The sequence below is a fragment of the Nocardioides cavernaquae genome, from assembly GCF_003600895.1.
Classification (GTDB): domain Bacteria; phylum Actinomycetota; class Actinomycetes; order Propionibacteriales; family Nocardioidaceae; genus Nocardioides; species Nocardioides cavernaquae.
The window spans coordinates 3,229,923-3,287,240 of the sequence record NZ_QYRP01000002.1; the positions used below are offsets into that span (position 1 = coordinate 3,229,923).

49 protein-coding genes (2 of these 49 running past the window's edge) are annotated in these 57,318 nt (G+C 70.6%); 26 read left to right on the top strand and 23 right to left on the bottom strand.

Annotated elements, in window-relative coordinates:
* The 12 genes from D4739_RS15580 to D4739_RS15635 form a co-directional block, all read left to right on the top strand.
* Window positions 1-506, top strand: the end of a protein-coding gene (locus D4739_RS15580; RefSeq protein WP_120061458.1) for an acetamidase/formamidase family protein. It extends 577 nt beyond the left edge of the window; 506 of the gene's 1,083 nt are visible here — the last part of the coding sequence; the start codon falls outside the window, past its left edge; the stop codon is at window positions 504-506.
* Window positions 503-2,041, top strand: coding sequence for an AtzH-like domain-containing protein (locus D4739_RS15585; protein ID WP_120061459.1), 1,539 nt, complete (start codon window positions 503-505; stop codon window positions 2,039-2,041). The genes D4739_RS15580 and D4739_RS15585 overlap by 4 nt, the downstream gene beginning before the upstream one ends.
* Entirely contained in the window at window positions 2,041-3,387 is a 1,347-nt protein-coding gene (gene allB, locus D4739_RS15590) for an allantoinase AllB (protein WP_182920445.1), read from the top strand. Before D4739_RS15585 ends, allB begins: the two co-directional genes overlap by 1 nt.
* Window positions 3,384-4,622, top strand: a complete 1,239-nt coding sequence (locus D4739_RS15595) for a pyridoxal-phosphate-dependent aminotransferase family protein (protein ID WP_238473677.1) — start codon at window positions 3,384-3,386, stop codon at window positions 4,620-4,622. Before allB ends, D4739_RS15595 begins: the two co-directional genes overlap by 4 nt.
* On the top strand, window positions 4,619-5,875 hold the full coding sequence (locus D4739_RS15600; protein WP_120061461.1) for an allantoate amidohydrolase: 1,257 nt from the start codon (window positions 4,619-4,621) through the stop codon (window positions 5,873-5,875). The genes D4739_RS15595 and D4739_RS15600 overlap by 4 nt, the downstream gene beginning before the upstream one ends.
* A 23-nt stretch (window positions 5,876-5,898) precedes the next feature.
* Window positions 5,899-6,612 carry a GntR family transcriptional regulator gene (locus tag D4739_RS15605; RefSeq protein WP_220699314.1) on the top strand — a complete coding sequence of 238 codons (714 nt, stop codon included), beginning with the start codon at window positions 5,899-5,901 and terminating at the stop codon, window positions 6,610-6,612.
* Between the two features lie 112 nt (window positions 6,613-6,724).
* Complete coding sequence (locus D4739_RS15610; protein ID WP_120061462.1) at window positions 6,725-7,720, top strand: BMP family ABC transporter substrate-binding protein; 996 nt, start codon at window positions 6,725-6,727, stop codon at window positions 7,718-7,720.
* Window positions 7,721-7,726: 6 nt separating this feature from the next.
* Window positions 7,727-9,310 carry an ABC transporter ATP-binding protein gene (locus D4739_RS15615; RefSeq protein ID WP_120061463.1) on the top strand — a complete coding sequence of 528 codons (1,584 nt, stop codon included), beginning with the start codon at window positions 7,727-7,729 and terminating at the stop codon, window positions 9,308-9,310.
* Window positions 9,307-10,437, top strand: coding sequence for an ABC transporter permease (locus D4739_RS15620; protein ID WP_120061464.1), 1,131 nt, complete (start codon window positions 9,307-9,309; stop codon window positions 10,435-10,437). The genes D4739_RS15615 and D4739_RS15620 overlap by 4 nt, the downstream gene beginning before the upstream one ends.
* Window positions 10,434-11,366 (top strand): ABC transporter permease, encoded by a 933-nt coding sequence (locus tag D4739_RS15625; protein ID WP_220699315.1) that lies wholly within the window; start codon window positions 10,434-10,436, stop codon window positions 11,364-11,366. The genes D4739_RS15620 and D4739_RS15625 overlap by 4 nt, the downstream gene beginning before the upstream one ends.
* 7 nt (window positions 11,367-11,373) lie before the next feature.
* Window positions 11,374-12,372 carry an ornithine cyclodeaminase family protein gene (locus D4739_RS15630; protein WP_120061465.1) on the top strand — a complete coding sequence of 333 codons (999 nt, stop codon included), beginning with the start codon at window positions 11,374-11,376 and terminating at the stop codon, window positions 12,370-12,372.
* 2 nt (window positions 12,373-12,374) lie between these two features.
* Entirely contained in the window at window positions 12,375-12,821 is a 447-nt protein-coding gene (locus tag D4739_RS15635; protein WP_120061466.1) for a nucleoside deaminase, read from the top strand.
* On the opposite strand, the gene D4739_RS15640 is transcribed toward D4739_RS15635, so the two are convergent.
* From D4739_RS15640 to D4739_RS15650, 3 genes are read right to left on the bottom strand one after another with little or no spacing between them, the layout of a single operon-like run.
* Window positions 12,818-14,071 carry an MFS transporter gene (locus D4739_RS15640; protein ID WP_120061467.1) on the bottom strand — a complete coding sequence of 418 codons (1,254 nt, stop codon included), beginning with the start codon at window positions 14,069-14,071 and terminating at the stop codon, window positions 12,818-12,820. The genes D4739_RS15635 and D4739_RS15640 overlap by 4 nt on opposite strands.
* Entirely contained in the window at window positions 14,068-14,265 is a 198-nt protein-coding gene (locus tag D4739_RS15645; RefSeq protein ID WP_120061468.1) for a DUF3046 domain-containing protein, read from the bottom strand. The genes D4739_RS15640 and D4739_RS15645 overlap by 4 nt, the downstream gene beginning before the upstream one ends.
* Window positions 14,262-14,789: a DinB family protein gene (locus D4739_RS15650; protein WP_120061955.1), complete on the bottom strand. Its 528-nt coding sequence runs from the start codon at window positions 14,787-14,789 to the stop codon at window positions 14,262-14,264. Before D4739_RS15650 ends, D4739_RS15645 begins: the two co-directional genes overlap by 4 nt.
* A gap of 58 nt (window positions 14,790-14,847) precedes the next feature.
* On the opposite strand from D4739_RS15650, the gene D4739_RS15655 reads away from it, so the two are divergent.
* The 3 genes from D4739_RS15655 to D4739_RS15665 are packed head-to-tail and all read left to right on the top strand — an operon-like array spanning window position 14,848 to window position 20,670.
* Window positions 14,848-15,411: a DUF305 domain-containing protein gene (locus D4739_RS15655; RefSeq protein ID WP_120061469.1), complete on the top strand. Its 564-nt coding sequence runs from the start codon at window positions 14,848-14,850 to the stop codon at window positions 15,409-15,411.
* The gene (locus D4739_RS15660; protein ID WP_120061470.1) at window positions 15,408-19,907 is read left to right on the top strand and encodes an Lhr family helicase; all 4,500 of its coding nucleotides are present in this window, start codon (window positions 15,408-15,410) and stop codon (window positions 19,905-19,907) included. The genes D4739_RS15655 and D4739_RS15660 overlap by 4 nt, the downstream gene beginning before the upstream one ends.
* Window positions 19,900-20,670 (top strand): DNA-formamidopyrimidine glycosylase family protein, encoded by a 771-nt coding sequence (locus tag D4739_RS15665; protein ID WP_120061471.1) that lies wholly within the window; start codon window positions 19,900-19,902, stop codon window positions 20,668-20,670. The genes D4739_RS15660 and D4739_RS15665 overlap by 8 nt, the downstream gene beginning before the upstream one ends.
* Before the next feature lie 35 nt (window positions 20,671-20,705).
* Here the strand turns inward: D4739_RS15665 and D4739_RS15670 are convergent, their stop codons facing one another.
* The 15 genes from D4739_RS15670 to D4739_RS15735 all read right to left on the bottom strand — a co-directional run bounded on the left by D4739_RS15670 (window position 20,706) and on the right by D4739_RS15735 (window position 40,732).
* Window positions 20,706-21,839 (bottom strand): endonuclease, encoded by a 1,134-nt coding sequence (locus tag D4739_RS15670; protein ID WP_120061956.1) that lies wholly within the window; start codon window positions 21,837-21,839, stop codon window positions 20,706-20,708.
* Window positions 21,840-21,943: 104 nt separating this feature from the next.
* The gene (locus tag D4739_RS15675) at window positions 21,944-22,240 is read right to left on the bottom strand and encodes a helix-turn-helix domain-containing protein (RefSeq protein WP_120061472.1); all 297 of its coding nucleotides are present in this window, start codon (window positions 22,238-22,240) and stop codon (window positions 21,944-21,946) included.
* 126 nt (window positions 22,241-22,366) lie between these two features.
* Window positions 22,367-22,867 carry a CinA family protein gene (locus tag D4739_RS15680; RefSeq protein WP_120061473.1) on the bottom strand — a complete coding sequence of 167 codons (501 nt, stop codon included), beginning with the start codon at window positions 22,865-22,867 and terminating at the stop codon, window positions 22,367-22,369.
* A 19-nt stretch (window positions 22,868-22,886) separates the two neighbouring features.
* Entirely contained in the window at window positions 22,887-27,884 is a 4,998-nt protein-coding gene (locus D4739_RS15685) for an ExeM/NucH family extracellular endonuclease (protein WP_182920446.1), read from the bottom strand.
* A gap of 75 nt (window positions 27,885-27,959) precedes the next feature.
* On the bottom strand, window positions 27,960-28,622 hold the full coding sequence (pgsA, locus tag D4739_RS15690) for a CDP-diacylglycerol--glycerol-3-phosphate 3-phosphatidyltransferase (RefSeq protein WP_120061475.1): 663 nt from the start codon (window positions 28,620-28,622) through the stop codon (window positions 27,960-27,962).
* A complete protein-coding gene (gene rimO / locus D4739_RS15695) occupies window positions 28,619-30,070 on the bottom strand; it encodes a 30S ribosomal protein S12 methylthiotransferase RimO (protein ID WP_120061476.1) in 1,452 nt (483 codons plus the stop codon). The genes pgsA and rimO overlap by 4 nt, the downstream gene beginning before the upstream one ends.
* Window positions 30,071-30,173: 103 nt before the next feature.
* Window positions 30,174-31,136: a sunset domain-containing protein gene (locus D4739_RS17400; protein WP_182920447.1), complete on the bottom strand. Its 963-nt coding sequence runs from the start codon at window positions 31,134-31,136 to the stop codon at window positions 30,174-30,176.
* Window positions 31,136-31,276, bottom strand: coding sequence for a hypothetical protein (locus D4739_RS16980; protein ID WP_182920448.1), 141 nt, complete (start codon window positions 31,274-31,276; stop codon window positions 31,136-31,138). The genes D4739_RS17400 and D4739_RS16980 overlap by 1 nt, the downstream gene beginning before the upstream one ends.
* A gap of 11 nt (window positions 31,277-31,287) precedes the next feature.
* Window positions 31,288-32,076 (bottom strand): OmpA family protein, encoded by a 789-nt coding sequence (locus tag D4739_RS15705; protein ID WP_120061478.1) that lies wholly within the window; start codon window positions 32,074-32,076, stop codon window positions 31,288-31,290.
* A gap of 160 nt (window positions 32,077-32,236) precedes the next feature.
* Complete coding sequence (locus D4739_RS15710; RefSeq protein ID WP_120061479.1) at window positions 32,237-34,069, bottom strand: helix-turn-helix domain-containing protein; 1,833 nt, start codon at window positions 34,067-34,069, stop codon at window positions 32,237-32,239.
* Window positions 34,066-36,708 carry a DNA translocase FtsK gene (locus D4739_RS15715; RefSeq protein ID WP_120061480.1) on the bottom strand — a complete coding sequence of 881 codons (2,643 nt, stop codon included), beginning with the start codon at window positions 36,706-36,708 and terminating at the stop codon, window positions 34,066-34,068. The genes D4739_RS15710 and D4739_RS15715 overlap by 4 nt, the downstream gene beginning before the upstream one ends.
* A gap of 72 nt (window positions 36,709-36,780) precedes the next feature.
* Window positions 36,781-38,472 (bottom strand): ribonuclease J, encoded by a 1,692-nt coding sequence (locus D4739_RS15720; protein ID WP_120061481.1) that lies wholly within the window; start codon window positions 38,470-38,472, stop codon window positions 36,781-36,783.
* A 15-nt stretch (window positions 38,473-38,487) separates the two neighbouring features.
* Window positions 38,488-39,390 (bottom strand): 4-hydroxy-tetrahydrodipicolinate synthase, encoded by a 903-nt coding sequence (gene dapA, locus D4739_RS15725; RefSeq protein ID WP_120061482.1) that lies wholly within the window; start codon window positions 39,388-39,390, stop codon window positions 38,488-38,490.
* A gap of 59 nt (window positions 39,391-39,449) precedes the next feature.
* Window positions 39,450-39,941, bottom strand: a complete 492-nt coding sequence (locus tag D4739_RS15730; RefSeq protein WP_120061483.1) for a dihydrofolate reductase — start codon at window positions 39,939-39,941, stop codon at window positions 39,450-39,452.
* Entirely contained in the window at window positions 39,938-40,732 is a 795-nt protein-coding gene (locus tag D4739_RS15735; RefSeq protein ID WP_120061484.1) for a thymidylate synthase, read from the bottom strand. The genes D4739_RS15730 and D4739_RS15735 overlap by 4 nt, the downstream gene beginning before the upstream one ends.
* A 63-nt stretch (window positions 40,733-40,795) precedes the next feature.
* Here D4739_RS15735 and D4739_RS15740 point away from each other — a divergent pair, with 63 nt between their 5' ends.
* A complete protein-coding gene (locus D4739_RS15740) occupies window positions 40,796-41,686 on the top strand; it encodes a hypothetical protein (protein ID WP_120061485.1) in 891 nt (296 codons plus the stop codon).
* Here the strand turns inward: D4739_RS15740 and D4739_RS15745 are convergent.
* Complete coding sequence (locus D4739_RS15745; RefSeq protein WP_120061486.1) at window positions 41,679-42,650, bottom strand: sulfotransferase family protein; 972 nt, start codon at window positions 42,648-42,650, stop codon at window positions 41,679-41,681. The two genes, D4739_RS15740 and D4739_RS15745, sit on opposite strands and share 8 nt — an antisense overlap.
* Window positions 42,651-42,704: 54 nt before the next feature.
* Window positions 42,705-43,490 carry an aminoglycoside adenylyltransferase domain-containing protein gene (locus D4739_RS15750; RefSeq protein ID WP_120061487.1) on the bottom strand — a complete coding sequence of 262 codons (786 nt, stop codon included), beginning with the start codon at window positions 43,488-43,490 and terminating at the stop codon, window positions 42,705-42,707.
* Window positions 43,491-43,597: 107 nt separating this feature from the next.
* Here D4739_RS15750 and D4739_RS15755 point away from each other — a divergent pair, with 107 nt between their 5' ends.
* Window positions 43,598-44,995 carry an HNH endonuclease gene (locus D4739_RS15755; protein WP_120061488.1) on the top strand — a complete coding sequence of 466 codons (1,398 nt, stop codon included), beginning with the start codon at window positions 43,598-43,600 and terminating at the stop codon, window positions 44,993-44,995.
* Between the two features lies 1 nt (window position 44,996).
* On the opposite strand, the gene D4739_RS15760 is transcribed toward D4739_RS15755, so the two are convergent.
* Window positions 44,997-45,254 carry a hypothetical protein gene (locus D4739_RS15760; protein WP_120061489.1) on the bottom strand — a complete coding sequence of 86 codons (258 nt, stop codon included), beginning with the start codon at window positions 45,252-45,254 and terminating at the stop codon, window positions 44,997-44,999.
* Between the two features lie 34 nt (window positions 45,255-45,288).
* Between D4739_RS15760 and D4739_RS15765 the strand changes: the two genes are divergently transcribed.
* Together D4739_RS15765 and D4739_RS15770 are read left to right on the top strand one after the other, a co-directional pair.
* The gene (locus D4739_RS15765; protein WP_238473678.1) at window positions 45,289-45,819 is read left to right on the top strand and encodes a bifunctional adenosylcobinamide kinase/adenosylcobinamide-phosphate guanylyltransferase; all 531 of its coding nucleotides are present in this window, start codon (window positions 45,289-45,291) and stop codon (window positions 45,817-45,819) included.
* A complete protein-coding gene (locus D4739_RS15770; protein WP_120061957.1) occupies window positions 45,816-46,637 on the top strand; it encodes an adenosylcobinamide-GDP ribazoletransferase in 822 nt (273 codons plus the stop codon). The genes D4739_RS15765 and D4739_RS15770 overlap by 4 nt, the downstream gene beginning before the upstream one ends.
* 37 nt (window positions 46,638-46,674) lie before the next feature.
* Here D4739_RS15770 and gcvT read toward each other — a convergent pair whose 3' ends face one another.
* The gene (gcvT, locus tag D4739_RS15775; protein ID WP_120061491.1) at window positions 46,675-47,796 is read right to left on the bottom strand and encodes a glycine cleavage system aminomethyltransferase GcvT; all 1,122 of its coding nucleotides are present in this window, start codon (window positions 47,794-47,796) and stop codon (window positions 46,675-46,677) included.
* 44 nt (window positions 47,797-47,840) lie between these two features.
* Here gcvT and D4739_RS15780 point away from each other — a divergent pair, with 44 nt between their 5' ends.
* Window positions 47,841-49,346, top strand: coding sequence for a leucyl aminopeptidase (locus D4739_RS15780; RefSeq protein WP_120061492.1), 1,506 nt, complete (start codon window positions 47,841-47,843; stop codon window positions 49,344-49,346).
* Window positions 49,347-49,348: 2 nt separating this feature from the next.
* Here D4739_RS15780 and D4739_RS15785 read toward each other — a convergent pair whose 3' ends face one another.
* Window positions 49,349-49,636 (bottom strand): hypothetical protein, encoded by a 288-nt coding sequence (locus tag D4739_RS15785; protein WP_120061493.1) that lies wholly within the window; start codon window positions 49,634-49,636, stop codon window positions 49,349-49,351.
* A 118-nt stretch (window positions 49,637-49,754) separates the two neighbouring features.
* Here D4739_RS15785 and sucB point away from each other — a divergent pair, with 118 nt between their 5' ends.
* The 6 genes from sucB to lipB form a co-directional block, all read left to right on the top strand.
* Window positions 49,755-51,827, top strand: a complete 2,073-nt coding sequence (sucB, locus tag D4739_RS15790) for a 2-oxoglutarate dehydrogenase, E2 component, dihydrolipoamide succinyltransferase (protein ID WP_120061494.1) — start codon at window positions 49,755-49,757, stop codon at window positions 51,825-51,827.
* Between the two features lie 266 nt (window positions 51,828-52,093).
* Entirely contained in the window at window positions 52,094-54,013 is a 1,920-nt protein-coding gene (locus D4739_RS15795; protein ID WP_120061495.1) for an ABC transporter permease, read from the top strand.
* Window positions 54,010-54,894 (top strand): SDR family oxidoreductase, encoded by an 885-nt coding sequence (locus tag D4739_RS15800; RefSeq protein WP_120061496.1) that lies wholly within the window; start codon window positions 54,010-54,012, stop codon window positions 54,892-54,894. The genes D4739_RS15795 and D4739_RS15800 overlap by 4 nt, the downstream gene beginning before the upstream one ends.
* Window positions 54,894-56,348 carry a flavin-containing monooxygenase gene (locus D4739_RS15805; RefSeq protein WP_120061497.1) on the top strand — a complete coding sequence of 485 codons (1,455 nt, stop codon included), beginning with the start codon at window positions 54,894-54,896 and terminating at the stop codon, window positions 56,346-56,348. The genes D4739_RS15800 and D4739_RS15805 overlap by 1 nt, the downstream gene beginning before the upstream one ends.
* A 63-nt stretch (window positions 56,349-56,411) precedes the next feature.
* On the top strand, window positions 56,412-57,311 hold the full coding sequence (locus D4739_RS15810) for a TIGR01777 family oxidoreductase (RefSeq protein ID WP_120061498.1): 900 nt from the start codon (window positions 56,412-56,414) through the stop codon (window positions 57,309-57,311).
* Between the two features lie 4 nt (window positions 57,312-57,315).
* On the top strand, window positions 57,316-57,318 hold the beginning of the coding sequence (gene lipB, locus D4739_RS15815) for a lipoyl(octanoyl) transferase LipB (protein WP_420799023.1). 753 nt of this gene lie beyond the right edge of the window; 3 of the gene's 756 nt are visible here — the first part of the coding sequence; the start codon lies at window positions 57,316-57,318; its stop codon lies off the right edge, out of view.

Here is a 57,318-nt window from a genome sequence, read left to right on the forward strand (position 1 = left end):
TCGCTGTCACCGGTGACCAGCGGCCGCACTCCGTGCCGCCCGGCCCGCACGGCGGCAACATCGACATCAACCGGCTGGTCGCCGGCACGACGCTCTACCTCCCCGTGCAGGTGGCGGGTGCCCTCGCCTACGTCGGCGACCCGCACTTCGCGCAGGGCGGCGGCGAGGTGTCCCTGACCGCGATGGAAGCCTCGCTGCGAGCCACGATCCAGCTCGACCTGGTGAAGCAGGACGAGGCGGTCGCGCGCTTCGGCGAGATCGCGGGCCCTCTCGCGGAGACGTCGGAGCTCCTCATCCCCACGGGGCTCGACGAGGACCTCGACGTGGCCGTCGCCAACTGCGTGCGCAACGCGATCGCGCTCCTCGGTGCCCGCTACGGCATGGCACCGCACCTGGCCTACGCCTACCTCTCGGCAGCGACCGACTTCGAGATCTCGCAGGTCGTCGACGTGGTCAAGGGTGCGCACGCGTGCATCCGCAAGTCCGACTTCGGGAGCCTGCGATGACCACGCTGCCAGGGCTGCCAGGGCTGCCAGAGCTTCCGGGGCTGCCCGATGGCCTGATGGCGGCGTTCCACGCCTACGAGTCCGCGCTGATGAGCGACGACGTGGCGGAGCTGGACCGGCTGTTCGCTCCCGGTCCGACCACCATGCGCGGGGACGCCAACGGGCTGCTGGTCGGCCACGACACGATCAGCTCCTTCCGGTCCGGTCGCGGCGGAGCGCCGCAGCGGACGCTGGTCGACGTGCACGTCCAGGTGGTCGACCCCGACCATGCCCTGATCGTCGCGATCACCGAGCTCGCCCGCGGCGGCAGAGGCCAGCAGACCCAGCTCTGGGCACGCACCGGTGACGGGTGGAAGGTGACCGCCGCCCACGTCGCGGTCCCCACACCCGCACTCGACTCCCGCATCTGGCGCGTCGTCGGCGACCCGCTGCTCCCACCGACGGGATCCGGAACCCTTGACGGCGAGTCCCTCGCCGTCAAGGACCTGTACGCCGTCTCCGGCCAGCGCCGCGGTGCAGGCAATCCCGCGTGGCTCGCTGCTGCGCCGGTCGAGACCGCGGACGCTGCAGCGGTCAGCCTGCTTCGCGCGGCGGGTGCCGCGGTCCGGGGCCTTGCCCGGACCGACGAGTTCGCCTACAGCCTGGCCGGCACCAACGCACACAGCGGCACGCCTCCGAACCCGAAGGCACCGCACCGCATCTCCGGCGGGTCCACCTCGGGCTCGGCCAGCGCTGTCTCGCTGGGTCATGCCAGCATCGGCCTCGGCACCGACACCGGCGGGTCGATCCGCATCCCCGCGGCGTACCAGGGGCTGTTCGGGATTCGCACCACCCACGGCCTGGTCAACGTGCGCGGCCTGCTGCCGCTGGCGCCGTCGTTCGACACCGTCGGCTGGCTGACGCGCACACCTGAACTGCTGGCACGGGTCGGTGACGTGCTGCTGCCGGAGTCGACCGGTGGTGACCGCACGATCGTGACCGTCCCCGCGTTGACCGCACTCGCGCAGCCCGACGTCGCTGCCGCCATCGCGGCCTGGCTGCCCGAAGGACGCAAGGTCGAGTCCTGGGACCTCGGCGACCTGGCGGCGTGGACGGAGGCGTTCCGGGTCGTGCAGGCGCACGAGGCCTGGGCCAGTCACGGCGCCTGGCTCACCGGCCAGCTCGACACGCTCGGTGCTGACGTGCGCGGCCGGTTCGAGCTCGCCGCGGCGATCACTGACGACGAGGCCGAGGCCGCCCGCGCGACCGCCGAGGTCGCGAGAGACCGGATCCGTGCGCTCGTCGGCAGCAACATCCTCGCCCTGCCCGCGGCGCCGAGCGTGGCACCGTTGCTCGGGGCTGACCTCCAGCCCGTGCGGGAGGCCACCCTCAAGCTGACCTGTCTCGCCGGTCTCGGTGGCCTGCCCGCGGTGACGATCCCGCTCACGACGGTCGACGGACTCCCGTGCGGCGTGTGCCTGGTCGGCGGTCCCGGTCGTGACAAGGACCTCCTGGTGCTGGCCGGTGCACTCTCCAAGACGAAGGCGGTGGCGTGATGCGCGTCGATGCAGTGCAGGCCCAGAGGGTCCTGGTCGGTGACGAGTTCGTGCCGGCCACGGTCACCTTCCACCACGGCCGGATCACCGGGATCGAGCCGGTCGAGCACCAGACCGAGGGGCTCGTGATCCGGGCCCCCGACTCGGCGTACGTCGTGCCGGGGATCGTCGACACGCACGTGCACGTCAACGAGCCCGGGCGCACCGAGTGGGAGGGCTTCGTCTCGGCGACCGAAGCCGCCGCACTCGGCGGTGCGACAACCCTGATCGACATGCCGCTCAACTCGATCCCGTCGACGGTCACCGTGGACGCGCTGCGGGTGAAGCAGGACGCCGCGCGCGGCGAGCTCATGGTCGACGTCGGCTTCTGGGGCGGCGCGGTGCCGGGCAACGTGGCCGCGCTGGAGCCGCTGTGGGAGGCCGGGGTCTTCGGCTTCAAGTGCTTCCTCGCGGACTCCGGGGTCGCGGAGTTCCCGCCGCTCAACCCCTCCGAGTTCCTCGCAGCCCTCACCGAGATCGCCCGCTTCGACGGGCTGATGATCGTGCACGCCGAGGACGCCGGAGTTCTCGCCGGTGCCCCGAACCGCCCGAGCCGGTCCTACACCGACTTCGTGCTGAGCCGGCCCGACGAGGCCGAGACCGCGGCCATCCAGCAGGTCATCGACGGGGCACGGGCGACCGGCGCGCGGGTGCACATCCTGCACCTGTCGAGCGCGCGGGCCCTCGACCGCATCAAGGCCGCGCGCGACGAGGGGCTGCGGATCACGGTCGAGACCTGCCCGCACTACCTCTGCTTCGCGGCGGAGACCATCCCGGACGCGGCTCCCCAGTTCAAGTGCTGTCCCCCGATCCGTGACGGCGGCAACCGCGAAGAGCTCTGGCAGGCGCTGCGCGACGGCGTCATCGACTGCATCGTGAGCGACCACTCGCCGGCCACTGCCGAGGAGAAGGAGCGCGGCGGCGGCGACCTGCAGCAGGCCTGGGGCGGTGTCTCCGGCCTGCAGGTCGGCTTCAGCGCGGTCGCCCAGGAGGCACGCCGCCGGGGCATCGCGCTCTCCCGCGTCAGCCACTGGATGTCGCGCAACACCGCCGATTTCGTCGGGCTCGGCCACAAGGGCCGGATCGAGGTCGGCGCCGACGCCGACCTGGCGATCTACGACACCAACGTCGACTTCCGCATCGAGGCCACGCGCCTCGCGCACCGCAACCCGATCTCGGCGTACGACGGGCTGCGCTACGGCGGTCGCATCACCCGGTCGATCGTGCGTGGCAACGCCATCGACGTCGAACGCCCCGACCACGACTGGGGCCGCATGCTCACGCGGCCCGCGAAGGAGCAGCAGTGACCCAGCCCCTCAACCCGCCGACCAGGTTGCTGATGGGCCCGGGCCCGATCAACGCCGACCCGCGGGTCCTGCGCGCGATGGCTGCGCCGCTGGTCGGCCAGTTCGACCCGTGGATGACCGAGGCCATGAACAGCACCATGGAGCTCTACCGCGGGGTCTTCGACACGACGAACGAGCAGACCTTCCTCATCGACGGCACGTCCCGCGCCGGCATCGAGGCCGCGCTGGTCTCGCTGCTCGAGCCCGGGGACCGCGTGCTCGTGCCGGTCTTCGGCCGCTTCGGGCACCTGCTCCAGGAGATCGCGCAGCGCTGCGGCGCCGACGTACACACCATCGAGGTCCCGTGGGGTGAGGTGTTCGAGGCCGACGCCATCGAGGCGGCCATCCGCGACGTGCGCCCCAAGGTCCTCGCAATCGTGCAGGGCGACACCGCCACCACCATGTGCCAGCCGCTCGCCGACATCGGCGAGGTCTGCCGCCGCGAAGGCGTCCTCCTGTACGTCGATGCGACGGCGTCGCTGGGTGGCAACGAGTTCCGGACCGATGCCTGGGGCATCGACATCGCGACGGCCGGCCTGCAGAAGTGCCTCGGCGGGCCGTCGGGCAGTGCCCCGATCACGATCTCCCCGAAGGCGGCCGAGGTGATCAACGGCCGCAAGCACGTCGAGGCCGGCATCCGCGACGCAGCCGACGCAGCCGTGGGCGCACGGATCGCGTCGAACTACCTCGACCTCGCGCAGGTCATGGACTACTGGGGCCCGCGGCGGCTCAACCACCACACCGAGGCCACCTCGATGCTCTACGCGGCCCGGGAGTGTGCCCGGCTGCTGGTCGACGAGGGCATGGACAACGCGGTCGTGCGCCACGAGCTGCACGGAGGCGCCATGCTCGCGGGTGTCCGCGGGCTCGGCCTGGAGGTCTTCGGCGACGTCGCCCACAAGATGACCAACGTGGTGGCAGTCCACATCCCTGCCGGCATCGATGGCGACGGTGCGCGAGCCTCGATGCTGCACGACTACGGCATCGAGATCGGCACCTCGTTCGGCCCGCTGCACGGCAAGGTCTGGCGGATCGGCACGATGGGCTACAACGCCCGGCGCGACGCTGTCCTGGTCACGCTGGCCGCACTGGAGCAGGTGCTGCGCGCAGGTGGCGCCGACATCACCGGTGGCGGCGGCACAGCCGCTGCCCTCGAGTTCTACGCAGACGAGTTCCACGAAGAGGTGACTGCATGACGCTGGAGGCAACCGTCCCAGGGACGGCGGAGGAAGTCCTGGCCCGATGTGCCGAGCTGGACCGGTTCACCTCGCTGCCCGGGCGGCTCGAGCGGGTCCACCTCTCCCCGCAGCACGCGCGCGCCAACGCCGAGACGGCGTCGTGGATGCGCCGGGCCGGGCTGCGCACGTGGCAGGACGCGGCAGGCAACCAGTGCGGGCGCCGCGAGGGACGCACGCCGGGCCTGCCCGCGCTCCTGCTCGGGTCGCACCTGGACACCGTCACCGACGCCGGCAGCTTCGACGGCATGCTCGGCGTCGTCATGGCGATCGCCGTGGTCGAGCGCCTCGGCGACCGCATCGACGACCTGCCCTTCGCACTCGAGGTCATCGGCTTCAGCGACGAGGAGGGCACCCGCTTCGGCAAGGCGCTCCTCGGCAGCCAAGCCGTCGCCGGCACCTGGGACCCCGACTGGTGGGACCTGCGCGACCGCGACGGGATCACGCTCTACCAGGCCTTCCTGGACTTCGGGCTCGACCCGCGGCGGGTGCGCGACGCCGCGCGCCAGCCCGAGCACCTGGTCGGCTACCTCGAGGCCCACATCGAGCAGGGTCCGCTGCTCGAGGCCGCCGACGCCTCCCTCGGCTACGTCACCACGATCGCCGGCGCCCGGCGCTTCCGGATCCGCCTCCTCGGCGAGGCCCGCCACGCCGGCGGCACGCCGTACGAGCGGAGGAAGGATGCCCTCGTCGGGGCCAGCGAGGCCATCACCGCGATCGAGTCGATCGGCAAGGACAGCGGCACGATCGCCACCGTCGGAAAGATCTCGGTGCACCCCGGAGGCATCAACGTGATCCCCGGGCGGGCCGATTTCAGCCTGGACCTGCGCGGCTCCACCGACGCGGCACGCGATGCCGCCTGGGACCAGATCGCGGCGATGCTCGAGGCGGTCTGCGAGAAGCGCTCACTCGTCCTCGAGGTCAGCGAGTCACACCGCGCGCCCGCCGCACCCTGCGCCCGGTGGCTGCAGGAGGCGGTCATCGCCGGCATCGAGAGCACCGGCGAGAAGGACCCGATGGGCATCTGGAGCCGGGCCGGCCACGACGCGATGGCGATCGCGGAGGTCACCGACATCGGCATGCTCTTCCTGCGCTGCTTCGACGGGATCAGCCACCACCCCGGCGAGGACGTCCGGCTGATCGACGTGGCCCTTGGGCTCGACGCCTTCGAGCAGACGATCCTCGCCGTTGCCGCGGCCTACGAGGCGCGCTGAAGAAGTTGTCTACGATCAGCGGCGTGACCGGTAGTGGAGCGGCCCCCTCGCAGCGTCATTCGCTGCGTGCTTCGGTGCACTCCGCCCTCCGGCAGCGGATCATCGGGCTCGACCTGATGCCCGGCGCCCGGCTCGTCGAGCGAGACCTCGCCGCCGAGCTCGGGGTCTCGCGCGTCCCGCTGCGCGAGGCCCTCCAGCTGCTGGAGTCCGAGGGTCTGGTGGTCCTCGTCCCGCGCCAGGGCGCCATCGTCGCGCCGTTCACAGCGGATGACGTGCGCCATCTCTTCGAGGTGCGGGAGTACGTCGAGGTTCCCGCGGCAGGCCTCGCCGCCACTCGGCGTACTCCCGACGACATTGCACAGATGCGCGCGAGCGTCGACTCCGCCCGGCACCAGGCGGCCGCCGGCGACGAGCTCGGTGCGGCTGAGGCCAACGCGGACTTCCACATGGCCCTGGTCGAGGCCACCGGAAACCCGCTGCTGATCTCGACCGCGGAGATGCTGGACGTCCGCATGAGGTGGCTCTTCCACCTGACCCGCCAGCGCAACGCACTCTCCCAGTGCCAGGAGCACGACCAGATCCTGCGCGCGATCGAGGCGGGCGACGACGAGCTCGCCGAGCAGCTTGCCCGCGCCCACGTGCTGTCGGGCAAGGGCCAGACCATCGAGATGGCGGCCGACTGGGCGCAGCCAGCCATCGATCCCGTCGAGGCAACCCGGAGTCGGCGACGGGGCTGAGCTGCCCTGAGCGGTATATCGCTCGTGTCATCGCGTGTTCACACGAGCGGTTACTGGCTGGAACACGCACGCCCCAGAGTTAATGGCATACCACTAACTCCCGGAGGAACCCATGCGTATCCCGTCCGGCCGGCTCCTCGCCGGTCTCGTGCTCACCTCACTCGCGACGTCGTCCCTCACCGCCTGCGGCGGGTCGTCCTCGGCCGGAGGGAAGGACCTGCTCAAGGTGGGCGTCTTCCTGCCCGGCTCCACCTCGGACACCGGCTTCATGCAGTCCGCGCACCTCGGCTACGAACGCGCCAAGAAGGCGCACGCGGACACCGCGAAGCTCAGCATGGCCGAGGAGGTGGACCCCGCTGACTACGAGGAGGTGCTCACCTCCTTCGCCAGCACCAACGACCTGGTGGTCTCGGTCGGCGGCCAGACCGATGCCGACCTGCGTCGGGTGGCAGCGCAGTTCCCGGACGTGACGTTCGTGGAGATCGGCGGTCCCTCCGACGCGGAGCCCCTCGCCAACCTCGCCTACTACGACCCGCAGCAGGCCGAGGCGGAGTACCTCACCGGCGCCGCCGCCGCGCTCGCGTCGACCAAGCACTCCGTCGGCTTCATCGGCGGCATGGAGCTGCCTGCGATCGTCAACGCTGCCGAGGCCTTCGGCAACGGAGCTGTTGCTGCCGTGCCCGGCACCAAGGTGCTGAAGCCGCAGTTCGTCGGCGACTTCAACGACCCGGCCAAGGCCAAGCAGGCTGCAGACGCCGACATCGCCGCCGGCGCTGACGTCCTCGGCCAGATCGTCAACCTCGGCAAGGCAGGGATCGAGCAGGCCGTGCGCTCGGCCGACGCCCGGATGATCGGGGGCCCGATCCCGGGCGAGTGCAGCGCTGACAGCCCCTACGCGGCGTACATCCGGACCGACATCGGTGCCGAGGTGGAGTACGCCATCGAGGCCGTGCTCGACGGGACCTGGAAGGCAGTCCAGGAGCCCTTCGGACTGACCTCCGACCATGACGCCACCGAGCTGACCTTCTGCGGCGACGACGCCGAGGCGAAGACCACCCTCGAGAAGCTCGCGGCGCAGCTCGCCGACGCCTCGGTCACGGCGTACTGAGTCCCGATGTCCGACCTTGCACCGGGTCACCCGCCCGCTCCGGCGCCACGGGGACCCCTGGCGCTCGAGCTGCGCGGCGTGAGCCGGGAGTTCGGAGCAGTCACCGCTCTGCGGGACGTGTCCCTCCGCGTCTCCCCGGGCACGGTCCACGCCGTGCTCGGGGAGAACGGAGCCGGCAAGTCCACCCTGTGCAACATCGTCTACGGAGCACTGCCTCCGACGCGCGGTGAGATGGTCCGCTTCGGGCAGTCCTATGCACCGGGTTCCCCCGCGCACGCCCTCGCCGGCGGGGTTGCGATGGTCCACCAGCACTTCAGCCTGCTGCCGAACCTGAGTGTTCGCGACAACCTGCTTCTCGGGGCCTGGACGCAGAGCGCACGCCGCCGCACCCTGCGGGCAGTGGACCGGGCCAGGGACTCGTTCGGCGTCGAGGTCGACCTGGATGCGCACGTCGGGGCGATGTCGCTCGGCGCCCGCCAGCAGGTCGAGATCGTCAAGGCGCTCCTGCGGGAGCCGGAGCTCGTCCTGTTCGACGAGCCGACGGCCGTGCTCTCGGCGACCGAGATCGACCGCTTCCTCGCGATCAGCACGGCACTCGCCCGGGCCGGCACCGCGGTCGTCCTCGTCACGCACAAGCTCGCCGAGGTCCGCGCCGTGAGCGATGAGTTCACGGTGCTCCGTCATGGGAGCGTGGCGGGCTCCGGCCGCGTGGCAGAAGCCTCGTCCGACGACATCATCGACATGATCATGGGACGCCAGGTCGCCGAGCTCGATGGCGTGCTGGCCGCCACCCTCGGGGTTGCCGACCCCACAGCCGCATCCACCGGCCGGACACCGGGCCCGGTCGTGCTCACCGTAGACGGACTGACCGTCCGGGATGAGGCCGGCGCAGTCCGGGTGGACGACGTCGACCTTGAGCTCCGTGCCGGCGAGATCGTCGGCGTCGCGGGCGTCGAGGGCAACGGGCAGAGCGAGCTCGTCGCCGCCATTTCCGGCTCGCTGCCGGTGACGGCCGGACGCGTCGTCCTCGGTGATCGGGAGATCACCGACCTGGAGCCGGGAGACCGCAACGCCCTGGGCCTCGCGGTGATCCCGGAGGACCGGCACCACGAGGCGATCATCGGCGACCTCGGCATCACCGAGAACCTGCTGCTCGACCGGCTCGACGAGTTCCGCAGTCCGCGCGGCCTCGACCGGAAGGCGATGGATCGCGAGGCGGCACGGCTGATGCAGGAGTACGACGTGCGGGCAGCCGGCCCGCGTGCGCGCCTGTCGACCCTGTCCGGCGGCAACCAGCAGAAGGTGGTCCTCGCGCGTGAGCTCTCCCGCGACTCCCTCCAGTGCGTCGTCGCGGCCGAACCGACCCGGGGCCTCGACCTCGGCGCGGTGGACGCGGTCGTCACCCGTCTCCGCGAGGCAGCCGACGGCGGCGCCGGGGTCCTCGTCGTCTCCAGCGAGCTGCCCGAACTCTTCGCCCTCTGCGACCGCATCCTCGTCGCGTACCGGGGATCGATCCACGGACAGGTCCATGTCGCCGACCCGGACGCGCACGACGCCGTGGCGCGCCTGATGATGGGAGAACCCGCATGACTCGCCTCCGAACGGCGGGCTTCCGCGACGCGGGGGACCTGATCCGTCACCCGTTGGCCCTCGGAGCCCTCTCCGCCCTCGCGGCCGCCGTCACCGCCCTCGCGCTCGCTGCGGCGGCGGGCTCGCCTCCCGGCACGACGCTCAACGCGTTCCTCGACGGCGTCGGCACGGCTCACTCCGTCGGCGCAGCGCTCAACGGAACGGCCGTGATCGTCCTGGTCGGCAGCGGCTTCATCATCGCCCACCGGGTCGGCCTCGTGAACGTCGGCGGCGAGGGGCAGATCTGCGCAGGAGCCGTCACAGCCACCTCCGTCGGACTGGCACTGCCCCCGGCGATCGGACCCTGGGTCGGCGTGCCCGTCCTCCTCGGCGCCGCAGCACTCGGCGGCGCAGCGTGGGCAGCAGTCGCCGCGGCGCTCGTCATCGCCCGAGGGGTGAACGAGGTGATCTGCACGCTGCTGCTGAACTTCATTGCGCTCGCTGGCGTGGTCCTGTGTGTGCACGAGGACTGGCTGCTGCGGCAGCCGCGGACGAGCGCCGAGACACTCCCCCAGTCCGCCCCGTTGCCGGCGAGCTTCCAGCTCCCGCTGCTCGGCATCGAACGGTCTCCCGCAACCCTGGGAATCATCGTTGCGCTCGTCGCCGCAGCGGGCACTGCGCTCGTCCTGCGCCGCACCGCACTCGGCGTACGCCTCGAGGCCACCGGCCTCTCCCGCCCCGCTGCGCGACGCCTGGGCATCGCGACAGACCGCCTCCGTGGCGGAGGACTCGTCGTGTCGGGTGCTCTCGCCGGCGTGGCGGGAGGCCTCCTCGTGGGGGCGGCCCCCTTCCTCCTGGTCGACGGCGTCTCGTCGGGTTACGGCTTCACCGGACTGGTCGCCGGACTCCTGGCCCGCGGATCGCTGCTGGCCATGGTGATGGTGGCGACCTCGCTCGCCTTCCTCTCCTCGGGCGGCATCGCGGTGCAACTCTTCGCAGGAGTCCCGGCCTCCCTCACCCAGATCGCCCAGGCACTCCTCGTCTTCTTCATCGCCTCGACGGCCGCCTGGACCGTCTCCCACGTTCCGCGCCGGACCACCCGGGACACCCGGGCCACCGGCGGCGAAGCCGGCGAGGTGGCACCGTGAGCGCCGAGCAGCTGATCGCTGCGATCCTCGCCTCGGGTCTCGGCTTCGCCATCCCGCTGCTCGTCGCCGCGACCGGCGAGCTGGTCAGCGAGCGCGCAGGCGTCCTCAACATGAGCCTCGAAGGCATGATGCTCACCGGCGCCTTCTCCTCGGTGATCGGTGCGGTCGAGTCCGGTTCCGCAGTCGTCGGACTCTTCTGGGGCATTGCCGCCGGGCTCGCCCTGGGAATGGTCCAGGCACTGGCCAGCGTGGTCCTGCGTGCCGACCAGATCGTCACCGGTCTCGCGCTCAATGCCCTCGCACTGGCTGGCACGACCTTCGGTGCCCGCCTGCTGTTCACCGACCGAGGTGCGGAGGTTCCCGGGTTCGACGGACTTGATCTCGGCGCAGTCGGCGACCTTCCGGTCATCGGGCCGGCCCTCGGGCAGTCCGTCCTGGCCTACGTCCTCGTGCTCAGCGTCGCCGTCGTCGCGGTGATCACCTCGCGGCGTACGTCGTGGGGCATTGCGATCGACGCGGCCGGCGAGGATGCCGTCCGGGCGGACTGGGCCGGCGTCCCGGTCAACCGGGTGCGCTTCGCCTCAGTCCTGCTGGCCGGTGCCCTCGCCGGCGCTGCGGGAGCCCAACTGGCCCTCTCCGAGGTCCACACCTTCACCGACAACATGACGGCCGGCGCCGGCTACCTCGCTGTCGTGGCCGTGATCGCGGGACGCTGGCGGGCGCTGCCCACCGTGGTGGCCACGCTGGCCTTCGGAGTGGCCCAGGCACTGCAGTACAGCCTGCCCGCAGTCGGCGTCGACGTGCCCACGGGCCTCCTGCTGATGCTTCCGTACGCGATCGCGCTGCTCGCGACCGCCGGTCTGGTCGCATCCAGCCGAGCCCCCTCCGCTCTCACCCGTCCCTTCGCCCGATCCGCCACCGGAAGGTGACACCCGCATGACCCTGATCCTCACCCGTTCCCAGATCGCAGCGCTGCTCCGGACTCCGGACCTCACCGGGACCGTCGTCACCGATGCCGTCGAGGAGGCGTTTGCCGCACTCGCGGACGGCACGGACCGGCTCTCGCCCGCCCACGGCATCCGTGAAGGTGACGACCTGTTCCTGCCGATGCTGGCCGCCAGCACGCGCCTTGGCCTCGCCGGCGGCAAGGTGCTGGCCGACCTTCCCGGCAATGCACTGACGGGGTTGCCGCGCCAGCGCTCGGCGATCACCCTGATCTCGACCGAGACCGGCGCGTGTGCGGCCCTTCTGGACGGCGCCCTTCCCACGCGGGTGCGCACTGCAGCAGCGTCGGCGGTCGCGACCCGGCACCTCGCCCGTCCGGATACCCGGGTCCTCGGTCTCGTCGGAGCCGGGGCCCTGGCCGTGGAGCACACGGTCCTGATCGCTGCCGAGCGCCCGATCGAGGAGGTCGTCGTCTGGTCGCGCTCGTTCGACCGGGTCGCGTCGTTCCGGGCCGAGCTGAGCACCCGGGCACCCGATCTCAAGGTGACGCACGCAGACGGCCCGCGGTCTGTCATCGACGCCGCCGACGTGGTCTGCACCCTGACGCCGTCACGCGAGCCCATCGTCCGCGGCTCCTGGCTGCGCCCGGGCCAGCACCTCAACGTGGTCGGCGCGCCACCGAGGCCGGACTGCCGCGAGGTGGACGGCGTCGCGATGTCCCGGTCGCGCATCGTGGTCGATGCGATGAGCACGGCCACGGCCGACTCCGGCGACCTGGTGCTGGCCCTGGCCGAGGGGGCAGTGACGACCGGTGACTGTGCCGATCTCGGGTCAGTGATCTGCGGTCTGGCAGAGGGCCGCACCTCACCCGACGAGATCACCCTCTTCGACTCGACGGGGCTGGGTCTCCTTGATCTGGCGATCGGCCGCGTCCTCGTCGATGCCGCCCGGCGACACGGCATCGGGCATGCGATGGAATTGGGTGCGTGACCATGGATGAGGAGCGACACCTGACCCGTGCGGTCGAGCTGGCGGGGTTGGCGCGCACACGGGGCAACGCCCCGTTCGGTGCCGTCATCGCGGTCGGCGACGAAGTGCTGGTCGAGGGCATGAACCGCGCAGGCGAGCTGGCCGACCCGACCGCCCATGCCGAGACCGAAGCCCTGCGGTCCCTCGATCCCGGGCAACGCGCGCGCCTGGCGGAGGCGACGGTCTACGCGAGTGGCGAGCCCTGCCCCATGTGCACCGGTGCCCTCGTGTGGGCCCGGGTACGCCGCGTGGTCTACGCGGCCGCCACCGCTGACTTCGCGCCGCTGCTCCCGCCGGGTCCTGGCTTCGCCATCGGGTGCGCGGAGCTGGTCGCTCTCTCCAGCGAGGGGCCCGAGGTGCTCGGCCCGGTCCCGGTCGCCGGCGCGCTCGAGGTGTTCGGCGAGCGCTAGACGGATGCCCGCCCGCCCCGGTGGGCAGCGAGGCCCGCCGCCATGACGACGATCGCGAGGACTCCGGCGAGGACGTTGAGCCAGGCGAAGCTGCCCACGCCGACGACGAGTCCGGACAACCCGCCGGCGGCGGCCGCGGTCAGTCCCATCACGAGGTCCGAGGCCCCCTGTACGTCGGTGCGCGCGGCCAGCGGGGTGCGCTCGGTGAGCAGCGTCGACCCGGCCACCATCGCGAACGACCAGCCCATGCCGAGCAGGTAGAGCCCCGCGAAGATCTGCCACGAGCTCCCCTGCGGCGAGAGCCCGCTCAGCACGAGGGCCACCAGCAGGATGACTCCACCGATGCCGAGGACCACGGCCCGGCCGATCGTGTCCGCGAGCCAGCCGACGACCGGGGAGAAGGCGAACATGCCGAGCACGTGCACGCTGATCACGAACCCGATCACGTGCAGGTGCGCGCCGCCGTGGTCCATGTGCAGCGGTGTCATCACCATGACGCCGATCATGACCGCGTGGGCACCCGCGACCCCGGCGACCGCCAGCCCGACGACCGGGTCCTCACGGACCACGGCGACGGCCCGGCCCCACGCCGTACCTCGACGGGGCGCGCCGGCCGAGCCGTCCAGCTCACGGGCCAGGAGCAGCGGGTCGGGACGCAGCAGGACTGTGGCGATCACCGCCGCCACCGCCATCCCGAGTGCTCCGACGAGGAACGGGCCGGTCAGCGCGGGCAGGCCGAGAGCAAGCGCGAACGCTCCGGACGGACCAGCGAGGTTGGGGCCGAGGACGGCACCGATCGTGCCGGCCCACACCACGACCGAGAGGTCGCGGGCGCGGTGCTCGGGAGCAGAGAGGTCCGTCGCCGCATAGCGCGCAGCAGCGTTGGCCGCGCTCATTGCGCCGAGCAGCGTGGTGCCGACCAGCAGGACGACCATCGATCCGATCGCCCCGGCAAGCACGCAGAGCAGCGCGCCGAGCGTCGCCACCACCATCCCGGTGACCAGCCCGACGCGGCGACCTCGCGCGGACATGAGCTGGGCGAGCACATAGCCGCCGACAGCCGTGCCGAGCACCTGCGTGGTCTGCGCGAGCCCCGCCATGCTGTCGGAGCCCGACAACGCCCGGGCCAGCAGGGAGGCCGTCGCCAGGCCGATCGTGATGCCCAGCGCGCCGACCGCCTGGACCAGCACCAGTGACCGGACCGTACGCCGCTGCACGGCCGCCGCGTCCTGCGCCCCGAGGAGCGTCATCGGTCAGCAGCGGGCAGACCGAGCGCGTCGTGCACCGCCCACCAGACCCGCTTCGGGGGCTCCCCCTCCCCCAGCGCCTCGCCGGCGGTCCGTCCACCGAGCGAACCCAGGACATGGTGCGACGCCCAGTGCTCGGCGTACGCGTCGCTGCCGAGTGCATGAGACATCCGGGTCCAGAACTCGGTGTGCCTCATCCGTTGACGTCCCACAGGTGGTGCACGTCATCGTGCAGGTGATAGCGACCCAGCGTCTCGACGGTGAACACCGATCCGTTGCTGCGGCGACCGGGCCGCTGCCACTGCTCGCCCTGCACCGCGGCGTACGTCGCGGCGACGGCACGTGCCGCCTCCAGCAGCTCGGCCGCAACCGTCGCCGGATCCTGCGAGGCGTAGTCGTCCTCCTCGGCGGCCGCGTTCTGGTCCCAGTTGGCGAACTGCGGGTCGTGGTCGGCCAGCATCGCCTCGAGGCGCTCGGCGAAGACCCGGTGGACGTCACGGACGTGGCAGGCGTACTCCAGCGGCGACCAGGCATCCCGGTGGGGACGCGCTGCGGCGGTGGGCCTGGCCAGGACGGTGGCCCAGCGCTCGGCATCGATGCGGACCATGTCGGCGATCTCCTCGTGCTCCACCGAGCCCGCGTCGAAGCCGCACTCGGGGCAGGGCCGGTCGAGGACCCAGGTCCAGTCCTTGGTGTCGGGTGCGATCGGAGGGTGCGCCATGGCGGCCATTGAACCAGCCCCGGCCCGAGATGTCGGCGGAGTTCTCTAGGCTCAGGCCATGCGCACCGTTCTCGTTGCTCCAGTCGTCCTCCTGCTGGCATCGGCGGCCGCATGCGGTGGCAGCGACGCGAAGCCTTCCCCGGTGCACACCGCGGCCAACGGCACGGTCTTCAACAACGCCGACGCGGCCTTCGCGACCGACCTGCTCAAGCAGCGGGCGGAGGAGCTCTCGCTGGTCGACCTGACGGTCGGGCGGGAGGTCTCCCCCGGCTTCAGCGCCTTCGCCGACCAGGCCCGCGAGGTGCGCAGCACCGACGTGCAGACGGTCACGCTGTGGCTGACCGACTGGGACCGCACCGTCCCCGAGACCGTGCGCGACCACGCCAACGCGCACGAGGGCACCGGCGGCCACCACGACCTCGAGAAGCTCACCGGATCCGCCTTCGAGGAGGCCTGGGTGAAGGCGTTCCTCGAGGAGTTGGAGGACACCGACGCGATCGCCGAGCGCGAGCAGACGGCGGGGAAGTTCTCCGAGGCCATCGACCTCGCCGAGTCCACCGAGGCGAGCGTGGATGACGAGTCCGACCAGCTCGAGGACGGGTTCGGGAGCGCCACTCCGTGACAGAAGCCCTCGACCGCTTCGCTGAGCCGACCCGGACCTGGTTCCGGGCCGCCTTCGCCGCGCCCACGCCCGCCCAGGAGGGCGCGTGGGACGCGATCGCAGCAGGTCGACATGCGCTCGTCGTGGCGCCGACGGGCTCGGGCAAGACCCTCAGTGCGTTCCTCGCCGCACTTGACCGGCTGCTGACCTCCCCTCCGCCGGAGGATCCGAAGCACCGCTGCCGGGTCCTCTACATCTCGCCGCTGAAGGCACTCGCGGTCGACGTCGAGCGCAACCTGCGCGCGCCCCTGACCGGCATCCGCAACACCGCCGAGCGCCTGGAGACCGCGGTCAACGACGTGCGGGTCGGCGTCCGCTCCGGCGACACCTCGCCGGCCGATCGCCGCAAGCTCTCCACCGCTCCGCCCGACATCATGATCACGACGCCCGAGTCGCTCTTCCTGATGCTGACCTCCGCCGCCCGGGAGTCCTTGCGCGGTGTCGAGACCGTGATCATCGACGAGGTCCACGCGGTGGCCGGCACCAAGCGCGGTGCGCACTTGGCCCTGTCGCTCGAGCGGCTCGACGCCCTGTTGCCTGCGCCTGCTCAGCGCATCGGCCTGTCAGCCACCGTCCGTCCCCTCGACGAGGTCGCGCGCTTCCTCGGCGGCTCGGCGCCGGTCGACATCGTCGCCCCGCCGTCGGCCAAGGAGTGGGACCTCCGGGTCGTCGTGCCCGTCGCGGACATGACCGCCCCCGGGGAGTACGACGAAGACGCCGGTGATCCCGCGCGCAGTGGATCCCTGTGGCCCCACGTCGAGGAGAGCGTCGTCGACCTGCTCGAGGAGCACCGGGCCACCATCGTCTTCGCCAACTCACGCCGGCTGGCCGAGCGGCTGACTGCGCGCTTCAACGAGATCGCCTCCGAGCGCGAGGGCATGGAGACCGTGATCGCCAAGGCGCACCACGGCTCGGTCTCCAAGGAGCAGCGCGCCCTGATCGAGGACGACCTCAAGCGCGGTCGGCTCCCCTGCGTCGTGGCCACGTCCAGCCTCGAGCTCGGCATCGACATGGGCGCGGTCGACCTCGTCGTACAGATCGAGTCGCCGCCGTCCGTCGCCTCCGCGCTGCAGCGGGTCGGACGTGCCGGCCACCAGGTCGGCGAGGTCTCGCGCGGCGTGCTCTACCCCAAGCACCGCGGCGACCTCGCGCAGACTGCGGTCGCCGTCGAGCGCATGCGCACCGGCGCGATCGAGTCGATGCGCGTGCCCGCCAACCCCCTCGACGTGCTCGCCCAGCAGGTCGTCGCCGCCACCGCCCTCGAGGCCTGGCACGTCGACGAGCTCTACGACGTCGTACGCCGCTCCGCGCCGTTCGCGCAGCTCCCACGGGCCGCCTACGAGGCGACGCTCGACCTGCTTGCGGGGCGCTATCCGAGCGATGAGTTCGCCGAGCTGCGCCCCCGCATCGTGTGGGACCGCGTGACCGGGCAGCTCACGGGGCGACCGGGCGCCCAGCGGCTCGCGGTGACCAGCGGCGGGACCATCCCGGACCGCGGTCTGTTTGCGGTCTATCTCGTCGGCGCTGACAGTCAGCCAGGACCCGGTCGGCGGGTCGGCGAGCTCGACGAGGAGATGGTCTACGAGTCGCGGGTGGGCGACGTGTTCGCCCTCGGCGCGACCAGCTGGCGCATCGAGGACATCACCCACGACCGGGTCCTGGTCTCGCCCGCCCCCGGGGTCCCGGGTCGGCTGCCGTTCTGGAAGGGCGACACCCTGGGCCGGCCCGCCGAGCTCGGCGAGGCAGTGGGCGGGCTGATCCGCGAGCTCGCCACCCTCTCCCCCGACAAGGCCATCGCGCGGGCCCAGGCGGCCGGCCTCGACGCGTGGGCAGCCGACAACCTGACCGCCTACGTCGCCGACCAGGCCGCGGCCACCAACGTCGTGCCGTCCGACCGCACGCTGCTGGTCGAGCGCTGCCGCGACGAGCTCGGCGACTGGCGCCTGATCGTCCACTCGCCCTACGGCACCCCCGTCCACGCCCCCTGGGCACTCGCGATCAACGCACGGTTGCGCGAGCGCTACGGGGTCGAGGCGGCCGCGCTCGCCTCCGACGACGGCATCGTGCTGCGCATCCCCGACACCGATGCCGAGCCGCCCGGTGCCGACCTGATCGTCTTCGAGCCCGACGAGATCAGCGATCTCGTCACCGCCGAGGTCGGCGGCTCCGCCCTCTTCGCCTCCAGGTTCCGCGAGTGCGCGGCGCGCGCGTTGCTGCTGCCGCGCCGTGATCCCGGCAAGCGGTCCCCGCTCTGGCAGCAGCGGCAGCGCTCGGCCCAGCTGCTCGAGGTCGCCGCGAAGTACCCCTCCTTCCCGATCGTCCTCGAGGCCGTCCGCGAGGTCCTCCAGGACGTCTACGACCTGCCCTCGCTCGTGAGCCTCCTGCGGCGCATCGAGCAGCGCGAGGTGCGGGTCGTCGACGTCGACACGTCCCTTCCCTCACCGTTCGCCCGGTCGCTGCTCTTCGGCTACGTCGCCCAGTTCGTCTACGAGGGCGACTCCCCCATCGCCGAGCGTCGCGCCGCCGCGTTGCAGCTCGACCAGGGCCTGCTCGCCGAGCTGCTCGGGCGCGCCGAGCTTCGCGAGCTGCTCGATCCCCTGGTGCTCGCCGAGACGGAGGCCGAGCTGCAGCGACTCACACCCGAGCGCCTCGCGAGGGATGCTGAAGGGGTGGCTGATCTGCTGCGGTTGCTGGGGCCGCTCTCCACCGAGGAGGTGGCGCTGCGGTTCGCAGTCGCGGGCGATCCGGCCAGCGCGCTCGCCGCGCTCGCCGCTTCTCGCCGCATCGTCGAAGTGCGGGTTGCCGGCGTCGAACGCTGGGCGACCGTCGAGGACGTCGGCCGGCTCCGCGACGGCCTGGGGGTGCCGGTGCCTCCCGGCACGCCGGATGCCTTCACCGACCCGGTCGATGACCCGCTCGCCGACCTGATCTCCCGTCACGCCCGCACCCACGGACCGTTCACGGTCGCGGAGGTCGCGGAGCGGTTCGCCCTCGGCGTCTCGGTGGTCCGCCACACCCTCGCGCGGCTCGCAGGCGAGGGCCGCGTGCTCGAGGGCGAGTTCCGACCGGCCGGCTCTGCTGAGTTCCTGGGAGGCTCGGAGTGGTGCGACGCCGAGGTGCTCCGCAAGCTGCGCCGCCGCTCGCTCGCCCGGTTGCGGGCCGAGGTGGAGCCGGTCGAGCCGGAGGTGCTCGGACGCTTCCTGCCGCACTGGCAGGGCATCACCCGCACCCGCGGAGCCCTTCGCGGCGTCGATGGCGTGCTGGCCGCGGTGGAGCAGCTGGCCGGCTGCCCGGTGCCCGCGAGTGCACTCGAGTCGCTGGTCCTGCCTGCTCGGGTCCGCGACTACGAACCCGCGCTTCTCGACGAGCTCACCGCCGCCGGCGAGGTGCTCTGGGCCGGTCATGGCGCCCTGCCCGGCAGTGACGGCTGGATCTCGCTGCACCTGGCAGACCAGTCCGCCCTCACCCTTCCCGCACCGACTCCCTTCGAGCACTCCGAGCTCCACCAGTCGGTGCTCGACGCCCTCGCGCCCGGTGGCGCCTGGTTCTTCCGGCCACTCTCCGACGCGATCGGAGCCACCGACGACCCGGCGCTCACCGGAGTCCTCTGGGACCTCGCCTGGGCCGGCCGGATCGGCAACGACACACTCGCTCCGCTGCGCTCGCTGACCGGATCCGGCACCAGTGCACACCGATCCCGCAACGCCCCGCCGCGCACGCGATCCTCCACCCGGTCAACCAGTCGGCGCCCCGCGATGCCGAGCCGCACGGGCCCCCCGTCAACCGCCGGCCGTTGGGCACTGCTGCCCGCGGTCGACCTCGACCCCACCCGCCGTGCGCATGCACTGGTCGAGGGACTCCTCGACCGGCACGGAGTCGTCACGCGAGGTGCGGTGCAGGCCGAGCGGACGCCGGGCGGCTTCGCCGCGGCGTACAAGGTGCTGAGTGCGTTCGAGGAGTCCGGACGGTGCCGGCGCGGCTACTTCGTCGACGGGCTGGGCGCCGCGCAGTTCGGCAGTCCCGGCGCGGTCGACCGGCTGCGGACCTTCATCGAGCCGCCATCCGAGACCGAGGCGGTGACGCTGGCGGCGACCGATCCGGCCAACCCCTTCGGTGCCGCACTCGCCTGGCCCGAGCGGGCGACACTTGAGGAGGGCGGCTCCGGGCATCGTCCAGGACGCAAGGCCGGCGCCCTCGTCGTGCTCGTGGACGGAGCGCTCGCGCTCTACGTCGAGCGAGGAGGTCGCACGCTCCTGACCTTCAGCGAGGACCACCGTCGGCTGCAACCGGCGTGCCGTGCACTCGCCGACGCGGTGCGTCGTGGTCAACTCGGAAAACTCACAGTTGAACGTGCTGACGGCGAACAACTGCTTGGATCAGGGTCTACACCCTTGCGCGAAGCGCTCCAGGCGGCGGGATTCGTCGCGACACCGAAGGGGTTGCGGATCCGTGCCTGAAGGCGATGCTGTCTGGCGCACTGCGCGCACACTGGACAAGGCCCTGTCCGGCCTCGAGCTCACGACCACCGACTTCCGGGTGCCCGCGCACGCGACGGCCGACCTCGTGGGCCACACCGTCGACGAAACCGTCTCGCGGGGCAAGCACCTGCTGACCCGCATCGGGGACGTCACGCTGCACACGCACCTGATGATGGACGGGGCCTGGATCGTCGGCCGCCCTGGAGAGCGCTGGCGGCGACCCGCCCACCTGGCCCGCATCGTGCTCCGTGCCGAGGGCGTGGAGGCCGTCGGCTTCTCGCTCGGGGTCGTCGACCTGGTGCCCCGATCGCGGGAGCACGAGATCGTCGGGCACCTCGGTCCCGATCTTCTCGGCCCCGATTGGGACCCCGCCGAGGCGGTCCGACGGCTGGCCGGCCAGCCCGACCGGCCGCTCGGCGACGCCCTGCTCGACCAGCGCAACCTGGCGGGCATCGGCAACGTCTACGCCGCCGAGCTGTGCTTCCTGATCGGCCGGCTGCCTTCGACACCGGTCAGCAAGGTCGACCGACTGGAGCGCCTCGTCACGCGGGCACAGCAGCTCCTCACGGAGAACCGTGAGCACCCCGGCATGGTCACCACCGGCGACCTGCGCCGCGGGCGCTCCCACTACGTCTACGGGCAGCGCGAGTGCGGCCGCTGTGGCGGACGCGTGCAGCACGAGCAGGCCGGTGAGCCCGGCCGCGAGCGCGTGCGGTTCTGGTGCCCGTCCTGCCAGCACTGACGTAGCCGCTGGGCCGGCAGGACGGGCTCCTGGGGTCACGGCCAGATCGAGGCGGCCCACTCCGGGTGGTCGATGAACGGGTTGCGGTTGCCCTGCCAGGTCGAGTGGATCCGGTCGTTGCGCCGCATCTCGAACGTGCTGACCGGGTCCTCGGCGTTCCAGGCGAGGAGCGTCTCCAGGTCGCCGATCAGGGTCGACGAAGTGCCGACCGTCGAGCTCATCTCCAGGTTGTTCCAGCCGTCGCCGCCCTCGTAGCGCACTGCCATGTAGAGGAGCATGCGTGCGACATCGCCCTTGACGGAGTCGCGCGGCTCGAAGGAGTCACTGTCCGTCCAGCAGTCGGTGCAGCCGGACACAGCGGAGCCGCCGTTGTCGAAGTCCTTGTTGCCGCGGATCGAGTTGACCGTGACGTCCTCGGGTCGGAGGTGGTGCAGGTCCGTGCCGGGACCGGCGCTGGTGTCGAAGCCGCCGCGCGACTGGGCCCACACGTGCTCACGGTTCCACTGGCCCGTGCCGCCGCCGTTGTTGGACTTGGAGATCGATCGGCCGGTGTAGAGCTCGATGACGTTGGCGGTGTTGCCGGGATCCTGATCGGTGTCCTGCAGAGCCGTCCAGACCTGGCTGTACGACAGGGTCGTGTTGCCGTCGATGATGCCGTGAAGCGTCGACTTCAGCTGGGCGCCGGACTGGCCGATGGCCGGCGCGTAGTACGTCGAGTCCCACGGCGAGGAACCACCCGGCGGCGGCTCGCCACCCCCGCTCGACAACGCGAAGGCACTCGTCCCGGTCATGCCCGGGTGCGAGAAGTACGCCGCGAGCGCACCGGTCACATCGATCTGCTTGCCCTTGAGCGAGGGGTTGGTCTTCAGGCCCCACTGCGCACGGAACGCGCTCGGGATCTGCACGTAGAGCATCTGACTGGTGTTCGTCTGCGTCGCAGAGTCGGCGATCGCCAGCGCGTAGTCGTTCGGGTAGTTCGACGTGACGACGGTGTTGGTCGCCGTGGGCTGCCCGACGACGTAGCCACGCACGATCTGCGAGGTGCCGTTCTGGGTGGAGATCGCCTGGGCGACCGTGAGTGGGGTGGCGGCGTGAGCCGGCACCTGCGCGAGGGACAACACAAAGGCGAGTACGACGAGGATCGCCGCCCGCTCGAAGCGAAGGGTCATGACCGCCACCCTCACCGGGTCAGCGGAACGATGGGTGAACGGCCGCCGACCGATGCTTCATCGTGACCCGATCGTGACGCCGACCGGGCGAAATGTCCGGAACGTCAGGCCGCGGAAGCGACGGTCGCGGGCCGGGCGACCGGAAGCGCAACGGGAGCCAGCGCGGCTTCCTCGAGCACGATCAGGTCACTGACCTCACGGATCACGTCGGAGAGCGCGACATCCATCGCGCCGCAGAGCGAGGCAAGGAGCTCGGAGGAGGCTTCCTTGTGTCCGCGCTCGATCTCGGAGATGTAGCCCAGGCTCACGCGAGCCTCGGCGGAGACCTCGCGCAGGGTCATGCCACGCTGCATCCGCTGACTGCGGAGCACGTCGCCGAGCACCCGTCGGAAAAGCACCATTGCGAGCCTCCTTCTTCTCCGGTGTGGGCAACGCTACCTGAGTGGTCCATCTTCCCGGACCCGAAGTGGTTTCGCTCTCAGCGATCGGTCACGGCGCGTCGCGGATTCGCGGGCGCCGCAGGTCCGTCAGCCCAGTGCGCGCAGGAGCTCGGCCAGCGCGGCTTCGACCGTCGCCTCGCGGATCCTGGAGCGGTCGCCGTCGAGATGGAGCTCCACTGACCAGGAGCCGGCGGCGGTGGCAAGCCCGATGTAGACGGTGCCGACGGCCTTGCCGTCCTGCGTGTCCGGGCCCGCCACTCCGGTCGTGCTCACGCCGTAGACGGTGCCGAGGAGCCGACGTACGCCGCGGGCCATCGACTCCGCGCAGGCCGCCGAGACGACGCCCTCCTCGACCACGAGCTCGGCCGGGACAGCGAGCAGCTCCTCCTTGGCGCGGGTGGCATAGGTGACCACCCCACCCACGTAGACCGACGACGCACCCGCGGCGGCGGTGATCGCGCCCGAGAGCAGGCCACCGGTCAACGACTCGGCGGTCGCCACCGTCTCGCCGCGCCCGAGGAGGCCCGCCACGAGCTGGGCTGCGACGGTCGGCGACTCGACGATCTCGGTCTCCTCTGCCTCAGCCATGGAGCCGACTGTAGCGAGTTCAGCGGCCGCTCTTCGTCACCTCGACCGTCGTCGTGGTCGAGCTCGGCGCCACACGGTCGTCGCCGAGGTAGCGCACCTCGAGCGTCACGGTGCCCGGCCGGGCGAAGGGCCCGACCGTGAGCGTGGCGACACCGTCGACCAGCGAGGCAGCGTCGAGCAGCCGGCCGTCGGCGTGGATCTCGACGCGACCGGTCGGTGCACCGATCGACGAGACGTCGACCGTCACCTGGGCGCGGTCCTTCCGGACCTTGAGGATGCCGGGGTCGACGGTCGCGGTGACCGTCGAGGGCGCCTTCTCCACGACGACCGGGACGGTCGCGACCGTGCCGGTGGTGAGGCCCGTGACCGTCAGCGCTGCCGCACCGGGCGCCAGGTCGGACGGGAGCGTCACCCGCACAGCTGCGGTGCCGTACTCGTCGCGCGGGTCGGTGCCGACGGTGTTGTCGACCGGGAACGTGCCCAGCTCGGTGTCGCCCAGAGCGACCCTCACGGCCGCGTCCTTCGCATCTGGCGGGGTGCTCATGGCCAGCGAGGACAGGCCGAACGCGACCTCGCTCCCGGGGACGTACGCCGCCGGGGCACCCGCAGGGAACGTGACCCCCACCGAGCGCTGGGTGGCATCGACAGGAAGCGGGGCGTCACCGGCGAATGCTGCGAGGTAGTCGACCATCGCGGTGAGGTCGATCTTGCCCGTGTCGGCCCGGCCGGCGCCGCCCGCGAAGGCACCGAAGTTGTCGCCACCGGACGCGAGGAACGAGTTCACCGTCACGGAGTACGACGCAGCCGGGTCCAGCTTGTCCTCGCCCAGCCAGATCCCGGTGACCCGGTCACCGGCGGGCCGCGCCGCGTCGTACGTGTAGCGGAAGCCGGCCGAGGTGCCCAGGCGCAGGAACGGACGCGAGGAACCGGCGGGCTGCCACTGCTGCTCGAGCGCAGCCTTCACCTGGGCACCGGTCAGGTCCATGTTGACCAGCGTGTTGGCGAACGGCTGCACGGTCGCGGCCTGCTTGTAGGTCAGGACCGCCGGGTAGCCCGATGCGCCGCCCGTGGTGTCGGGAGTGCCGACCATGTCAGCGCGGAGGCCACCCGGGTTCATGAACGCGATCTGCGCCTCGCCGGACTCGGCGCCGGAGGTCGCCCAGCGCTGGGCCTCGGCGACCAGGTTGCCCAGAGTGGACTCACCACCGCGGTTCTCCACGCCGGTCGAGAGCTTGGCGCGGTTGAACGGGCCGGCGATCTCGCCCAGCTCCGCGGCACCCAGCACGTCGGCCTCGGCCACCGCCTGGTCGACGATTGCCTGCGTGGCCGCGTCGGCGGCGTACTTGCCGGAGAGCGCGAGGACGCCCTGCGTCTTGGCGACCACATCACCGGTGGCCGTGTCGACGGTGAAGGTGAGCTGGTTGAGGTTGGTGCCGTACTGGCCGGCGGAGACGACCGGGCGATCGGTGACGGTGCGGCCCGCCCAGCCGGCGACCGGGAACGAGCAGTCGTAGGCGAGGTGGGTGTGGCCCGACACGATCGCGTCGACGTTGTCGTTGACGCCGGTGATGATCGACCCGAAGTCGGAGGCCGGGTCGTCGTCCATCGTGGCGCAGTTGGTCGTAGGCGCGCCCTCGTGCACCAGCAGGACGATCACGTCGATGCCGGCGGCCTCGAGCAGGTCGGCCTCGCGGTTGGTCGCGGTGACGACATCCTCGACCTCGACGCCCTCGATGCCGCCCGGAGAGACCAGCTCGTCGAGGTGCTCGGTCACAGCGCCGATGAAGCCGACCTGGACGCCGTCGAACTCGCGGACGTAGGTCGGGTCGAGCACGTCGTCAGGCGCCGCGTCGTGCTTGTGGACGTTGGCCCCGATGTACTCCCACTCGGCACCGCCGTAGGGGTTGGTCTCCGCGTCGTACGGAGCCATGACCCGGTTGAGCAGGTCGTCGTAGCCGGCGTCGAACTCGTGGTTGCCGACGGCCGAGACATCGAGACCGGCGGAGTTGAGGGCATCGATCGTCGGCTTGTCATGTGCGATGAACGACTCGAACGTCGAGGCGCCGATCAGGTCACCCGCGGCCGCGAAGACCGTGTTGGGGTTGGCCGCTCGGAGCTGCTTGACCGCACCTGCGAGGACCGCGGCGCCAGCCTCGGCACCGTTGGCCTTGATCCTGCCGTGGAAGTCGTTGGTGGCCAGGACCTGGATGTCGGCCTGCGCCGGGAGAGTCGGCGGCGTGATGCCGATGACCTCGGGGTTGTGGTCCGAGGCGCTGAACGGTGCGGAGTTGTAGAGGTCCGTCCCGACGTAGTTGTAGCGGGAGTACTGGTTGAAGACCGTCTCGTTGCCGTTGATCTCCCAGATGTCGCTGCCGGTGACCAGCTCCTGCGCAGCCGCGTTGACGAGCACGTGGTCGAGGGAGCCGGACATGCCGTCGAAGCTGTAGGAGAACTTGCCCGGCGTCTCGAGGCCGGTGTACCCGGCGGCATCGAGCGCCTGGATCGGGTCCTCCTCGCTGTAGGCGTTGAAGTCACCGGTCAGGAAGACGGCAGAGGTGTCGTGGGCGGAGGCGAACTCGTCCGCGAACGTCGCGAGCGCGTTGGCCTGGGCGATGCGGTCCGGGTTTGCGTTGCCCTGGCCGGTGCCGTCGTTGGTGCCGGAGCCCTTGGACTTGAAGTGGTTGACGATGACCGCGAAGGTGCTAGCCGCACCACCGCCGACCGGCTTGAACGTCTGCGCGAACGGCTCACGTGCATTCGCGAACGCCGTCGAGCCGAAGAGCATGTCGGCCGCGCCGACCGTCTCCACGGCGGCAGGCTTGAAGATGAAGCCCGTGCGGATGACGTCCTGCTCGAGGACGTTGGCGCTCTCCGATGCCTCTGCGGGCGATCGCACGTAGTCCCAGGTGCCGGCACCGGTGGCGGCGTTCAGGGCGTCCACCAGGGCGGCGAGCGCCTCGTCACGGTCGTGACCGTCGACGACGAGGCTGTTCTCGACCTCCTCGATGGACACGATGTCGGCGCCGAGGGCGTTGATCGCGTTCACGATCTTGGACTTCTGGCGCTCGAAGTTCGCCGCGTCCCAGGCGCCGCGCGGGCCCGCGCCGGGACAGGTGTTGACCGCGATCGGGTTGCCGGCGCGGTCCACGAAGGACGTGCAGCCGCCGAAGTCGACGCCGAGGGTGGTGAAGAAGTTGAGCACGTTGAACGTCGCCAGCTTGAGGTCCCCGCCGACCTCCGCCGGAGCAGTCGGCCGGTTCTGCTCGAAGGTCACCTTGCCGGTGGGTGCACCGACGACCTGCGACGTCGGCTGCACCTTCCAGCCGAATCGGTAGTCGAGCACGACGGGCTGGTCGAAGCTGACACCGGCGCCGACGCGGACCTGGTGGTCCTGGGTGTACCAGGGCAGCGGCGAGTCCTTGCCGGCAGCGGTGTTCGTCGTGTTCCAGTACGCCGTGCTGGAGCCGTCGTCGAGCACGACCCGGTGGGCGTTGTTCCACGCGACCCGCGCCGCGATCGCAGCGGTGTCCTGGGCGTCGATCACCTCGGTCGGCGTGACCAGCGGCAGGTCGGAGTTTGCCGCGAGGCCGATCTCTCCGAAGAAGTTGCTGGAGCCGGAGTTCGGCGGGTTGCTCGCGGAGCCGTCGTACACGTCGGTGACGGTGTAGTCGGAGGTCGGCTGGAAGATCTCGCCCTCGAACTCCTCCTTGGCGGCGTCGAGCGCGGCGCCGGCGAGGCAGTCGGTGCCGGGCAGCGCGCAGTCAGTGCCGGGGATGGCGGTGTTGGCGACGGCCGCGCCCAGGGAGTCGATCTCGGTGACGGTGCCCGCGACCGCGTCGAGCTCGGTCAGGCCATTGAACTCCTTCGCGGTGCCGCGGACCTGGACCGAGTCGCCGATGGCGAGGCCGGCGGTGAGGGTGCCGGTGTTGGCGCCGGTGAAGACGAAGAGGCCGTCCGACTTGCCCGGCGTCGTGTCATCGCCCGGGGTCTGGACGTGGAAGCCGTTGAAGCCGCCGCTCGCGTAGAGCGAGGTCACGACACCCTGCGTGGTGACGACGGTGTTGGCCACCGGCGAGGTGTTCGTCGAGCCCTGGATGTCGGCGATCGTGATCGCCGCGCTCGGAGCCATGACGGTGATCTGGAACTCGGCGGTCGCACTGGCCGGCGTCACAGCCGAGTCGGTCGCGGTGAGGGTCACCGTCGTGGCGCCCGCAGCGGTCGGCGTACCCGTGATCTGGTCGCCGCTCAGCGTCAGACCGGCCGGCAGCTCCGTCGACGTGAATGAGTACGGCGCGGTGCCGCCGGTCGCCTGGAGGGTGATCGGCGCGATCGCCTCGCCCTCGGTGAAGGACTTGTCGCCCGGGTCGGTGGCGGCCAGCTCGACCGGGGTCGGCTCGCCCGCGTCAGCGCTCTCCGGGGTCGGGGCCGCCGTCGTGAAGTCGGCATTGTTGGCGTCGGTGTCCACGCCGTTCGTGCGGTTGATCGACAGCGCAGCCGTGGCGGCTGGAGCCGTGGCGCCCTCGAAGCTCGCCGCGCCGGTGACCCCGACGAAGTCGACGAGACCGGCCACGCCTGCCGTGTTGCCGGAGGTCGCGATGATCGTCGTGCCCTGCTGGAGAGCGACCTGACCGCCGGCCGCGGCCATCGAGAAAGCGGGTGAAGCCGCGGCATCGGGCGCCGGCAGCGCGGCGCCGTTGGCGCCGGCGTTGCTCATCTGGACCAGCCAGGTCGAACCCGCGGGAACGGTGCCGCTCAGGGCATACGGCGTGCCGCCGGAGCCACCGGACGCCGACCGGTAGTGGACCGCCAGGCCGGCGAGGTCGATCGGCGCAGCGGTCGGGTTCAGCAGCTCGACGAAGTCGGCGTTGAACGCCGCTCCGGAGTTGCCGCCCGCACCGTAGACCTCGTTGATCACGAGGCCGCTGCTGGCGGCGTGCCCCGGGGCGTTGAAGCCGAGGGCAAGAGGGCTGGAGACAAGGGCGAGCGCGGTCGCGATGACCGCCCGAGACGAGATCACCCGCCGAGACTCGCGGCACAAGGTGACCTGCGGGTGTCGCTCAGGTCACGATCCGGACTCGCCGGGACGAACCCGTCAGGCGCGCGCGGCGCGCTTCTGCCGCCAGGCGTCGCGGAAGAACTCGTAGCCCGACCACAGGGTCAGCGCGACCGCGATCGCCAGGACGACCTGGGCGGCGTAGAAGGCGATCTCGCCCGCGGTGCCCCACGCGTGGTCGTCGGCGACCAGGGGAAGCGTCAGGAAGCCGAGACCCACACCCTGGGCGGTGGTCTTGATCTTCCCGAGCTGGGCGGCCGGGATGACGATGTCCTTCATGATCGAGAGACGGAGCAGCGTGACGCTCCACTCGCGGACCAGCACCAGGATGGTGACCCACCACCAGACCTCGCCGCCGGCGACGTACCACGCCTCGCCGGACTGGCTGCCGACGACGGAGAGGGCGATGAACGCCATGCCGGTGATCGCCTTGTCGGCGATCGGGTCGGCGATCTTGCCGAAGTCGGTGATCAGGTTGTGCTTGCGCGCGAGATCACCGTCGACCTTGTCGGTGATCATGCCGACCGTGAAGATCACGAAAGCAGTGATGCGCCAGCCGATCGAGTCGCCGCCGTCCTGCAGCATCGCGTAGCCGAAGAACGGCACCAGGATGATCCGCAGCGTGGTGAGCGCGTTGGGAACGTTCCAGTTGCTCGGCTTGGTGACCGGCGCCGGGTCGCTCGAGATGTGGTCGCTGCTCATCGGCCTGCTCCTGCCACGGTGGCGACGAGGTCAACGCCCTCGGTGCCGGTCACTTCTGCGGTCAGCAGGTCGCCGACCCTGGTGTCGCTGGGTGCGCCCACGAGCGTGGTGGTGCCGTCGACCTCGGGACCCTGGAACGCCGCGCGGCCCTCGATGCCGTCGGGGCCGTCCTCGAGGCGCTCCACGAGGACCTGGATCGTCTCACCGATGCGCTCCTCGGCCCGCTGGGCGGTGAGCTCCTCGACGAGGGCGGTCAGGTGCGAGGTGCGCTCGTCGATCTCGTCCTGGTCCAGCTTGTCCGAGAAGGACTCGGCCTCCGTGCCGTCCTCGTCGGAGTAACCGAAGACACCGGTCACGTCGAGGCGTGCGGCCTCGAGGAAGTCGCACAGCGTCTGGAACTCCTCCTCCGTCTCACCGGGGAAGCCGACGATCACGTTGGAGCGGATGCCGGCCTCGGGTGCGAAGTCGCGCACCTGCTCGAGCAGCGCGAGGAAGGAGTCCGGGTCGCCGAAGCGGCGCATCCGTCGCAGGACCGAGGCGGAGGCGTGCTGGAAGCTGAGGTCGAAGTAGGGGACGACGCCGGGCGTCGTGGCGATGGCCTCGATCAGGCCGGGCCGGGTCTCCGCGGGCTGCAGGTAGGAGACGCGGACCCAGTCGATGCCGTCGATGGCGGCGAGCTCGGGGAGCATCGTCTCGAGCAGCTTGAGGTCTCCGAGGTCCTTGCCGTAGGACGTGGAGTTCTCGCTGACCAGGAAGAGCTCCTTGACGCCCTGCTCGGCCAGCCAGTGCGCCTCCTTGATCACGTCGGAGGGACGACGGCTGACGAACGAGCCGCGGAACGCCGGGATCGCGCAGAACGTGCAGCGGCGGTCGCAACCGCTGGCCAGCTTGAGCGGCGCCATCGGGCCACTGTCGAGCCGGGCCCTGAAGGGCAGGCCGAGGTCGGCCGCGCCACCGGAGACACCCGGCACGCTGATCGTGCTGGCGTCACGCTCGGTCGGGGAGATGGGGAGCAGCTTGCGCCGGTCCTGCGGCGTGTGGGACTGGTGCTTCTCCCCCGCCACGATGGAGCGGAGCCGCGCGGCGATGTCCGGGTAGTCGTCGAAGCCCAGGATCGCGTCAGCCTCGGGGAGGCTCTCGGCGAGGTCCTTGCCGTAGCGCTCGGCCAGGCAGCCCACGGCCACGACGGCCTGGGTCTTGCCGCCGTTGCTGGTCTTCAGATCGGCGGCCTGGAGCAGCGTGTCGACGGAGTCCTTCTTCGCGGACTCGACGAAGCCACAGGTGTTGACGACGACGGTGTCGGCGCCTTCGGGGTCGTCGACGAGGCGGAAACCGCCCGCCTGGAGCCGGCCGGCCAGCTCCTCGGAGTCGACCTCGTTGCGGGCACACCCGAGGGTGACCATGGCGACGGAGAGGAGGCCGTCGGGGGCAGTGGTGGAAGCAGTCATGTCCCGAGAAGGATAGTCGCACCAACGGCTGACGCCCGATTCCGCGCGATCGGCTCACCTCACCACGCGAACGTGTGGGTTTGCTCTGCGTCGTACGACTCGACTACTTGTCGTTCCAGGCCGCGAAGCCCGCCTTGCGCGCGGTCTCCACCGAGTCGAACCAGACCTCCGCCTTCGTCCGCGAGTAGTACGGCGAGTCCGTGTCGTGGAAGAGCATCGAGTCCGCGTTTCCCTTCACGGAGTACGCCGCGCTCGGCGCATCGCCGTTCTCCCCCGGGTCGGCGGACCCCGGACCGTACGCGCCGTCCGGGATGGCGGCCAACGCAACCGGTTCCTCTGCGACCTTCTCGTTCCACCGGTGGAACCCGGCTCCACGCGCCGACTCCTCCGAGTCGAACCACACCTCCGCCCTCGTCCGCCCGAAGTACGGCGACTCCGAGGTGTGGTACTTCATCGAGTCGGCATTTCCCTTGACCGTGAAGCCCTCACCCGGAGCGCCACCATCAGCCAGTGGCTCGGCCGATCCCGCGCCGTACGCGCCAGCGGCGACAGCACCACCCGCAGCAGCGGCACCACCGGCGGCAAAGAGCGCAGGCTCGTCGTCGACCTCGGGCGCAGCGGACTGCTCGATCGGCGCGGTCAGCGGGTCGCTGAGCGGGTCACCGGCAGGCGCTGCGTGGCTCCCGTGGTAGCTGGGGCCAGCTGCCTCGGGGACCTCGACGGCCGGCGCCACCTCGGCCTCAGGCTCGACAAGTGCAGGCTCCTCGATGACTGCAGGCTCCTCGGCGGCAACCGGCTCGTCCTCGGCCGGTGCCCAGCCAGCGGCTTCGGGCTCGGAGACGGGCGCCCAGCCCGCCTCTTCGGGGGTGAGGGTCGCGGCGGCGTCCGGGGTGTCCGCGGCCAACGCACCGCTGCCGACATCCGCAGAGCGGTCCGGCCTGCTGACGGTCTCGACCGTCTCACTGACCTGGGTCGCCTTGCGCAGCGTCAGGAACGCCGTCACCAGACCACCGAGGACCGCGGCCAGGAGCAGCCAGAGCCAGTTGTTGCCTGCCAGCCAGCCCATCAGAGAACCGCCTTCTCGATCGTGCCGCCGACCTCGTCCACGTGGGGCAGGAGCGCCTTCTCCACGACGTACGTCACGAGCGCGCCGACCAGGAACGCGATCAGCAGAAGAATCCAGAATTGCCCGAACAACCACGTCATCTCTCCACTCCTCACTCGACCACGATGGCGGCGAACCGGTTCAGGTCACGCCCCGTCGCTGTGTTGTTGTCGCCGATAGGGTCGGCCTCGCCGACGCCTTCAGCCTTGGTGACCGTGACGCCCGCCTTCTCGAGCACAGCGGCAACGGCGTCAGCGCGTCGCTGCGAGAGCGGGCTGGTCGCCGGTGCGCGGTTGTCGGTGTGACCGGTCACGGAGACCGAGCTGTCACACGCGGCGAGCGTGGCGCCCACCTGGGTGACCTGCTTGAGCTCCTCGCCCTCGAGCGTTGCGGACTTCTCACCGAACGCCGCAAGGTTGCGGCCCAGGATGTGGTCGACCTTCTTCTGGAGGTCGAGGCACGATCCGGGTGCGCCGGTGCCGTCGCCAGCGCCCGTGCCGTCGCTGTCGCCGTCGCCGTCGCCGTCACCGTCACTCTCAGCCCCGGCCGAGTCGTCAGCGAGCCTGGCCACCCGTACGCCCTCGACATCGGCGACCGCTGCCTCGGCAGTGCTCACGTCGACACCTGCCGGCAGCGGGTCCGGGAGGGTCAGTGTCAGGTCTCGTCCATCGGCCTCGACCGTGGCACCGGTGATCCCCTTGGCGGCCAGCGCGGCATCCGCCCTGGCCTTGAGGTCACCCTCGATGTCATCGCCCTTGGCCCACGCGAGGAGCGCGGCCAGGAGCAGGGGAATGAGGAGGAGCGCGAGCCACCACGGGCCGGCGAGGCCCTGGTGGGCCCACCTCGTCGAGGTCTCGCGACGCACCGTCGTCTCGGCGGATGCGGGCTCGTCTGCTGCCATGGTCGGTCTCCCGTGATCGGATCGGATCATCCAGACTTGTTCGACCTCGAACCTAGACAGTTCGACTACCCGTTGACCAGACCCTCCGAAATGTCCGAAGGCGGCGGAACCGGTCAGGTCCCGCCGCCTTCGCAACGTTCAGGTCGTGCTCATCAGGCCCCTACGGCTTGGGCGTGAAGGTCCTCGTGGCCTGTCCGCCGGCACCGCCGACGAAGCCCTTGCCGCGTCCGTCGATGGCGACTGCCACGGCTCCGTTGTCCTTGACCTCGACGGTCACCGGAGGCACCACCGAGATCTCCTGCTTCTCCTCCGCGGCGATCGAGCCGCGGAAGGCGATGTCGCCCTGGTCGTCGCTGACGACGACACGCGCGCCACCGTCGGAGGCGGTCAGCCGGAGCGTGACCGGCTGGGTGCCGATGTAGTTCGGGACGCCCGAGCCGTCAGGGCCCTGCTGCAGCGTCGGAGCCTGCTCGCGAACCTCGACGGGAGAGTCCGTGACGAGCCGCGCGACGGACCACGCGAGCACGACGGTCATGACCGCAGCGACGAGGATCGACCAGTTCGGGCCACCCTTCATCGAGCGGATCCCGCCGTGCGCACCGGAGGCCAGCTCGGCCTCGAACACGCGGCGGGGGTTGATCGGGGCGTCGGCGTAGCGCTCGTCGTACGACGCCATGAGCGGCGCGATCTCGACTCCGAGGACCCGGGCCAGCGTGCGCAGGTGTCCGCGGGCGTAGAAGTCTCCGCCGCACGGCACGAAGTCGTCGACCTCGATCGCCTCGATGACGTGCGGACGGATCCGGGTGCGCTCGGCGAGCTGGTCGACCGAGAGGCCGATGCGGCGACGCGCGGCCGCGAGGTTGGGGCCGATGATCGGGTCGGCGGCCGGCTGGGCCGCAAAGTCGTCGATGACGAGCGGCTCGACCGACTCACGAATGCGCGCGATCGGACGGACCCGGTCACCCCAGGTGACCTTCTCCTCGACCAGGTCCACGCTGCCGGGACGGCGCAGCTGGCGTCCCGCGACGGGCTCGCTGACCTCGGCGGCGTCCACCGCCGAGACGATGCTGGCGCGGAGCTCAGCCCGCTTGCCGGCACGGGCTTCGCGCAGCGGCGCCGGGGTCGGCGACGCCGCAACGATGCGCGCTGCGTCGGCGGCAGCTGCCTCCTCGGCGAGACGTGCCTCCTCGCGCTCGGCGGCGCGGGCGGCCCGATTGTCAGCCCGTCGCTCGGCGCGGGCCTCGGAGCCGGCGCGAATGCCGCCCGAGACCGTGGAGATGGCGTGGGCGAGGAAGCGACGCGGGTCCGGGACGCGCAGCGAGCGACGCGGCTTGTCCTCGGTCTCGACGACCTCGACCGGCTCGGCCGCAGACTGCGAGCCGGGCAGCAGCTCGACGACGCGGGCACCTCCACCAGCGAGCTGGCGCAGCGCGGTCGTGAGGTCTTCGGACGAGTCACCCGTGACGCGGGTCGAGAGTCCGAGCGGCAGCGCGAACGGCGAGCCGTAGAGCAGGTTGCTGATCTTGCCCTGACGACGGCCTGAGGCGTCCAGGTCTGCGAGGACCTTCTCCGCGTTGCGCGGCACCAGCACGAGCCGGCCGTCGCGGACCAGGCCCTGACGCGGGGTGACCTCGACGGAGGCGAGACCGCCCCACGGCACGCCACGCCAGGCGCGACCGAGCCGGATGCGGACACCCTGGCTGTCGGCGACGAGCAGCGGCGTACGTGCGTCGACGAAGGAGTGCAGGTGGAACGCCGCGAGCAGGCCGAGGCCGACGGCCAGCACCCAGTCGAGTGGCGAGCTGGTCGAGGCGGCGCGGGCGAGGTAGCCGATCGCGACCGCCGACGCGGCAGCGCCGAGCAGCGCGCCGAGGCCACCGTTGCGGCGTACCTCGACGAGGTCGGGGGCAGCGCTGAGGATGCTCCCGGTGGTCTCGTACCCGCGGTTGTCGTCCTCGTAGCCCTGGTGGTCAGCGGCTTCCTGGGTGTTCACATCTCCCCCTGCAGGGTCGCGATGACTTCGTCGATTTCGTCGGGCTTCACGAGCACGTCACGGGCCTTCGAACCCTCGCTGGGTCCGACCACGCCACGGCTCTCCATGATGTCCATCAGTCGGCCTGCCTTGGCGAAGCCGACGCGGAGCTTGCGCTGCAGCATCGAGGTCGAGCCGAACTGGGTCGACACGACCAGCTCGACCGCCTGGATGACCAGGTCGAGGTCGTCACCGATGTCGTCGTCGATCTCGCGCTTGGAGGCAGCGGGCGCGGTGACCTCGGGGATGTACGTCGGCTCGAGCTGTCCCTTGACGTGCTGGACGACCTGCTCGATCTCCTTGTCGCCTACCCACGCGCCCTGCACGCGGATCGGCTTGGAGGCACCCATCGGGAGGAAGAGGCCGTCACCCTGGCCGACCAGCTTCTCCGCACCCGGCTGGTCGAGGACGACCCGGGAGTCGGCCAGCGACGAGGTGGCGAAGGCGAGTCGCGACGGCACGTTGGCCTTGATCAGACCCGTGACCACGTCGACCGACGGGCGCTGGGTGGCGAGGATCAGGTGGATGCCCGCCGCACGGGCGAGCTGGGTGATCCGGACAACCGACGACTCGACGTCGCGCGGAGCGACCATCATCAGGTCGGCGAGCTCGTCGATGATGACGACGAGGTACGGGTACGGCGCGAGGACGCGCTCGCTGCCCGGCGGCACCTCGACCGACTTCGCGCGGACGGCCTTGTTGAAGTCGTCGATGTGACGGAAGCCGAAGTTGGCCAGGTCGTCGTAGCGCATGTCCATCTCGCGACAGACCCACTCGAGCGCCTCGGCGGCCTTCTTGGGGTTGGTGATGATCGGCGTGATCAGGTGCGGGACACCCTCGTAGGCGGTCAGCTCGACCCGCTTCGGGTCGACCATGATCATCCGGACCTCGTCAGGCGTCGACCGCATCAGGATCGAGGTGATCATCGAGTTGATGAACGACGACTTTCCGGAGCCGGTGGCACCCGCGACGAGCAGGTGGGGCATCTTCGCCAGGTTGGCGACGACGAAGCCGCCCTCGACGTCCTTGCCGAGTCCGACCACCATCGGGTGCGGGCTGTTGCGCGCCGTGTTGGAGCGGAGCACGTCACCGAGGGTGACGATCTCCTTGTCCGGGTTGGGGATCTCGACGCCGACCGCGGACTTGCCGGGGATCGGACTGAGGATGCGGACGTCGGCACTCGCCACTGCATAGGCGATGTTCTTCTGGATGCCGAGGATCTTCTCGACCTTGACTCCGGTGCCGACCTCGACCACGTAGCGCGTGACCGTCGGGCCGCGGGTGTAGTCGGTGACCTGGGCATCGATGCCGAACTCGTCGAGCACTCCCTGCAGGCGCCCGACGATCATGTCGCTGGCCTTGGTGCGCGCCTGGTGGGCGTCACCGACCTTCAGCACCTCGCTGTCGGGAAGCGTGTAGGTGATGTCGCCCGAGAGCGAGAGCTGCTCCACGCGCTGCGGGAGCGGCGTGTGCGGCGGGGGCTCCAGATCGCCCTTCTCCTCCTTGGCGGGCTTGTTCCGCCCCTTGCCGAAGCCGACGACACCGGCAACTCCGCCGAGGCCGGCGATCGGGCCGGTCGGCTCGGTGTCGGGGTCCGCAAAGCCGGCAGCGATGTCGATCGCGTCTGCCGCGCCGTCGGAGCTGTCGGTCGAATCGGTGAGCGACTTGCGCTGGCGCTTCTTGATCTCCCGGTCGGAGAGACCCCTCTCGCCGACAAGGGGCGTGTCGTACGCCGGGTCCCCCTCGCCGAACTTGATGCCCTTGCCGGCGCGCTCGAGAGCGAGCGGCGAAGCAGGCTCGTGCTTCTGGCGGCCGAGGAGCTTGTCGCGGGTCTCCGCGAGGCGGGTCGGGACCTGGTAGAGCGGCGTCGCGGTGATCACGAGGACACCGAACGACGCGACGAGGACCAGCAGCGGCACGACGACGTACGGCGTCTGGAGCAGGTCCATGAGCAGTGAGGAGACGACGAAGCCGATCGCGCCGCCCGCCTCCTGGAGCTTGTCGGTGTCACCGGAGGCCGGGCTGCCGTTGGCGATGGCGATGATGCCGAGCAGGCCACCGCCCAGCGCTCCCCAGCCGATGAGCTGGCGACCGACCGGACCGTTGCGCTCCGGGTCGCGCAGCGTGCGCCAGCCGAGCCAGACCAGGGCGAGCGGGACGAACCAGGCGAGCTTGCCAACGGAGCCGGCGACCATGAGTCGCACGGCTTCCATGACGTCGCCGGGCAGGCGCCACCACACTGCGGCCGCCACGATCAGCGCGAGGCCGATCATGGTCAGGCCGACCCCGTCACGACGGTGCTCGGGCTCGAGGTCGCGAGCGGTCTTGCCGATCGAGCGCGCGGTGGCACCGACGGCGGCCGCGAGGCCGAGCCAGAACGCCACCACGGCGCGCCACAGCGCCAAGAAGACACGGAAAACGGGGCCAGGTCCACTGCGGACTGCTCGTGGTGCGGGCCTGCGAGCCGAGGAAGGCTTGCGGGTCGACGACGAGGGTCGCTTGGCCTGGCCACCAGTACTACGGGTCCGGGAGGCTGCGGCACCCTTGTTGCTGGTGCTGCCGCCTCGAGAACCCGCCGGGGAAGACGTACGGGTCGCCATGTTCTGAACAGTAAGCGATCGTCACACCAGTCACAGGGACCACAGAAGCGTGTCGCGGTAACAGCAGGTGGGTCAGGCTTCCACTACGACCGGGATGATCATCGGGCGACGACGGTGCTTGTTGCCGACCCAGCGGCCGACCACGCGGCGTACGGCCTGCTGCAGCTGGTGCTGGTCGTCGGTGCCGTCGGCCAGCAGCTTGTTGAGGGCGTCGATGATGGCCGGCTTGATCTCGTCGAAGACCTTGTCGTCCTCGCCGAAGCCGCGTGCGTGGATCTCCGGACCGCTGAGCACCTTGCCGCCTGACAGGTCGACGACCGTGATGACCGAGATGAAGCCCTCCTCGCCGAGGATGCGGCGGTCCTTGAGCTGGGCCTCGGTGATGCCACCGACGTTGGAGCCGTCGACGAACACGTAGCCGCAGTCCACCTTGCCCGCGATCTGGGCCTTGCCGTCGACCAGGTCGACGACGACGCCGTCCTCGGCGATCACGACGTGCTCGGCAGGTACGCCGGTGGCCTTGGCCAGCGCCGCGTTGGCCTGCATGTGCCGGATCTCGCCGTGCACGGGCAGCACGTTCCTGGGCTTGACGATGTTGTAGCAGTAGAGGAGCTCACCCGCGCTGGCGTGGCCCGAGACGTGCACGTTGGCGTTGCCCTTGTGCACGACGTTGGCGCCCCAGCGGGACAGGCCGTTGATCACGCGGTAGATGGCGTTCTCGTTGCCCGGGATCATCGAGCTGGCCAGGACGACGGTGTCGCCCTCCTCCAGGTGCACGAAGTTGTGGGTGCGCTGCGCGATGCGGCTGAGCGCGGAGAGCGGCTCACCCTGGGAGCCGGTGCAGATCAGCACGGTCTTCTCCGCGGGCAGGTCGGCGAGCTCCTTGGCGTCGACGACGACGCCCGGCGGCACGGTCAGGTAGCCGAGCTCCTGCGCGATGGCCATGTTGCGGACCATGGACCGACCGACGTACCCGACCTTGCGGCCGTGCGAGACCGCGGCGTCGAGCACCTGCTGCACGCGGTGCACGTGGGAGGCGAAGCAGGCCACGATGATGCGCTGGCTGCTCTGGTGGAAGACGCGGTCGAGGACCGGGCCGATGCTCTTCTCGGCCGTGGTGAAGCCGGGGACCTCGGCATTGGTCGAGTCGGTCATGAAGAGGTCGACGCCCTCGTCACCGAGCCGCGCGAACGCGTTGAGGTCGGTGATGCGGCCGTCGAGCGGCAGCTGGTCCATCTTGAAGTCACCGGTGTGCAGGACCAGGCCGGCGCCCGTGCGGATGGCTACGGCGAGCGCGTCCGGGATGGAGTGGTTGACCGCGACGAACTCGAGGTCGAACGGGCCGAACGCGATCTTGTCCCCCTCGCTCACGACGTGGTGGACCGTCTCGCGGAGCCGGTGCTCGCGCAGCTTGTTGCCGAGCAGCGCCAGCGTCAGCTTGGACCCGACGAGCGGGATGTCGCCACGCTCACGCAGGAGGTACGGCGTCGCGCCGATGTGGTCCTCGTGGCCGTGCGTCAGGACCAGCGCCTCGATGTCGTCGAGCCGGTCCCGGAAGGAGGACCAGTCCGGGAGGATCAGGTCGACGCCGGGGTGGTTCTCCTCGGGGAAGAGGACACCGCAGTCGACGATCAGCAGCCGTCCGTCGTACTCGAAGACGGTCATGTTGCGACCGATCTCCCCCAGACCGCCCAACGGGGTGACGCGGAGCGCCCCCGCGGGAAGCTCGGCCGGAGCGGACAGTTCGGGGTGCGCGTGGGTCATGTGGTCCTTTGCAGGTCAGAGCAGGCCCGACGCGGTGAGGCCGGCACGCAGTGCGGCCAGCTCCTCGTCGTCGAGGGCCAGAAGGGGCGACCGCACGGTGCGGTTGTCGAGGACGCCGAGCAACTGGAGGGTCGCCTTGGCGGTGGTGGCGCCGTAGTTCGGCACCCCCATGACGGCCTGCAGCGCGGGCTGGAGGCGCGCGTTGATGGCCTGGGCGCCGGCGAGGTCGCCGGCGAGGAAGCTGTCGATCATGGCCTTGAGCTCCTTGCCGGCGGCGTGGCCGAGCACGGAGACGACGCCGCAGGCGCCATAGGCGAGGAAGCCGAGGGTGAGGGCGTCGTCACCGGAGTAGACGTCGAACCCGAGCTCGCGAAGCAGGACCGTCTGGGTGCAGTCGCCGGAGGCGTCCTTCACCGCGATGACGGAGTCGAGCCCGGCCATCGCCTCGTACGTCGAGGGGGCCAGCTTGGTGCCCGTCCGGCCCGGCACGTCGTAGAGCATCACCGGGACGTCGGTGGCGCCGACGACCTGCGTGAAGTGGTGCACGATGCCGGCCTGCGCGGGCTTGTTGTAGTAGGGCGTGACGAGGAGCAGGCCGTCGGCACCCAGCTTCGCGGCCTGCTCGGCAAGCTCGACCGAGTGGCGGGTGTCGTTGGTGCCGACGCCGGCGACGATCTTGACCCGGTCGCCGACAGCGTCCTTGACGGTCGCGAGCACGCGGCCGTCCTCGTCGATCGTCGTCGTCGCGGACTCGCCCGTGGTGCCGGAGACGACGATGCCGTCGTGACCGTTGTCGGCGAGGTAGGTCGCGGTGCGGCCGATCGCCTCGAGGTCGAGCTCACCGTCGGGCGTGAACGCCGTCGCCATCGCGGTCAGCACGCGGCCGAAGGGGGCGGCGGGACCCTCAACGTCAGTCATGGGATCAGGCTATCGCCCGATGCACGTGGATATGCGCCGTGCCCACCTCGAGCCCGGAATCAGGCGGTCCGGCGCTCCCACCAGACGATCTCGAAACCGTCCCTCGGCTCGCGGCGCACCTCGAGCCACTCGTCCCGGTCGAACTCCGGGTAGAAGGCGTCACCCTCGGGGCTCAGGGGCACCTCGCTCAGGATCTGCACGTCGACGTAGGGCATCGCGGCTTCGTAGACCGCTGCGCCGCCGCCGATCATCACCTCGCCGGTCAGGGTGTCGGCGAGCCCGAGCGCTTCCTCGATCGAGTGCGCCACGAGCACGCCCTCGTCGCTCCACTCCGTGTCCCGGGTGAGCACGATCGTCGTCCGGCCCGGGAGCGGGCGGCCGATGCCCTCGTGGGTGGTGCGACCCATGATCAGCGTGTGGCCGATGGTGGTCGCCTTGAAGTGGGCGAAATCCTCGGGGATGTGCCACAGCATGTCGGCGTCGCCACCGATCACGCCGTTCTCGGCAACGGCGGCGACCGAGGTCACGGTGCGCCCGGCAGGCGTGCTCATACGGCGATCGGGGCCTTGATCGCGGGAGCCGGATCGTAGCCGTCGACCGCGATGTCCTCGAGCTCGAACGCGTCGATCTCGGTGATGTCGGGGTTGAGCACGAGCTTCGGCAATGCGCGCGGCTCGCGGGTCAGCTGCAGCCGGGCCTGCTCGAGGTGGTTCACGTAGAGGTGCGCATCGCCCAGCGTGTGCACGAAGTCGCCGACCTCGAGGCCACACACCTGGGCCACCATGTGCGTCAGCAGTGCGTAGGACGCGATGTTGAACGGCACTCCCAGGAACACGTCGGCCGAGCGCTGGTAGAGCTGGCACGACAGCTTGCCGTCAGCGACGTAGAACTGGAACAGCGAGTGGCACGGCGGCAGCGCCATGTCGTCCACCTGCGCCGGGTTCCACGCGGAGACGATGTGGCGACGCGAGTCGGGCGTCGTGCGGAGCTGCTCGATCACCTTCGCGAGCTGGTCGATGTGCTGACCGTCGGGGGCGGGCCACGAGCGCCACTGCGCGCCGTAGACGGGACCGAGGTCGCCGTGCTCGTCGGCCCACTCGTCCCAGATCGTGATGCCGCGCTCCTGCAGCCAGCGCACGTTGGTGTCGCCGCGGAGGAACCACAGCAGCTCACCGAAGACGCTGCGCGTGTGGACCTTCTTGGTGGTCAGCAGCGGGAAGCCCTCGGACAGGTCGAAGCGCATCTGGTGACCGAACACACTGAGCGTGCCGGTGCCGGTGCGATCGCCCTTCTCGGTGCCCTCGTCGAGGATGCGCTGGAGGAGATCGAGATAGGTCTGCACGGCGCCGAATCTACCTGCAAGCCCTTCCGGCCCTAAACTGCACTTCTTCGGTAGACTTCGGCCATGACTGTCGACGCTGCCGTCCTGTTCGAGCTCGGAGAACCCGAGGTCGTCGTGCCCGCACCGGCCGCCGGTCCCGGCAACTGGTCGGGTGCAGCGACCGCCGTCCTCCACGACGGCGTCGTCTACCTGACCTACCGCGTACGCCGCCCGCTCGCCGAGGGCCGTGGCGTGACGACCGTCGTCGCCCGCTCGACCGAAGGGGTGAGCTTCGAGCAGGTCTGCGTGGTGCACCGGGACACGTTCGGCGCCGAGTCGTTCGAACGGCCCGCGCTGCTGCCCCGCCCGGAGGGCGGCTGGCGGCTCTTCCTCTCCTGCGCCACCCCCGACAGCAAGCACTGGTGGATCGAGGCCCTCGACGCAGACACGATCGAGGACCTCCCCCGGGGCAGCCGCACGGTCGTCTTCCCCGGCGACGACAACGTGGCAGTCAAGGACCCGGTCTTCCTCATCGATGACGCCGGCACCTGGCATGCCTGGCTCTGCGAGCACCCGCTGACCGAGGCCGGCCACGAGGACCGCATGACCACGGCGTACGCGACGAGCCGGGACGGGCTCACCTGGACCCGTGTGGGCACCGTCCTCTCCCCCACCCCCGGATCCTGGGACGCACGCGGCGCACGCGTCACCGCCGTCCTGTCGCTCGACCCCGTCGTCGCGCTCTACGACGGTCGCGCGACCGCCGAGGACAACTGGTTCGAGGTCACCGGCATCGCGCGTGAAGGAGCCGACGGCCTGCTCCACCCCGAGGGTTCCCGCCCGGTCGCGCGCTCGCCGTACTCAGATGGCGCGCTGCGCTACGTCACGGCGGTGCCGTGGGGCGAGCAGACCCGCTACTACGCCGAGGCCGCGCGGCCTGACGGCGCGCACGACCTGGTCAGCTGGGTCAGCTGACGACGCTGAGCCGGGCCCGACGGCTCTCGAACGTGCCGCCGTCGCGGTAGACCTTCCAGTCGGCGTACGACTCTCCGGTCACCTGCTCGAGCAGCTCGATGTCGGGCAGGTGCGGCTCGAGGAGCGCGTTGCGCTGCTCGGGCGTCAGGCGTGGCCGGGACGGGTCGCCGCCACGGTGCAGCTGGGCGATGATCGGCGCGCTGACCCGGCGCCAGACATGCGGCGGCGCGAACTGGCCGGCCAGCGCGCCGCCACGGATGACCGTGCCGAGTGCGCGGGTGCGCAGGCCGTCGCGGACGAACGGCCGGGAGTTGTCGCGCGGAATCTCCGCGATCTGCCGGTCCGGCACCCCGAGGAAGCCGAACACCTTGGTCAGCGTCTCCGCTGGCGCATCGACGAGCTCGCGGTAACGGAGCAGCAGCACCTGCTCCCGAGGGAAGTGGTCGAAGAGATCCTTCACCTGGCGGCCGTACATGCCGAGCCCCTGGTAGTGCCAGAACGGCGCCCACCCGTTGTCGATGCGCTGCTGCTCGCGGCGCACGGCTTCGACGATGTCGGCGCGCGGCTCGAGCCCGTCCATCCACAGGTGCATCCAGTTGGAGTACGCCCGGTCGACGGGGTCACGCAGGACCGCGATCAGCTTCGCGTGCGGGACGTCGGCGTGCAGTCGACGTCGCGCGTCGCGGTTGTAGAGGTAGAACGGCGTGCTCTCACCGGCGAGCTGGTCGGGGCGGGCCCCGTCGAAGAGCGCCCGGTAGCGGGCGCGCTGCCAGATCCACTCCTGGTTGCTGTGGGCGTCACCCGGCCCCTTGTACGCCGGCGGCGGGGAGTCGCCGCACATGTAGTACTTCGGCTCCTTCACGGGACTCAGGTAGAGGTCGGGGTGCTGCGTCAGCGCGACGTGCAGAGCACTGGTGCCCGCCTTGGGAGCACCGATCAGGAAGAAGTCCGGGAGCCGACTCATGGCCAAACTATAGCGTCTCGCGCGACTTTGACGTGATTGTCTTCCGTGGCCGTCTCAGGATGTCGCATCATCGACGACGTACGCCGTGAAGGCAGCGACGTCCGCCCCGCGCGCAGCCGGGTCGGCGTACTCGCTCGTCTGCGAGGTTGCGTCACGGAGGCGCAGTGCCTCGCGGATCACGGGATGCCAGCGGGCGTTGTAGTGGACGAGTCCCCAGCGCCCCGCGGCGGACTTGCTGGTCATCTCCCCGGTCACCAGCAGGTGGTGCATGCGTGCGGCCGCGAGGACGTGCCACGTGGCCTCGTCGGCGGCCGACTCCTGCGGGAACTTCGTCAGCGATGCGGCGATCTCAGCCCACTCGGTCGTCAGCGTCTGGCGGGTGAAGTCCTCCAGCCGCTGCTGGTCGGTCCAGACCTCGGGGAGGTCACCACGCACGGCGATCGAGTGGCGGGCCAGCTCATGCCAGCCGACCGGCGTCACGTCGTAGCGGTCCGCCGGCTCGAACCAGCCGTGCAGCGCGCACGGGAGATCCGGGCAGTCGTCGGGGTCCTTGGCCAGGTCGGCAGCAGTCAGGTGGAACCCGTCGAGCGGGGGCTGCGGATGCGTGGCGGCGAGCTCGGCGTGCGCGGCCTCGAGCGCGGCCACCTCGTCGTCCGAAGGCGAGTGGTCCAGCACGGCAACCATGTCGATGTCACTCACGCCGGGGATGTATTCGCCGAAGCCGATGCCGCCGCGAACGTGGAGTCCGGTCACGAGTCCAGGGGCGGCAACGTCGATCAGCTCCAGCCAGGCGGCACAGACCGCGCGGACGTCCTCGGGGACCGGGTGCGGGCTGGTCATGGCAACGACCCTAGTCGGGGCAGGAACCCGGAACGAGCAGCCCCACGGGCTGTCCACAGACACCCGAAAGCCTTGACTTCGAACATGTGTTCGATCGATAATGGGTCATGGCCCTCGCTCGGGAAGCCTCCCGCACCTCGTCATCGACCGACGCCCCGTCGCCGGTCGATCTGTCGCCGGTCGATCTGTCGCCGGTCGATCTGTCGTCGCGCGATCTGTCATCCGTCGAGGATCTGCGCGCACTGGTCGAGCAGCTCGCCGGCGTGGCCATCGCCCCGACCGACACCGAGGTGATCGCGCAGATCGAGGCGCTGGAGCGAGTGAAGGCCGCGTCTGCCGCAGCACAGGCTGTGCTCACCGTCGCGTTGGCCCAGTCGCGCGGCATGGTCCGCAGCGAGTCCGGGCGCCGGGCCGCGAGCCTCGGTTCGGAGATCGGACTCGCGCGCCGGTCGGGCCCCCACGCCGGGAGGCGGCAGCTCGAGCTGGCCGACGCCCTGCTCCACGACCTGCCCCACACTCTCGACGCCCTCGCCCGCGGAGACATCTCCGAGGAGCGCGCGGCGGTCATCGCAACCGAGACCCGCGACCTGGCACCTGAGCTGCGGCGCGAGGTCGACCGCACGCTCGACTCCTCCTTCGTCGCCCTCGGCGACACCCAGCTGCGCGATCTGGTGCGGCGGGTCGTCTACCGGCTCGACGCCGAGGGTGCCGACGAGCGGTGGAGTCGCGCTCGCGAGCGTCGTCGGGTCACCGTGCGCAGTCTGGGTGACGGCACCTCGCGCGTTTCAGCGATCGTGGCCGAGGAGCACGCCGCAGCGATCGCTCGCGCGCTCGACAGGGCGGGCGACGAGGCGCGCAACGCCGGAGACGAGCGCAGTCGTGATCAGGTCAAGGCCGACACTGTGGTCAGGCGGATCACCGGGCTCGACACTGCTTCGCCAGTCCCGGTCGTGGTCGATCTGGTCGTGAGCGCAGAGACGCTCCTCGGCGACAGCGACGAGCCGGGCAGCATCCCGGGCCTCGGCGTGGTGCCTGCATCGATCTGCCGTTCCCTGACTGCACAGGCATCGGCTGCGGCGCGCGCGGAGCTGCGTCGCCTCTTCGCCGTCCCGGGCGACGGCGACCTGGTCGCGATGGACTCGCAGAGCAGACTCTTTCCACCTGCCCTGGCCGAGCTGATCCGTCTTCGTGACGGCAGCACCTGTCGAAGTCCGTGGTGCAGTGCACCGATCCGGCAGATCGACCACGTCACCCCCGCGCGTTCCGGCGGGCCGACCAGCGCCGACAACGGGCAGGGACTCTGCGTGACCTGCAATCTCGTCAAGGAAGAGCCCGGCTGGCTGAGCTGGCCATCGACTTCTGACGGACCACACCAGGTCACGACGCTGACCCCTGCCCACCACGTGCACGGCTCGACGTCGCCGCCGATGCCGGTTGCCACTGCTGCGCTGGCTGACGGCAGCCGCGCAGAGCTCTACCTGGCGCAGCTGATCCTCGCTGCCTGACTCAGGCGTGCAGCGACATCGGGCCGTAGACCTCGCGGTCGTCCTCGAAGAGGGTCACGGCGTCGACGCCGGCCTCGGCGAGCTCGGGCCAGAACTCCCCCACCCACGACTCGGCATCAGCCTGGCTCGGGAACGTCTGCCCGGCGAGGTCGTCGGGCACGCTCACCTCGGCACCAGTCGAGTCCTCGAGGCGCCAGCGCCACGGCTGCGGCTCGGGAGTAGCGGGGCGGAACGTCGGCGGCTGGTCGGGCAACGTCATGGCACCCAGCGTAGGGCGCGGTAGGTTCTGCGGCGTGCTGACCCTCGTCATCGGCGGAGCCCGATCCGGCAAGTCGCGGTACGCCGAAGGGCTGCTGCGCGATCGGACCGACGTCACCTACGTGGCAACCGGGTATCCGGGCGATGCCGACGACGCTGCCTGGGCCGAGCGCGTGCGGGTCCACCAGGAGCGCCGGCCGGTTTCGTGGGGCTCGATCGAGACTCTCGACGTGGCACGGATGGCATCCGAGCCCGGTGGGCCGTTGCTCGTCGACTGCCTGACCCTCTGGCTCACCAGGATCATGGACGGCCACGACTGCTGGAGCGACGAGGGCTGGGCCCGCAACCAGGCCGGGTTCCGTCTCGAGGTCGCTGACTTCGTCGACACGCTCGCGCACGCCGGTCGCGATGTCGTCCTCGTGACGAACGAGGTCGGCCAGGGCGTGATCCCGGCCGACCCCGGCACCCGGCGTTTCGTCGACGAGATGGGCGCCCTCAACGCCGCCGTCGCGGCCGTCGCCAACGACGTGGTCTGGTGCGTGGCTGGACGGACGGTCCGCCTGTGAGGCTCCTGCCCGACTCGCTGCGGCTGGCCTTCGGCACGTTGACGATCCTCCCCGTGAAGCCCCCGACCCGCGTCGACCGCGACACCGCGGGCTGGGCGATGACCTTCGCGCCCCTCGTCGGCCTGGTCCTCGCGACCCTGCTCGGAGTGCCACTGTGGCTGCTCTCCCACGCTGGCGCGGGGTCGCCGTTTCTCCTTGCTGCGTTGACGATCGGCGCCCTTGCCTGGCTGACCCGTGCCATGCATCTCGATGGCCTCGCCGATGTTGCGGACGGACTGGGCTCCGGTCGCCGCGGCGAGGACGCCCTCGCGATCATGAAGAAGTCCGACATCGGACCGTTCGGTGTCGCCACGCTGCTGCTGGTCCTGCTGATCCAGGTCACCGCCCTCGCCACCTGCATCGGCGCCGGCTACGGGGTGCTCGCACTCGTGGGTGCGCTGGTCGTCAGCCGGCTGGCGCTGGTGGAGCTCTGCCGCCCCTCCTATCCAGCCGCACGTGCCGATGGCCTCGGCTCGGTTGTCGCTGGCAGCGTGCCGCACCCCCGCGCCGCTTCGGTCTACTTCGTAACCCTGTCCTGGCTGCCCCTCATGGCCCTCGGACTCGTGCGTCTCGGATGGGCCAACCTGCCGGCGGGCTGGACGACATCGGGCACGTCGTACCTGACGTGGCTCGCCGTCGTGCTCCCTGCGCTGGCGACCGGCCCACTCTTCGCCCGCCACGCCATGCGCCGCTTCGGCGGGGTCACCGGGGATGTCTACGGAGCAACCATCGAGGTCGCGTTCACCAGCGTGCTCGTCACGCTCGCCTTCGTCGCCTGACCCCGGCAGCGCGAAGCAGCCTCTGTTCGGGGCGAGATCAGCTCTCGCGCACGCTCGTGTCGACGAACGGGGGCTTCACGACGGTGAAGATCTCCTGGCGGCCGCGGATGTCGACGCGGACCTCCTGCCCCTCCTCGATCGTCGAAGCCAGCAGGGCCAGGCCGATGCCCTTCTTCAGCGTCGGCGAGAAGGTGCCGGAAGTGATCTCGCCGAGCGGCACGTCAGCAGCCAGGTGGACGCTCATGTGCGAACGCGGGATGCCCCGACCGACGGCGACGAGGCCGCGCAGGGTGCGCTTGGGGCCGGCCTCCTTCTCGGCAACGAGCACGTCGCGGCCCCAGAACGCAGGCTTCTTCCAGCCGACAGCCCAGCCGACACGACCCTCGTTGGGAGTGACGGTCGGCGAGATGTCCTGGCCGTGCAGCGGGTAGCCCATCTCGGTGCGCAGGGTGTCGCGGGCACCGAGGCCACACGCCACGATCCCGAACTCCTCGCCGGCAGCCATCAGCGCGTCCCACACTGCCGGAGCAGCAGCGTTCGCGACGATCAGCTCATAGCCGCGCTCGCCGGTGTAGCCGGTGCGGCACACGACAACACCCGTCCCGGAGTCCAGCAGATCGGGAAGGGCGGCCTCGACGAAGGACATGTAGTCGTGCCCCGTCGGCAGTCCGGCCTTCTCGAGCGTCTCGTCCGCCTTCGGACCCTGCACGGCCAGGACCGCGTAGTCGCGGTGGTGGTTGACCACCTTCACGCCCTCGGGCGCCGACGCCTGGAGGCGGCGTACGACCTCGGTGGTGTTGGCGGCGTTCGGCACCAGGAGGACGTGCTCGTCGTCCTGGTAGTACGCGATGAGGTCGTCGACGATGCCGCCGGTCTCCTCGTCGCAGCACAGCGTGTACTGCGCCTGGCCCGGTCCGATGCGGCCCAGGTCGTTGGTCAGCGTCGCATTGACGTACGCCGCGGCACCAGGGCCGCTGACCATCGCCTTGCCGAGGTGGCTGACGTCGAAGATGCCGACGCGCTCGCGCACGGACGTGTGCTCCTCGACCACACCGCCGGGGTACTGCAACGGCATGGACCAGCCGCCGAACTCCGAGAACTTGGCCCCGAGAGCAACGTGACGGTCATGAAGCGGCGAAGTGAGCAGGTCGTCGGTCATGGCACCAGAACCTACAACCAGATCCGCCAACTACAGTTCGACGGGTGACGACGTACATCCTCCGCAATGCCAGCCCCGCGAAGACCCGAGTGGACGCGGTGGTGGTCGGCGTCGTCAGCACGGACAAGGGCCCCGAGCTCGCACCCGGTGGCGGAGACGTCGCGGAAGCCTGGGGCCGCAAGCTCCGCCCCCTCCTCAGCACTCTCGGGGTCACCGGCAAGGCCGGCGAGACCGCCAAGATCCCGACAGGTGGCGTGATCGGCTCGCCGCTGCTCGTGCTGGTCGGCCTCGGCCCGACGAGCAAGCTCTCCCCCTCCGTCGTACGCCGCGCGGCCGGCGCCGCCGCCCGCGCCGTGTCGAACGCCGCGTCCGTCGGGCTGGCACTGCCCGCCGACTCCCCCGAGCTGGTCCGCGCGGTCACCGAGGGGCACATGCTCGGCAGCTACACGTTCGGTCGCTACAAGAAGGAGACCGCCGCGAAGCCCGACGAGGCTCCCGAGGTCGTCATCCTGAGTGCCGTCGCTCGCCAGAAGGACGCGGTCGCCGCCTTCGAGCGGGCCAAGGTCCTGGCTGCGGCGACGATCCGCGTGCGCGACTGGGTGAACACCCCCGCCAACGACCTGAACCCCGGCACGTTCGCCGCCGAGATCGTCGCCATGCACCACGCCGCGACATCAGCCAAGGGTGCACCCGCGATCGGCATCGAGGTCTGGGACGAGCAGCGCCTTGCCACCGAGCGGTGCGGAGGCATCCTCGCGGTCGGCAGCGGCTCCGCGACTCCTCCGCGGCTGGTCAAGCTGACCTGGGAGCCCGAAGGTGCCACGAAGCACATCGCCCTGGTGGGCAAGGGCATCACCTATGACACCGGCGGCTACTGGATCAAGCCGTCCAGCTCCATGGCCACGATGAAGGAGGACATGGCCGGCGCGGCCACGGTCATCTCCGCCCTCGTCGCGATCGCAGAGCTGGGCCTGCCGGTCCGCGTGACCGCGTGGGCGCCCCTGGCCGAGAACATGATCAGCGGTTCCGCCATGCGCCCCGGCGACGTCATGACTGCCCGCAACGGCACGACTGTCGAGATCGTCAACACAGATGCCGAGGGCCGCCTGGTGCTCTGTGACGCGCTCGCCCTCGCTGCCGAGGAGGAGCCGGACGCGATCGTCGACATCGCCACGCTGACCGGAGCGATGGTGGTCGCGCTCGGCGACAAGATGGCAGGGGTCATCGGAGACGACAGCGTGGTCGCCGACCTGGTCGCCGCCTCCGAGGTCGCCGGCGAGGCGCTGTGGCGCATGCCGATCCCCGACGAGATGTCCGAGCGGGTCCGCTCGAGCAAGGTCGCAGACATCACCCACTACGACGGCGTCCGGTGGGGCGGCGCGCTCTTCGCCGCGGCGTACCTGCGCGAGTTCACCGGCGGCCTCCCGTGGGGCCACCTCGACATCGCGGGTCCGGCCTTCAGCACCGGCGGACCGCAGGGGCACCTCACGTCTGGCGGGTCCGGGTTCGGTCTGGCGACGCTCGTGGACTACGTCGACTCACTCGCCTGAGCTCACTCGCCGGAAAGCTGGCGCCTGTTCCACTCGCGCATGCGCTTCGGGATGCCGACGACGGCAGCGTCGTACGACGGAACGCGGTGCTTGTTGGCGAACTTGTGCGCCCATTCGACGGACGGCACACGGCGCCGCGTCCACTCGCCGTCGTGGGCGACGAGGAGCAGCGTGACATCGGCAACCGCAGTGCGGGGCTCGACGAATCCCTCGACTCCGCGGCGGGTGCGGATGAACTCGAGGAGGTGCTCCTCCCCTTCGGAGCCCCTACTTGCGCGTAACCATCCCATGCCATGAGTGTGTCTCAGGGCTGGTGACAGCCATGAGGCTCTTAGTGCAAAGATGGTCCCCGCACTGGGGTACCCCACGCGCGCGCAGGCCTGAAGACCGAAATCGCAAAGGACGCACATGGCCACCGAAGTCACCCTGCCGGCCCTCGGAGAGTCTGTCACCGAGGGCACCATCACCCGCTGGCTCAAGCAGGTCGGTGACACCGTGGCGGTCGATGAGCCGTTGCTCGAGGTGTCCACGGACAAGGTCGACACCGAGATCCCCTCTCCCGTCGCCGGCGTGCTGCTCGAGGTGAAGGCCACCGAGGACGAGACCGTCGAGATCGGCGCAGTGCTCGCCGTGATCGGCGCTGCTGACGAGGCCGGTTCGGCTCCGGCGGCCGCTGCCCCCGCAGCCCCGGTCGAGGAGGCGCCCGCCGCCCCCGCACCCGCTCCTGTCGCCGAGGCGCCCGCCGCCCCGGCCGCCCCCGCCGCTCCGGCTTCCGGCACCCCGGTCCTCCTGCCCGCCCTGGGCGAGTCCGTCACCGAAGGCACCGTCACCCGCTGGCTCAAGAACGTCGGCGACACCGTTGCAGTCGACGAGCCCCTCCTCGAGGTCTCCACCGACAAGGTCGACACCGAGATCCCCTCACCCGTCGCCGGCACCCTCCTCGAGATCAACGTCGCCACCGACGAAACCGTCGAGATCGGCGCCCAGCTCGCCATCGTCGGCTCCGGCACCCCCGCCGCCGCACCGGCAGCCCCGGCAGCCCCGGCAGCCCCGGAGGCTCCCGCAGCTCCGGCAGCTCCTGCGGCCGAGGCACCCGCCGCACCCGCCGCGCCTCCTGCTCCGGCCGCGCCTGCTGCGCCCGCTTCCGGCACCCCGGTCCTCCTGCCCGCCCTGGGCGAGTCCGTCACCGAAGGCACCGTCACCCGCTGGCTCAAGAACGTCGGCGACACCGTTGCAGTCGACGAGCCCCTCCTCGAGGTCTCCACCGACAAGGTCGACACCGAGATCCCCTCACCCGTCGCCGGCACCCTCCTCGAGATCAACGTCGCCACCGACGAAACCGTCGAGATCGGCGCCCAGCTCGCCATCGTCGGCTCCGGCACCCCCGCCGCCGCCGCGCCTGCCGCTGAAGCCCCCGCCGCTCCGCCTGCACCGGCCCCCGCTGCACCGGCCCCGGCTCCCGCTGCTCCGGCTCCCGCTGCTCCGGCTCCCGCTGCTCCGGCTCCCGCTGCTCCGGCTCCCGCTGCTCCGGCTCCCGCTGCTCCGGCTCCGGCTGCACCGAGCGCCCCCGGTGGAGACACCGGCTACGTCACGCCCCTCGTCCGCAAGCTCGCCGTCCAGCACGGCGTCGACCTGACCTCCATCAAGGGCAGCGGCGTCGGCGGCCGCATCCGCAAGCAGGACGTCATCGACGCCTCGAAGGCCAAGGAGGCTCCGGCCGCCGCAGCTCCGGCAGCTGCAGCCGCGCCCGCAGCTGCCACCCCGTCCCCGCTGCGCGGCACGACCGAGAAGGTCAGCCGCCTGCGCAAGGTCATCGCGGAGCGCATGGTCGAGTCGCTGCAGACCTCTGCACAGCTGACCCAGGTCATGGAGGTCGACGTCACCGCGATCGCCCGGATGCGCGAGGACAAGAAGGCCGACTTCCTGGCCCGCGAGGGCGTCAAGCTGACGTACCTGCCGTTCTTCGCCAAGGCAGCGGTCGACGCGCTCAAGCACCACCCCAAGCTGAACGCCAACTTCAACGCCGAGGCCGGCGAGGTCACCTACTTCGACACCGAGAACGTCGCGTTCGCGGTGGACACCCCGAAGGGCCTTCTGACCCCGGTCGTCAAGCAGGCCGGCGACCTCTCGATCGCGGGCCTCGCGAAGAAGATCGCGGATGTCGCCGAGCGCACCCGCACCAACAAGATCACTCCTGACGACCTGTCGGGTGGCACCTTCACGATCACCAACCTCGGCAGCTTCGGAGCGCTCTTCGACACGCCGATCATCAACCAGCCGCAGGTCGCGATCCTCGGCCCCGGTGCCGTGGTGAAGCGTGCGGTCGTGATCGACGACCCCGAGACCGGCGAGTCGCTGGCGGTTCGCAGCATGGTCTACCTGGCCCTGACCTACGACCACCGCCTGGTCGACGGCGCCGACGCCGGCCGGTTCCTCAAGGACGTCAAGGAGCGCCTCGAGGCGGCCCAGTTCGAGGTCTGATCTCGAGCGCTGACAGCGTTGAAACGGCGCCTGCATCCTCTGGATGTGGGCGCCGTTTCGCATTTCTGAGCGGGGGATTTCGCGGGCCCGAAAAAAAGCGCTGGGAAATCTCCCCACGGGCAGGTGATCAACGCCACAGTAGGCGTCAAGCGTCACATTGCGGTTGCTTGACCGGCCTCGCGCCGAACCATAGTTTCACTGCGACGTCGTGTCGCACATGATCTGCGGGACTATCCCTGAAGTTGGCAAGAGAAGGAGGGCTGCACATGCAGCTCCGCATGGCTGAAGCAGCACCGCCCGCTGGAGGCGCCGCATTCGGCGAGATCCTGATCGCAGCCGGCATGGCCGGGGCGGTGATCCTGTTCTTCGCCTGGGTCACCTTGATGGAACGGACCGACCGCCCCAACTTCGTCGGCAAGCTGGCCGACTGGGCTGCGCGCATCTCCGGTGTCCCGCGTTGGGTCGCCCTCCCGGTCGCGCTTGGCCTCGTCGCGATCGTCTCCGCCGGTTTCGGCGTGTGGTGGGACGTCCCGATCCACATGCAGAACGGCCGTGACGAGGGCCCGCTGGCCAACCCCAGCCACTACTTCATCTTCGCGGGCATCCTCGGCTTCTGCCACGCCGGCATCCTGAGCATGGCGCTGGCCAAGGACCCGCTCCCCCGCTACGCGCTCAAGCTCGCGCCCACCTGGCGGGTCCCGCTGGGCGCCGTGATCATCACCGGCGCCGGCGTCATCGCACTGATCGGCTTCCCCGCCGACGACCTGTGGCACCGCCTCTTCGGTCAGGACGTCACCGAGTGGGGACCGACCCACGTCATGATGATCGGCGGCGCAGTCACCTTCGTGCTCGGCGTGCCCGTGCTGCTCGCCGAGGCCGCGCAGGTCGGCTCCCGCCTCACCAAGGGCTACATCGGTCGTGTCCTTGCCGTGGGCGCGATGGCGCTCTGCGGCATCCCGTTCGCATTCCTCATGGAGTTCGACCTCGGCGTTCCCCAGTTCCCGGCTGCGACCCAGTTCCTCATCTTCGGCTTCCTCGCGGCATGGATCCTGATCGCGGCGCGTCTGTGGATGGGTCCGGGTGGCGCGGCCCTCGTGTCCGTTCTCTACCTCGCCATCCACGGCTTCCTCTGGCTCAGCGTCGACCTGCTGCCCGACGTGCTCACCGCACGGTTCCTCCTGCTGGTCCCGTCAGCGGTGATCATCGAGGTCGTCGCCGCGGTGATGCAGCCCAAGCGCCGTGACCACCCGGAGCTCTTCGCCGTCATCGGCAGCCTCCTGGTCGGCTCCCTCGGCATGTACGCCGAGTGGCTGTGGTCGAAGGAGTTCATGCCGCTGCCCCAGCCCTTCAACTCGGAGCAGCTGCCGTTCCTGCTGAGCGTGAGCACCATCGCCGCACTCGGTGGCGGCCTCCTCGCCCTGTGGCTGGTGGCGCGGATCAAGCTGATCGGCACCAAGACGCCGCCTGTCGGCCGCCTTCCCTTCCGCGGGTTCGGCCTTGCGGGCATGGTCATCTTCGTGGTGCTGATGGGCATCTTCGGGGTTCCGAAGACGGGCGACACCTACCACGCCACGCTGGACTTCGAGGGCGTCGAGACGGGCGAGTACCCGTGCGAGTACCCCTCCGCCATCGAGGACGAGCCGTGCCTCAGGACCGTCACCGTGAAGTTCGACGGAAAGGACGCCGCTGACGGCGCGGTCTGGTTCTACGCCCTGTCGTGGCAGGGTCGCCCCAAGGGCTTCGAGGGCGAAGTCCCGCGCGACCCCGAGGCCGATGTCCCGGGCATCGTCCGAAGCGCACTGGTGCCCACCGGCACGCCGGGCGAGTACCGCAGCGAGTACCCGGTGCCGCTCTACGGCAACTGGAAGACGCTGCTGCGCCTGCACCGCGCGCCCAACCAGATGGTCTCGTTCCCGCTCTACGCTCCCCACGACGAGGCGATCACGTCCCAGGCCGGCCAGGCCGTCCACATCCACGACGGCGACCGCGTCAGCACGATCCTGGAGAAGAAGTTCCTCCAGCGCGAGACCCGTGACGACGTGCCGAAGTGGTGGTTCGACGTCGGCTACGGCGTCGTGATCGTCGCCTGGCTGGCCCTGCTCCTCTTCTACGGCTGGTGCTACAACCGCGCCGCCGGGGGCAGCGGCAGCGACAAGCAGAAGCGCAAGGAGACCGGGGCTCCATGAGCGACCTCGACCAGGTCATCCTGATCACGGGCGGCGCGCGCGGCATCGGAGCGGAGACCGCCAAGGCGCTCGCCGCACGGGGCGCGAAGCTGATCCTCACCGACCTCGACCGGGCGGCTCTCGACGAGACGGCGGCGGAGATCGGCCAGGACAACTGCCTGGCTGTCGTGGCTGACGTCTGCGACCTCGCCTCGATGGAGGCAGCGGTGAAGGCCGGCGTCGAGAAGTTCGGACGCCTCGACGCCGCCATCGCCAACGCCGGCATCGCCAGCTACGGCTCGGTCCTGCACACCGACCCGGCAGCCTTCAAGCGGGTCATGGACATCAACGTCCTCGGCGTCTTCCACACCGCCCGGGCGACCCTGCCCGCACTGATCGAGAGCAAGGGCTACTTCCTCGTGGTCAGCTCGCTGGCGGCGTTCGCGGCGGCCCCCGGCCTGGCGGCGTACAACGCGAGCAAGGCGGGTGCCGAGCACTTCGCCAACGCGCTGCGGCTCGAGGTGCACCATCTCGGCGTCGACGTGGGCTGCGCGCACATGTCGTGGATCGACACCCCGTTGGTCCGCGACGCGAAGAAGGACCTGACCGCCTTCTCCGACCTGCTCAAGAAACTGCCCTACCCCCTCGGCAAGACGACCAACGTCGAGGCCTGCGTGAAGGCCTTCGTCAAGGGTGTCGAGAAACGGCAGCGGCACGTCTACTGTCCCGGCTGGGTCCGCGGCATCGGGCTGAACCGCAACGTGGTGAACTCTGCTGCGGGCTCCCTCGCCGTGCTCCGCCACGTTCCCGACCTCCTGCCCCGCATGGACGCAGAGGTGGCCGCGCTGGGTCGTTCCACCAGCGCCCGCAACATCGACAATGAAGCCAACAAGGAGTCCTGATGACCGACGCCACCCACCTCGACGTCCTCATCGTCGGTGCCGGCCTGTCCGGCATCGACGCCGCCGTCCACATCAGCCAGGCGTTCCCCTCGAAGAACTACGCGCTCCTCGAGCAGCGCAGCGAGCTCGGCGGCACCTGGAGCCTGTTCAAGTACCCCGGCATCCGCTCGGACTCCGACATGTACACACTCGGCTTCGGGTTCCGGCCGTGGACCGGCAAGGACGCCATCGGCGACGGCGCCGACATCCTGCAGTACCTCAAGGAGACCGCCACCGAGTACGGCGTCGACCAGAAGATCCGCTACAACCGCAAGGCGACGAAGTACTCCTGGTCGACCGAGGACAAGCGCTGGACCGTCACGGTCGAGAACACCGAGACCGGCGCGACCGAGACGCTGACGGCCAGCTTCCTGTTCAGCACCAGCGGCTACTACAACTACGACGCCGGCTACACGCCTGACTGGCCGGGCTTCCAGGACTTCAAGGGCCAGGTCATCCACCCGCAGGCCTGGCCGGAGGACCTCGACTACACCGGCAAGCGCGTCGTGGTGATCGGCTCCGGCGCCACCGCCGTGACTCTGATCCCGTCGATGGCCCGCGAGGCCGGCCACGTCACGATGCTCCAGCGCACCCCGACCTGGATCGTCAGCCAGCCGAAGATCGACCCGGTCGCGCAGACCCTGAAGAAGACGCTGCCGGCCGCGGTCGCCGCGAAGGCGATCCACGCCCGCTACGCCGCGATCACGATCGGCTTCTACGAGTTCTGTATCCGCAACCCGCGGGCTGCACGCGCGATCCTGAAGCGGTGGGCGAAGATCCACCTGCCCAAGGACTTCGACTACGACACCCACCTCACCGCGCCGTACGACCCGTGGCAGCAGCGCCTGTGCGTCGTGCCGGGTGCCGACCTCTTCAAGGCCATCCACAGCCACAAGGTCGACATCGTCACCGACCACATCGAGCAGTTCACCGAGACCGGCATCCTGCTGAAGTCGGGCAAGGTGCTCGAGGCGGACATCGTCGTGACCGCGACCGGCCTGGACGTCGTCGCGATGGGCAAGGCCGAGATCGAGGTCGACGGCGAGAAGGTCGACCTCGGCAAGTCCTTCACCTACAAGGCGCTGATGCTCTCGGACATCCCGAACTTCGCGTTCGTGATCGGCTACTCCAACGCCTCATGGACGCTGAAGGCCGACCTGGTCTGCCAGTACGTCGTCCGGCTCCTCGAGCACATGGACGAGACCAACACGGCCGTCGTCACTCCCCGGATCAACGGCGAGCTCGAGCCGCAGCAGCTCTTCGGCGGCCTGCAGTCGGGGTATCTGGCGCGTGCCGAGGGCAAGCTCCCGGTGGCCGGCGACCGTGACCCGTGGCGCCTGAAGCACAACTGGTACTTCGACAAGAAGTTCCTCCGCAAGAGCAAGGTGGACGACGGAGTCCTCGAGTTCCACTGAGCAAGCCAGGACGAACCGCGCGCCGTCTGGTGCGCACACCGGGGAACCGGCAAGGTAGGACCCGTGCAGGTCCTCCTTGCCGGTTCTTCCGGTTTCCTGGGCAGTCATCTCGCGGACGCGCTCCGTGCCGACGGCCACGACATCACCCAGCTGGTGCGCCGCGCGCCCACCTCCGGCGACGAGGTCCGGTGGGACCCCTACAACGGCCGGCTGCCGCAGGCGGTGGTCGACCAGGCCGACGTGGTGGTCAACCTCGCCGGCTCCCCCACCGCGGGCAACCCGCACTCCTCGACCTGGGCCCACGACCTGCGCGAGAGCCGCGTGACCACCACGCTCGTGCTGGCCGAAGCCGTTGCACGCAGCCACCGGTTCGGCACGGGCCACGCGGCGTACGTCGCCGGGAGCGCCATGGCCTACTACGGCGACCACGGCAACGAGCTGGTCGACGAGACCGGCTCGTCCAACGGGGGCAGCTTCATGACGTCGGTGGTGCGCGAGTGGGAGGCGGCGACCATGCCCGCACGGCGCGCCGGTGCCCGGGTCGCCCTCGTGCGCACCGCTCCGGTGATGGACCGCACGAGCGCTCCGCTGCGCCAGATGCTGCCGGTCTTCAAGCTCGGGCTCGGGGCCAGGCTCGGCGACGGCCGGCAGTACTTCCCGATGATCTCGCTGCGGGACTGGGTCGGGGGCGTCCGGCACCTGGTCCACAACGACATCTCCGGGCCCGCCAACCTGTGCTGCCCGATCACCCCGACCAACGCGGAGTTCACCGACGCCCTGGCCCAGGCCGTCGGCCGGCGGGCACGGCTGGGGGTCCCGGCGAAGCTGCTCGAGCTCGGCGCCGGACGGGTCTCCCCCGAGCTGCTCGGCTCGACCCGGCTGCGGCCCGAGGTGCTCCCGGACGCGGGCTACATCTTCCGTGACCACGACGTCCGGGATGTGCTGGCCGCGGCGCTAGGCTGAGTCCGTG

Bases quoted from the DNA above. Each gene is read 5' to 3' on its own strand.
- D4739_RS15585 (WP_120061459.1), top strand. From the start codon at position 503: ATGACCACGCTGCCAGGGCTGCCAGGGCTGCCAGAGCTTCCGGGGCTG.
- allB (WP_182920445.1), top strand. From the start codon at position 2,041: ATGCGCGTCGATGCAGTGCAGGCCCAGAGGGTCCTGGTCGGTGACGAG.
- D4739_RS15600 (WP_120061461.1), top strand. From the start codon at position 4,619: ATGACGCTGGAGGCAACCGTCCCAGGGACGGCGGAGGAAGTCCTGGCC.
- D4739_RS15610 (WP_120061462.1), top strand. From the start codon at position 6,725: ATGCGTATCCCGTCCGGCCGGCTCCTCGCCGGTCTCGTGCTCACCTCA.
- D4739_RS15615 (WP_120061463.1), top strand. From the start codon at position 7,727: ATGTCCGACCTTGCACCGGGTCACCCGCCCGCTCCGGCGCCACGGGGA.
- D4739_RS15620 (WP_120061464.1), top strand. From the start codon at position 9,307: ATGACTCGCCTCCGAACGGCGGGCTTCCGCGACGCGGGGGACCTGATC.
- D4739_RS15630 (WP_120061465.1), top strand. From the start codon at position 11,374: ATGACCCTGATCCTCACCCGTTCCCAGATCGCAGCGCTGCTCCGGACT.
- D4739_RS15635 (WP_120061466.1), top strand. From the start codon at position 12,375: ATGGATGAGGAGCGACACCTGACCCGTGCGGTCGAGCTGGCGGGGTTG.
- D4739_RS15640 (WP_120061467.1), bottom strand. From the start codon at position 14,071: ATGACGCTCCTCGGGGCGCAGGACGCGGCGGCCGTGCAGCGGCGTACG.
- D4739_RS15645 (WP_120061468.1), bottom strand. From the start codon at position 14,265: ATGAGGCACACCGAGTTCTGGACCCGGATGTCTCATGCACTCGGCAGC.
- D4739_RS15650 (WP_120061955.1), bottom strand. From the start codon at position 14,789: ATGGCGCACCCTCCGATCGCACCCGACACCAAGGACTGGACCTGGGTC.
- D4739_RS15655 (WP_120061469.1), top strand. From the start codon at position 14,848: ATGCGCACCGTTCTCGTTGCTCCAGTCGTCCTCCTGCTGGCATCGGCG.
- D4739_RS15670 (WP_120061956.1), bottom strand. From the start codon at position 21,839: ATGACCCTTCGCTTCGAGCGGGCGGCGATCCTCGTCGTACTCGCCTTT.
- D4739_RS15675 (WP_120061472.1), bottom strand. From the start codon at position 22,240: ATGGTGCTTTTCCGACGGGTGCTCGGCGACGTGCTCCGCAGTCAGCGG.
- D4739_RS15680 (WP_120061473.1), bottom strand. From the start codon at position 22,867: ATGGCTGAGGCAGAGGAGACCGAGATCGTCGAGTCGCCGACCGTCGCA.
- pgsA (WP_120061475.1), bottom strand. From the start codon at position 28,622: ATGAGCAGCGACCACATCTCGAGCGACCCGGCGCCGGTCACCAAGCCG.
- rimO (WP_120061476.1), bottom strand. From the start codon at position 30,070: ATGACTGCTTCCACCACTGCCCCCGACGGCCTCCTCTCCGTCGCCATG.
- D4739_RS17400 (WP_182920447.1), bottom strand. From the start codon at position 31,136: ATGGGCTGGCTGGCAGGCAACAACTGGCTCTGGCTGCTCCTGGCCGCG.
- D4739_RS16980 (WP_182920448.1), bottom strand. From the start codon at position 31,276: ATGACGTGGTTGTTCGGGCAATTCTGGATTCTTCTGCTGATCGCGTTC.
- D4739_RS15705 (WP_120061478.1), bottom strand. From the start codon at position 32,076: ATGGCAGCAGACGAGCCCGCATCCGCCGAGACGACGGTGCGTCGCGAG.
- D4739_RS15715 (WP_120061480.1), bottom strand. From the start codon at position 36,708: ATGGCGACCCGTACGTCTTCCCCGGCGGGTTCTCGAGGCGGCAGCACC.
- D4739_RS15720 (WP_120061481.1), bottom strand. From the start codon at position 38,472: ATGACCCACGCGCACCCCGAACTGTCCGCTCCGGCCGAGCTTCCCGCG.
- dapA (WP_120061482.1), bottom strand. From the start codon at position 39,390: ATGACTGACGTTGAGGGTCCCGCCGCCCCCTTCGGCCGCGTGCTGACC.
- D4739_RS15730 (WP_120061483.1), bottom strand. From the start codon at position 39,941: ATGAGCACGCCTGCCGGGCGCACCGTGACCTCGGTCGCCGCCGTTGCC.
- D4739_RS15740 (WP_120061485.1), top strand. From the start codon at position 40,796: ATGACTGTCGACGCTGCCGTCCTGTTCGAGCTCGGAGAACCCGAGGTC.
- D4739_RS15745 (WP_120061486.1), bottom strand. From the start codon at position 42,650: ATGAGTCGGCTCCCGGACTTCTTCCTGATCGGTGCTCCCAAGGCGGGC.
- D4739_RS15750 (WP_120061487.1), bottom strand. From the start codon at position 43,490: ATGACCAGCCCGCACCCGGTCCCCGAGGACGTCCGCGCGGTCTGTGCC.
- D4739_RS15755 (WP_120061488.1), top strand. From the start codon at position 43,598: ATGGCCCTCGCTCGGGAAGCCTCCCGCACCTCGTCATCGACCGACGCC.
- D4739_RS15760 (WP_120061489.1), bottom strand. From the start codon at position 45,254: ATGACGTTGCCCGACCAGCCGCCGACGTTCCGCCCCGCTACTCCCGAG.
- gcvT (WP_120061491.1), bottom strand. From the start codon at position 47,796: ATGACCGACGACCTGCTCACTTCGCCGCTTCATGACCGTCACGTTGCT.
- D4739_RS15785 (WP_120061493.1), bottom strand. From the start codon at position 49,636: ATGGGATGGTTACGCGCAAGTAGGGGCTCCGAAGGGGAGGAGCACCTC.
- sucB (WP_120061494.1), top strand. From the start codon at position 49,755: ATGGCCACCGAAGTCACCCTGCCGGCCCTCGGAGAGTCTGTCACCGAG.
- D4739_RS15795 (WP_120061495.1), top strand. From the start codon at position 52,094: ATGCAGCTCCGCATGGCTGAAGCAGCACCGCCCGCTGGAGGCGCCGCA.
- D4739_RS15800 (WP_120061496.1), top strand. From the start codon at position 54,010: ATGAGCGACCTCGACCAGGTCATCCTGATCACGGGCGGCGCGCGCGGC.
- D4739_RS15805 (WP_120061497.1), top strand. From the start codon at position 54,894: ATGACCGACGCCACCCACCTCGACGTCCTCATCGTCGGTGCCGGCCTG.